This window comes from Xanthomonas sp. F4, assembly GCF_011761895.1.
In genome coordinates, this window is sequence record NZ_JAASQX010000002.1 from 399,370 (window position 1) to 455,429 (window position 56,060).

The 56,060-nt window shown below is 69.6% G+C and carries 51 protein-coding genes (2 of these 51 only partly in view); 20 read left to right on the plus strand and 31 right to left on the minus strand.

The window, feature by feature from the left end; translation table 11 throughout:
• The 3 genes from aroA to serC form a co-directional block, all read right to left on the minus strand.
• A protein-coding gene (gene aroA / locus FHR66_RS09665; protein ID WP_202395005.1) for a 3-phosphoshikimate 1-carboxyvinyltransferase crosses the window boundary here: on the minus strand, positions 1-833 show its 5' portion. Its footprint begins 484 nt before the window's first position; 833 of the gene's 1,317 nt are visible here — the first part of the coding sequence; its start codon is at positions 831-833; its stop codon lies beyond the left edge, outside the window.
• A 592-nt stretch (positions 834-1,425) separates the two neighbouring features.
• Positions 1,426-2,574 (minus strand): prephenate dehydratase, encoded by a 1,149-nt coding sequence (pheA, locus tag FHR66_RS09670; RefSeq protein ID WP_160970989.1) that lies wholly within the window; start codon positions 2,572-2,574, stop codon positions 1,426-1,428.
• 78 nt (positions 2,575-2,652) lie between these two features.
• The gene (gene serC, locus FHR66_RS09675) at positions 2,653-3,738 is read right to left on the minus strand and encodes a 3-phosphoserine/phosphohydroxythreonine transaminase (RefSeq protein ID WP_160970988.1); all 1,086 of its coding nucleotides are present in this window, start codon (positions 3,736-3,738) and stop codon (positions 2,653-2,655) included.
• Positions 3,739-3,892: 154 nt separating this feature from the next.
• On the opposite strand from serC, the gene msrP reads away from it, so the two are divergent.
• A complete protein-coding gene (gene msrP / locus FHR66_RS09680; protein WP_160970987.1) occupies positions 3,893-4,861 on the plus strand; it encodes a protein-methionine-sulfoxide reductase catalytic subunit MsrP in 969 nt (322 codons plus the stop codon).
• 105 nt (positions 4,862-4,966) lie between these two features.
• The gene (gene msrQ / locus FHR66_RS09685; RefSeq protein WP_160970986.1) at positions 4,967-5,596 is read left to right on the plus strand and encodes a protein-methionine-sulfoxide reductase heme-binding subunit MsrQ; all 630 of its coding nucleotides are present in this window, start codon (positions 4,967-4,969) and stop codon (positions 5,594-5,596) included.
• Here the strand turns inward: msrQ and FHR66_RS09690 are convergent.
• Positions 5,565-6,365, minus strand: coding sequence for an FHA domain-containing protein (locus tag FHR66_RS09690; protein ID WP_160970985.1), 801 nt, complete (start codon positions 6,363-6,365; stop codon positions 5,565-5,567). The two genes, msrQ and FHR66_RS09690, sit on opposite strands and share 32 nt — an antisense overlap.
• A 116-nt stretch (positions 6,366-6,481) precedes the next feature.
• Here FHR66_RS09690 and FHR66_RS09695 point away from each other — a divergent pair, with 116 nt between their 5' ends.
• Positions 6,482-6,757, plus strand: a complete 276-nt coding sequence (locus FHR66_RS09695; RefSeq protein ID WP_160970984.1) for a polyhydroxyalkanoic acid system family protein — start codon at positions 6,482-6,484, stop codon at positions 6,755-6,757.
• Positions 6,758-7,240: 483 nt separating this feature from the next.
• Here FHR66_RS09695 and FHR66_RS09700 read toward each other — a convergent pair whose 3' ends face one another.
• Positions 7,241-7,960: an FFLEELY motif protein gene (locus tag FHR66_RS09700; protein ID WP_160970983.1), complete on the minus strand. Its 720-nt coding sequence runs from the start codon at positions 7,958-7,960 to the stop codon at positions 7,241-7,243.
• Between the two features lie 87 nt (positions 7,961-8,047).
• Between FHR66_RS09700 and FHR66_RS09705 the strand changes: the two genes are divergently transcribed.
• The 3 genes from FHR66_RS09705 to FHR66_RS09715 all read left to right on the plus strand — a co-directional run bounded on the left by FHR66_RS09705 (position 8,048) and on the right by FHR66_RS09715 (position 11,293).
• Positions 8,048-9,313, plus strand: a complete 1,266-nt coding sequence (locus FHR66_RS09705; RefSeq protein ID WP_160970982.1) for a patatin-like phospholipase family protein — start codon at positions 8,048-8,050, stop codon at positions 9,311-9,313.
• Between the two features lie 127 nt (positions 9,314-9,440).
• Positions 9,441-10,091 carry a phasin family protein gene (locus tag FHR66_RS09710; RefSeq protein ID WP_160970980.1) on the plus strand — a complete coding sequence of 217 codons (651 nt, stop codon included), beginning with the start codon at positions 9,441-9,443 and terminating at the stop codon, positions 10,089-10,091.
• 200 nt (positions 10,092-10,291) lie between these two features.
• Entirely contained in the window at positions 10,292-11,293 is a 1,002-nt protein-coding gene (locus tag FHR66_RS09715) for a restriction endonuclease (protein WP_202395004.1), read from the plus strand.
• A gap of 293 nt (positions 11,294-11,586) precedes the next feature.
• On the opposite strand, the gene FHR66_RS09720 is transcribed toward FHR66_RS09715, so the two are convergent.
• The 3 genes from FHR66_RS09720 to FHR66_RS09730 form a co-directional block, all read right to left on the minus strand.
• Positions 11,587-13,575, minus strand: a complete 1,989-nt coding sequence (locus FHR66_RS09720) for an SDR family oxidoreductase (RefSeq protein WP_160967826.1) — start codon at positions 13,573-13,575, stop codon at positions 11,587-11,589.
• 176 nt (positions 13,576-13,751) lie between these two features.
• Positions 13,752-14,483 carry a histidine utilization repressor gene (gene hutC, locus FHR66_RS09725; RefSeq protein ID WP_160967828.1) on the minus strand — a complete coding sequence of 244 codons (732 nt, stop codon included), beginning with the start codon at positions 14,481-14,483 and terminating at the stop codon, positions 13,752-13,754.
• Positions 14,484-14,532: 49 nt separating this feature from the next.
• On the minus strand, positions 14,533-15,930 hold the full coding sequence (locus FHR66_RS09730; protein ID WP_160967830.1) for a formimidoylglutamate deiminase: 1,398 nt from the start codon (positions 15,928-15,930) through the stop codon (positions 14,533-14,535).
• A gap of 63 nt (positions 15,931-15,993) precedes the next feature.
• Here FHR66_RS09730 and hutI point away from each other — a divergent pair, with 63 nt between their 5' ends.
• The 8 genes from hutI (at position 15,994) to FHR66_RS09770 (ending at position 24,999) form a co-directional block, all read left to right on the plus strand.
• The gene (gene hutI, locus FHR66_RS09735) at positions 15,994-17,196 is read left to right on the plus strand and encodes an imidazolonepropionase (protein WP_160967953.1); all 1,203 of its coding nucleotides are present in this window, start codon (positions 15,994-15,996) and stop codon (positions 17,194-17,196) included.
• A complete protein-coding gene (gene hutH, locus FHR66_RS09740; RefSeq protein WP_160967832.1) occupies positions 17,193-18,731 on the plus strand; it encodes a histidine ammonia-lyase in 1,539 nt (512 codons plus the stop codon). The genes hutI and hutH overlap by 4 nt, the downstream gene beginning before the upstream one ends.
• 107 nt (positions 18,732-18,838) lie before the next feature.
• Positions 18,839-19,702, plus strand: a complete 864-nt coding sequence (gene hutG / locus FHR66_RS09745; protein WP_167087743.1) for an N-formylglutamate deformylase — start codon at positions 18,839-18,841, stop codon at positions 19,700-19,702.
• 50 nt (positions 19,703-19,752) lie between these two features.
• Positions 19,753-21,420, plus strand: coding sequence for a urocanate hydratase (hutU, locus tag FHR66_RS09750; RefSeq protein WP_160967836.1), 1,668 nt, complete (start codon positions 19,753-19,755; stop codon positions 21,418-21,420).
• Between the two features lie 189 nt (positions 21,421-21,609).
• Positions 21,610-23,046 carry a serine hydrolase domain-containing protein gene (locus FHR66_RS09755; protein ID WP_160967838.1) on the plus strand — a complete coding sequence of 479 codons (1,437 nt, stop codon included), beginning with the start codon at positions 21,610-21,612 and terminating at the stop codon, positions 23,044-23,046.
• 145 nt (positions 23,047-23,191) lie between these two features.
• Positions 23,192-24,010: a hypothetical protein gene (locus FHR66_RS09760; protein WP_160967840.1), complete on the plus strand. Its 819-nt coding sequence runs from the start codon at positions 23,192-23,194 to the stop codon at positions 24,008-24,010.
• Positions 24,011-24,115: 105 nt separating this feature from the next.
• Positions 24,116-24,373, plus strand: coding sequence for an acyl-CoA-binding protein (locus FHR66_RS09765; protein ID WP_010342548.1), 258 nt, complete (start codon positions 24,116-24,118; stop codon positions 24,371-24,373).
• Positions 24,373-24,999 (plus strand): TetR/AcrR family transcriptional regulator, encoded by a 627-nt coding sequence (locus FHR66_RS09770; protein ID WP_160967842.1) that lies wholly within the window; start codon positions 24,373-24,375, stop codon positions 24,997-24,999. The genes FHR66_RS09765 and FHR66_RS09770 overlap by 1 nt, the downstream gene beginning before the upstream one ends.
• A 43-nt stretch (positions 25,000-25,042) precedes the next feature.
• Here the strand turns inward: FHR66_RS09770 and FHR66_RS09775 are convergent, their stop codons facing one another.
• Complete coding sequence (locus FHR66_RS09775; RefSeq protein WP_237475349.1) at positions 25,043-25,522, minus strand: GNAT family N-acetyltransferase; 480 nt, start codon at positions 25,520-25,522, stop codon at positions 25,043-25,045.
• A gap of 82 nt (positions 25,523-25,604) precedes the next feature.
• Positions 25,605-26,006 carry a hypothetical protein gene (locus FHR66_RS09780; protein WP_160967844.1) on the minus strand — a complete coding sequence of 134 codons (402 nt, stop codon included), beginning with the start codon at positions 26,004-26,006 and terminating at the stop codon, positions 25,605-25,607.
• 158 nt (positions 26,007-26,164) lie between these two features.
• Between FHR66_RS09780 and FHR66_RS09785 the strand changes: the two genes are divergently transcribed.
• A complete protein-coding gene (locus FHR66_RS09785) occupies positions 26,165-27,019 on the plus strand; it encodes a tetratricopeptide repeat protein (RefSeq protein WP_160967846.1) in 855 nt (284 codons plus the stop codon).
• Positions 27,020-27,339: 320 nt separating this feature from the next.
• On the opposite strand, the gene FHR66_RS09790 is transcribed toward FHR66_RS09785, so the two are convergent.
• The 7 genes from FHR66_RS09790 to ligA form a co-directional block, all read right to left on the minus strand.
• Positions 27,340-29,769 carry a membrane-bound PQQ-dependent dehydrogenase, glucose/quinate/shikimate family gene (locus FHR66_RS09790; protein WP_167087745.1) on the minus strand — a complete coding sequence of 810 codons (2,430 nt, stop codon included), beginning with the start codon at positions 29,767-29,769 and terminating at the stop codon, positions 27,340-27,342.
• 355 nt (positions 29,770-30,124) lie between these two features.
• Positions 30,125-32,938 carry a DNA gyrase subunit A gene (gyrA, locus tag FHR66_RS09795; RefSeq protein ID WP_160967850.1) on the minus strand — a complete coding sequence of 938 codons (2,814 nt, stop codon included), beginning with the start codon at positions 32,936-32,938 and terminating at the stop codon, positions 30,125-30,127.
• Between the two features lie 212 nt (positions 32,939-33,150).
• Positions 33,151-34,215, minus strand: coding sequence for an S-methyl-5-thioribose-1-phosphate isomerase (gene mtnA, locus FHR66_RS09800; RefSeq protein WP_160967852.1), 1,065 nt, complete (start codon positions 34,213-34,215; stop codon positions 33,151-33,153).
• Positions 34,216-34,281: 66 nt separating this feature from the next.
• Positions 34,282-34,989 (minus strand): DUF3011 domain-containing protein, encoded by a 708-nt coding sequence (locus FHR66_RS09805; RefSeq protein ID WP_167087747.1) that lies wholly within the window; start codon positions 34,987-34,989, stop codon positions 34,282-34,284.
• A gap of 136 nt (positions 34,990-35,125) precedes the next feature.
• A complete protein-coding gene (gene epmA, locus FHR66_RS09810) occupies positions 35,126-36,076 on the minus strand; it encodes an EF-P lysine aminoacylase EpmA (RefSeq protein WP_160967854.1) in 951 nt (316 codons plus the stop codon).
• Positions 36,076-36,561 carry a GNAT family N-acetyltransferase gene (locus FHR66_RS09815; protein WP_160967856.1) on the minus strand — a complete coding sequence of 162 codons (486 nt, stop codon included), beginning with the start codon at positions 36,559-36,561 and terminating at the stop codon, positions 36,076-36,078. Before FHR66_RS09815 ends, epmA begins: the two co-directional genes overlap by 1 nt.
• The gene (ligA, locus tag FHR66_RS09820) at positions 36,558-39,074 is read right to left on the minus strand and encodes an NAD-dependent DNA ligase LigA (protein WP_160967858.1); all 2,517 of its coding nucleotides are present in this window, start codon (positions 39,072-39,074) and stop codon (positions 36,558-36,560) included. The genes FHR66_RS09815 and ligA overlap by 4 nt, the downstream gene beginning before the upstream one ends.
• An 811-nt stretch (positions 39,075-39,885) precedes the next feature.
• Between ligA and FHR66_RS09825 the strand changes: the two genes are divergently transcribed.
• Entirely contained in the window at positions 39,886-41,016 is a 1,131-nt protein-coding gene (locus tag FHR66_RS09825) for a pyridoxal phosphate-dependent aminotransferase (protein ID WP_160967860.1), read from the plus strand.
• Between the two features lie 364 nt (positions 41,017-41,380).
• Here the strand turns inward: FHR66_RS09825 and zipA are convergent, their stop codons facing one another.
• The 7 genes from zipA to FHR66_RS09860 form a co-directional block, all read right to left on the minus strand.
• The gene (gene zipA, locus FHR66_RS09830) at positions 41,381-42,118 is read right to left on the minus strand and encodes a cell division protein ZipA (RefSeq protein WP_160967862.1); all 738 of its coding nucleotides are present in this window, start codon (positions 42,116-42,118) and stop codon (positions 41,381-41,383) included.
• 114 nt (positions 42,119-42,232) lie between these two features.
• Positions 42,233-45,736 carry a chromosome segregation protein SMC gene (smc, locus tag FHR66_RS09835; RefSeq protein ID WP_167087749.1) on the minus strand — a complete coding sequence of 1,168 codons (3,504 nt, stop codon included), beginning with the start codon at positions 45,734-45,736 and terminating at the stop codon, positions 42,233-42,235.
• Between the two features lie 326 nt (positions 45,737-46,062).
• Entirely contained in the window at positions 46,063-46,512 is a 450-nt protein-coding gene (gene rplI / locus FHR66_RS09840; RefSeq protein ID WP_010342531.1) for a 50S ribosomal protein L9, read from the minus strand.
• A gap of 194 nt (positions 46,513-46,706) precedes the next feature.
• Positions 46,707-46,937 carry a 30S ribosomal protein S18 gene (gene rpsR / locus FHR66_RS09845; RefSeq protein ID WP_002804494.1) on the minus strand — a complete coding sequence of 77 codons (231 nt, stop codon included), beginning with the start codon at positions 46,935-46,937 and terminating at the stop codon, positions 46,707-46,709.
• 11 nt (positions 46,938-46,948) lie between these two features.
• Positions 46,949-47,383 (minus strand): 30S ribosomal protein S6, encoded by a 435-nt coding sequence (rpsF, locus tag FHR66_RS09850; protein WP_160960247.1) that lies wholly within the window; start codon positions 47,381-47,383, stop codon positions 46,949-46,951.
• Positions 47,384-47,616: 233 nt separating this feature from the next.
• Positions 47,617-48,237, minus strand: coding sequence for a CbrC family protein (locus tag FHR66_RS09855; RefSeq protein ID WP_160967866.1), 621 nt, complete (start codon positions 48,235-48,237; stop codon positions 47,617-47,619).
• Between the two features lie 65 nt (positions 48,238-48,302).
• Positions 48,303-48,650: a HesB/IscA family protein gene (locus FHR66_RS09860; protein ID WP_160967868.1), complete on the minus strand. Its 348-nt coding sequence runs from the start codon at positions 48,648-48,650 to the stop codon at positions 48,303-48,305.
• 137 nt (positions 48,651-48,787) lie between these two features.
• Here FHR66_RS09860 and asnS point away from each other — a divergent pair, with 137 nt between their 5' ends.
• Genes asnS through FHR66_RS09880 form a run of 4 tightly spaced genes read left to right on the plus strand, consistent with a single transcriptional unit; the run spans position 48,788 to position 51,449 of the window.
• The gene (asnS, locus tag FHR66_RS09865; protein ID WP_160967870.1) at positions 48,788-50,182 is read left to right on the plus strand and encodes an asparagine--tRNA ligase; all 1,395 of its coding nucleotides are present in this window, start codon (positions 48,788-48,790) and stop codon (positions 50,180-50,182) included.
• 22 nt (positions 50,183-50,204) lie between these two features.
• Positions 50,205-50,510 (plus strand): hypothetical protein, encoded by a 306-nt coding sequence (locus FHR66_RS09870; RefSeq protein WP_017907180.1) that lies wholly within the window; start codon positions 50,205-50,207, stop codon positions 50,508-50,510.
• Entirely contained in the window at positions 50,507-50,821 is a 315-nt protein-coding gene (locus FHR66_RS09875) for a hypothetical protein (RefSeq protein ID WP_160967872.1), read from the plus strand. Before FHR66_RS09870 ends, FHR66_RS09875 begins: the two co-directional genes overlap by 4 nt.
• Positions 50,822-50,828: 7 nt before the next feature.
• Entirely contained in the window at positions 50,829-51,449 is a 621-nt protein-coding gene (locus FHR66_RS09880) for an FMN-binding negative transcriptional regulator (RefSeq protein WP_160967874.1), read from the plus strand.
• A 160-nt stretch (positions 51,450-51,609) separates the two neighbouring features.
• On the opposite strand, the gene FHR66_RS09885 is transcribed toward FHR66_RS09880, so the two are convergent.
• The 7 genes from FHR66_RS09885 to FHR66_RS09915 form a co-directional block, all read right to left on the minus strand.
• Positions 51,610-52,320, minus strand: a complete 711-nt coding sequence (locus tag FHR66_RS09885) for a response regulator (protein ID WP_160967876.1) — start codon at positions 52,318-52,320, stop codon at positions 51,610-51,612.
• A gap of 322 nt (positions 52,321-52,642) precedes the next feature.
• Positions 52,643-53,566 (minus strand): hypothetical protein, encoded by a 924-nt coding sequence (locus FHR66_RS09890; protein ID WP_425612951.1) that lies wholly within the window; start codon positions 53,564-53,566, stop codon positions 52,643-52,645.
• A 171-nt stretch (positions 53,567-53,737) separates the two neighbouring features.
• Complete coding sequence (locus tag FHR66_RS09895) at positions 53,738-54,520, minus strand: hypothetical protein (RefSeq protein WP_160967880.1); 783 nt, start codon at positions 54,518-54,520, stop codon at positions 53,738-53,740.
• Positions 54,521-54,562: 42 nt separating this feature from the next.
• Positions 54,563-54,751, minus strand: coding sequence for a hypothetical protein (locus tag FHR66_RS09900; RefSeq protein WP_160967882.1), 189 nt, complete (start codon positions 54,749-54,751; stop codon positions 54,563-54,565).
• Positions 54,744-55,202 carry a hypothetical protein gene (locus FHR66_RS09905; protein ID WP_167087751.1) on the minus strand — a complete coding sequence of 153 codons (459 nt, stop codon included), beginning with the start codon at positions 55,200-55,202 and terminating at the stop codon, positions 54,744-54,746. Before FHR66_RS09905 ends, FHR66_RS09900 begins: the two co-directional genes overlap by 8 nt.
• Positions 55,202-55,462 carry a hypothetical protein gene (locus FHR66_RS09910; RefSeq protein ID WP_048492013.1) on the minus strand — a complete coding sequence of 87 codons (261 nt, stop codon included), beginning with the start codon at positions 55,460-55,462 and terminating at the stop codon, positions 55,202-55,204. Before FHR66_RS09910 ends, FHR66_RS09905 begins: the two co-directional genes overlap by 1 nt.
• Before the next feature lie 46 nt (positions 55,463-55,508).
• Positions 55,509-56,060: the 3' portion of a DUF2589 domain-containing protein gene (locus FHR66_RS09915; protein WP_160967886.1), read on the minus strand. It continues 81 nt past the right edge of the window; only the last 552 of its 633 coding nucleotides appear in the window; the start codon falls outside the window, past its right edge — the gene reads right to left on this strand; its stop codon occupies positions 55,509-55,511.

The window sequence follows — 56,060 nt, forward strand, 5'->3', positions numbered from 1 at the left end:
ATCAGCCGCAGCGCCGCCAGCAGGCCCGTACGGCGCGGGTTGAGTCCGACTGCCTTCAGGGTGATGTCCGAGCCGGGAATGATGCTGGCGGCGACGATGAAGAACGCCGCCGAGGAGAAGTCGGCCGGCACCGCGATATCGGTAGCGCGCAGGCGCTGACCGCCGTGCAGGCGCACTTGGCCCGGCGAGAACGTGATGTCCACGCCGAACGCGGACAGCATGCGCTCGGTGTAGTCGCGGGTGGGATGCGGTTCCTGCACCGAGGTGACGCCCTCGGCGTACAGCCCGGCCAGCAGCACCGCCGACTTGACCTGGGCACTGGCCACCGGCGAGACGAACTCGATGCCGCGCAGCGGCTGGCCGCCATGGATGCGCAGCGGCGGCACGCCGTTGGCCTCGGTGTCGATACGCGCGCCCATCAGCGCCAGCGGCTCGGTGACCCGGCGCATCGGCCGCTTGGACAGCGATGCATCGCCGACCAGCACGCTATCGAACGGCTGCGCCGCGAGCAGCCCGGCGAGCAGGCGCATGCCGGTGCCGGCGTTGCCGCAATCCAGCGCGCCCTGCGGCGCCTGCAGCCCATCCACGCCCACCCCATGCACGACGCGCTGCGACGGCGACGACGTCTCGATCCGCACCCCGAGTTGCGCAAAGATCGCCGCGGTCGAACGCGTGTCCTCGCCCTCGAGGAACCCCTCGATCCGCGACGTGCCATCGGCCAACGCCGCGAACATCACCGCCCGGTGCGACACCGACTTGTCCCCCGGCACCGTCAGCGTGCCCTGCAGCGCAGTGCCGCGCGTTGCGATCCAGCCTTGCTCGTTGCTCATCATCGTTCCTGAAAGTCCAACCACCCGAAGATCCACCACCGCCCGAGGTCACCGCCGCCACTACCGAGCGCTTGCGCTACCACGACGACGCCTACACCCAGTCAACCAGAGCCACCGCTGTCGCTGCTGTTCTTGCTGCTGTTGCCGTTGCTGTTGTTCTTGCTGTTGCCGTTGTTCTTGCTGTCGCTGTTGCTCTCAATCCCCCGTGAGGGCTGGCGGACACGGCGGGTAAAACCCCGTGAGGGGCGACGCGCAGGAAGCGCGTCGTTTTCGGCAGGCACATGGATGTGCCTTCCGATGTCCCGCCGTGGCCGCGGACCCCGCGCGAAGCGCGGGGCAGCCCGTTAGGGGTGTGCTTTCTTTTGGTTACTTTGATCAGCCTCCGGCTGCTGTAAAGCGCTTCTTTGCACAGGCAAAGAAAAGTGACTCGCGCAAAGCGCGAAAGCTGTTGCTGTTGCCTTTGCTGTTGCCTTTGAAGAAGAAATCATCCCGAAGAACGCCTGGTCGCGGCTGAAGCCGCTCCTACACAGGCGCACCTCTTTTCGTCATCAAAGCGCCCTGCCGCGATCAGAGCCGAAGCAACAGCGCAACCACCTCAAGGCACCGCCACCGGATACGACCCCAACACCTTGATCTGCGCCGAATGCGCCTTCAACTCCGCCAACGCCGACTTCATCGCCTCATCCTCCACATGCCCCGCCAGATCGATGAAGAACCCGTACTCCCACTTCGCCTGATGCGACGGCCGCGACTCGATCCGATTCATGCTGATCCCATGCCGCGCGAACGGACTGAGCACATCGAACAGCGCACCCGGCTTGTCGTGGATGAACACCAGCACCGACGTGCGATCGTGACCCGACGGCGGGAAGATCTGCCGCCCGATCACCAGGAAGCGCGTGGTGTTGTCCGCGTCGTCCTCGATCGACTTCATGATCACCTTCTTCAGCGCATACACATGCGCCGCGCTCTCCCCGCCGATCGCCGCCGCATCGTCGGCGTTGCGCGCGCGGCGCGCGCCCTCGGCGTTGCTGGAGACCGGAATCTTCTCCACCTTCGGCAGGTTCGCGCGCAGCCAGCCGGCGGTCTGCGCGAACGACTGCGGATGCGCGTAGATCCGCTCGATCGCGTCCAGCCGCCCGCTGCGCGAGAGCAGGAACTGATGCACGCGCAGCTCGGTCTCGCCGCAGATCTTCAGGTTGGAGGTCAGGAACATGTCCAGGGTGACCTGGATCGTGCCCTGCCCCGAGTTCTCCACCGGCACCACGCCGAAGTCGGCGTTGCCGCTTTCCACTTCCTGGAACACTTCCTCGATGGTGGCCATCGGCAGGCCCACCGCCGAGCGGCCGAAGTGCTTGAGCACCGCCTGCTGGCTGAAGGTGCCTTCCGGCCCCAGGTAGCCGATCTTCAGCGGCTCCTGCTGCGCCAGGCATGCGGACATGATCTCGCGGAACACGTGCACCAGCACTTCGTCGCTGAGCGGGCCCTGGTTGCGGTCCACCACCATGCGCAGCACCTGCGCCTCGCGCTCGGGGCGGTAATAGTCCACCGCCGCGGCGAGCTTGCCCTTGGCCTTGCCGACCTGGTGCGCGAACTGCGCGCGCTCGGCGATCAACGCCTGGATGGTGCGGTCGATCTCGTCGATCTTGGCGCGGACGTCGGCCAGGGCCGGCGTGGCGGCGGGCTTGGCCGACTTGGACGATTTCGGGTCGGCGGCGGGGGATTGCTTCGGCTTTGCGGCCATGGCTCGGGGGTTCCTCGGTGGTCCGGATCGCCGAGCGATCCGGTCGCGGCTGAAGCCGCTCCTACAAAAATCGGCGACTCAGCCGTGGCGCTGCTGGAAGTCGCGCATGAACGTCACCAGCGCCTGCGCGCCGGCCAGAGGCATGGCGTTGTACAGCGACGCACGGATGCCGCCGACCGCCTTGTGCCCCTTCAGCGCCAGCAGGCCGGCCGCCTTGGACTCGGCGACGAAGCGCGCGGTGAGGGTCTCGTCCGGCAGGAAGAACGGGATGTTCATCCGCGAACGCACCGCCGCCGCGACCTCGTTGCGGTAGAAACCGCCGGAGGCGTCGATCGCCGAATACACCAGCGCCGACTTGGCCTGGTTGCGCTCGGCGAACGCCTGCACCCCGCCCTCGGCCAGCATCCACTTGAACACCAGCCCGGCCAGGTACCAGTTCCAGGTCGGCGGCGTGTTGAGCATGGAGTCGCGCGCCACGTGCGAGCGGTAGTCGAAGATGTCCGCGCGCGGCTGGCCGGCGCGTTCGAGCAGGTCGCGGCGGATGATGACCACGGTGACGCCGACCGGGCCGAGATTCTTCTGCGCGCCGGCGTAGATCAGCGCGTACTTGGACACGTCGATCGGCTCGGAGGCGATGCTGGAGCTGAAATCGGCGAACAGCGGCACCGCGCCGACGTCCGGCGTGTCGCGGAACTCCACGCCGTGGATGGTCTCGTTGGCGGTGATGTGCACGTAGGCGGCATCGTCGCGCAACTGCCACGCGGCACGCGGCGGGATGTCGCGGAAGCCGTCGGCCTCGCTGCTGGCGGCCACGTGCACGTCGACGTAGGGCCCGACCTGCTTGATCGCGGTCTTGCCCCAGTGCCCGGTCACCACGTAGTCCACGGTCTGCCCGGGCGCGGCGAAGTTCAGCGCCAGCAGTGCCTGCTGGGTGGTGGCGCCACCGGCCAGGAACAGCACGGCGTAGTCGTCGGGAATGCCGATCAGCCGGCGCAGGTCGGCGTCGGCCTGCGCCGCCACCTCCATGAACTCGGCGCCGCGGTGGCTCAGCTCCACGATCGAGGCACCCACGCCGTTCCACTCCAACATCTCCGCCTGCGCCTGGCGCAGGACCGATTCCGGCAAGGCAGCGGGGCCGGCACTGAAATTGAACGCGCGCGTCATGGGGCACCTATCGGACAGGACCCCTAGTATGCCGCAGCGCAACAGCTTGCGGCCCGGGCAATTTAGGTTGCATTTGCATCCATTCGCCCTGCGCATGCGTAGTCTGTGTTGAAGTCCCCGCCACTGCTCGCCCCCTTCGCTCCAGGAGTCCGCCATGTCGTTGCGCGATGCCCTCACCGTCCCCAGCCGCGAGATCACCGACGAGGCGGTCTACCGCGACCGGCGACGCCTGCTGCAGGCCCTGGCGTTGACCCCGCTGTCCGGCCTGGTCGGCTGCGCCGACGCCGAGCCGCCGGCCCCGCCGAAGACCGTGGTGACCCCGGAGCAGGCGCGCAGCGGGTTCCGCACCAACGAGGAGCTGACCCGCTACGAGGACGTGACCAGCTACAACAACTTCTACGAGTTCGGCACCGACAAGACCGATCCGTCGAAGGCGGCCAAGACCCTGCGCACCTCGCCGTGGTCGGTGAAGGTGTCCGGCGAATGCGAGAAGCCCGGCACGCTGTCCCTGGACGACCTGCTCAAGGGCCACACGCACGAGGAGCGCATCTACCGCCTGCGCTGCGTGGAAGGCTGGTCGATGGTGATCCCGTGGCTGGGCGTGCCGCTGGGCGATGTACTGAAGCGCTTCGCGCCGACCTCCAAGGCCAAGTACGTCGCCTTCACCACCTTGGCCGATCCGCAGCAGATGCCCGGCATCCGCTACAGCTCGATCGACTGGCCGTACAAGGAAGGCCTGCGCATCGACGAGGCCATGCATCCGCTGACCCTGCTCGCCACCGGCCTGTACGGCAAGCCGCTGCCGCAGCAGAACGGCGCGCCGCTGCGGCTGGTGGTGCCGTGGAAGTACGGCTTCAAGAGCATCAAGTCGATCGTGGAGATCCGCTTTGTCGAGCGCATGCCGGAAACCGCCTGGCACGAACTGCAGCCGTCCGAGTACGGCTTCTTCTCCAACGTCAATCCGGCGGTGGACCACCCGCGCTGGAGCCAGAAGACCGAACGCCGTATCGCCGGCAAGGCCAGCAAGCTGTTCGCCGAGCGCATTCCCACCCGCCCGTTCAACGGCTATGCCGACCAGGTGGCGTCGCTGTATGCGGGGATGGATCTGAAGAAATGGTATTGAGCCGGGATTGGGGATTCGGGAGTGGGGATTCGCGGAGCGGTCGCTGCACGCGGCGGGTCTGCGCAACCTCCACGGCATCGTTGGCGCGTGTTGGTTTGAGATTGCATGGCTAAGACATCCGCTTCGTTGATCGCTGCCAAGGCGGTGGTGCATGCGCTGGCGCTGGCGCCGATGGCGTACCTGGGCTGGCAGTTCTGGCAGGTATGGCAGGCCGGCAGCGACGCGCTCGGGGCCGATCCGGTGGCCGAGGTCGAGCACCGCACCGGGCTGTGGGCGCTGCGGTTGGTGCTGCTGACCCTGGCGATCACGCCGCTGCGGCAGTTGACCGGGCAATCGGTGCTGCTGCGCTTCCGGCGCATGCTCGGGCTGTACGCGTTCTTCTACGCGACCGTGCATCTGGCGGCCTACCTGGGGCTGGACCTGCGCGGTTACTGGACGCAGATCTTCGAGGAGATCGTCAAACGCCCATATATCACCGTCGGCTTCCTCGCCTGGTTGCTGCTGGTGCCGCTGGCCATCACCTCCACCCAGGGCTGGATGCGCCGGCTCAAGCGCAACTGGGGCAAGCTGCACAAGGCGATCTATGCGATCGGCGTGCTCGCCGTGCTGCACTTCTGGTGGCTGGTGAAATCGGACATCCGCGAACCGCTGCTGTACGCGGCAATCCTGGCGGTACTGCTGGGCTGGCGCGGCTGGCGGGCGCTCAGCGCGCGCCGAACCACAGCAGGCCGCTGAGTGCGGCGGCCAGCAGCAAGGCGCTGAGCAACAACCACGGCCAGCGCCGCGCGGTGGCCGGGCGCGGCGCCACCGCCGCCGGCGTCAGCGCCAATGCCGCCAATGCCGGGTCGTCGCGCAGCGGCTCGGCGCCGACCACCTGCGGGACTTCCAGCACGAACCGGTGCTGGGCATCGAACACCACCTGATCGCCAGGCTGCAGCCAGCAGCTGCGCACGGTGACGCCATTGACCTGGGTCTGCGCATCGCCGAAGCCGCGCAGCAGCACCCGCTCGCCGTGCCGCTCCAGGCGCGCGTGCTGCTCGGCGCAGGCCGGATCGTCGATGCGGATGTCGCACTCGCGCAGGCGACCGATGCTGCGTACCCGGTCCACGGTGAAACTGCGGCCATGGTGCGGACCGCCGACGCCGCGCAGCACCAGGCGCGGATCGTCGTGCTCGGCTTCGCTGACCTCGGGCAGGCGCTGCAACGGCTCACACTTGCCCTGCACCACCATTTCGACGCCGTCGGCGTAAACCGCGTCGCCGGCACGCAGCAGGGCCATGCGCCGCACCGGGCGACCGTTGACGTGGATGCCGCGGCTGCCGTTGGCGACCTGCAGCCACAGGCCGCGCCGGTCCAGGCAGAACTGCGCCAGGAGCAACGCGCCCTGGGTGTCGTCGACCACGCTGACCTGGCCGGAGGCCAGGCGCACGATGCGATGCACGCCCGCGCGCAGGGGCCGGTCGGGATGTTGGCGGTTGCTGAAATGGACTTGCAGATCGTGCACGGCGGGCAGCCTAGCAGGTTGCCTGCGCGCGCAGAAGCGTGCGTGCTGGACAATGCACCACGCATACGCACAATGCCTGATCGTTCACGCGGGCGCCCGCCCGCACAGGAGCCAGCATGTCCAGCATCGACATCCGCCACGACCACAGCAAGACCCCCGCGCAGGCCCGCAAGGCCATCGAGACCGCCGCCAAGAAACTGGCCGAGCGCTTCGACCTGGAATCGCACTGGGATGGCGATTCCTTGTTGTTCTCGCGCTCGGGCGTGGACGGACGCATCGAACTGCTGCCCAAGCAGGTGCACGTCACCGCCGAACTGGGCTTCCTGCTCTCGGCGATGAAGGGCACGGTGGAAAGCGAGATCCGTCGCGTGCTGTCGGAGAAGCTGGCATAAGTGGATCTAGCCCCTCTCCCACCGGGAGAGGGGTTGGGGTGAGGGTGCGGCGCGAAGCGACTCGCCGAGGTGGGAACACGCGCTGCCCGTACCCTCATCCACCCCTTCGGGGCACCTTCTCCCGGTGGGAGAAGGAACAGCTGAAAGCCCCTCTCCCATCGGGAGAGGGGTTGGGGTGAGGGTCAGGCGCGCGAAGCGCCTGCACCAAGCTGGCTACGCGAGGCTGCGCCCGTACCCTCATCCGCCCCTTCGGGGCACCTTCTCCCGGTGGGAGAAGGAACAGCTGAAAGCCCCTCTCCCACCGGGAGAGGGGTTGGGGTGAGGGTCCGGCGCGCGAAGCGCGTGCACCAAGCTGGCTAAGCGAGGCTGCGCCCGTACCCTCATCCGCCCCTTCGGGGCACCTTCTCCCGGTGGGAGAAGGAACGGCTAAAGCCCCTCTCCCACCGGGAGAGGGGTTGGGGTGAGGGTCCGGCCACCGATCACTCACTCCAACGCAAACGGATCCGGATCGCCCGCGAACAACCGCCGCGATACAGCACGCTCGGTGCTCTCGATATCGCCGATGAACCCCTCGGCGTCGCCCAGGGTGGAAAACGCGTCGAAGCCGCGCTCCAGAAACCCCTGCAGTTCCGACAGCCCCGCCGCCTTGGCCGGGCCGCGGGCGAAGCGCAGCAGCATGCGCACGCCCGGCGTATGCACCGCCTTGGCCAGACCCAGGCCGACGCGGGCGATCAGATCGATCTGGCGCTGGCGCAGCCGCGGCAGTCCGGCCTGCCGATAGGCCTCGGCATACAACGCCTCGTCCAGGCGCTTGCGCCGCGGTGCCAGGGCCTGCAACGCGGCGGCCATGCGCAGATCCAGGGCGTGGGTCAGCGCGCCCAGTTCGATGCCGTCGGCGACCGTGTCCAGCAGCGACGCCGGCATCAGCCGCTGCATCATCGGCAACACCTTGACGATGTCGGCGTCGCGGCGGCTGAAGTCGCGGTCGCCATAGACATCGGTGAGGAAGAACATCGCCGCCGGACGCCGCTGCGGATCCTCCAGGAAATGCTCGAAGCTGCGCTCCAGCCGCTGCGACTGCCAGCGCCGCAGTTCCTGCAGCCAACGCAGCGCGTTGCGCGGTTCGCGCGCGGGATCGTGCAGCGCCTGGTGCCACGCCAGACGGCGGCCGAGTCGTTCCAGGACGGGAGTGCTGCGCGCCATGGGCGCCGATGATGGTCGCAGCCCGGCACGACCGCAAGCGTCACCGCGCTCGGCTACACTCGCGCCACTGCCTCCAGCGGACCGCGCATGCTTTCCCTCCACAGCGCCTCGCCCCGTCCCCACTCCAACGGCCGCATCGGCCTGGCCATCGCCGGCGGCGGCCCGATCGGCGGCATGTACGGCCTCGGCGCGCTGCGCGCCCTGGACGAAGCGCTGGACGGACTGGACCTGACCCGACTGGATTGCTACGTGGGCGTCAGCTCCGGTGCGTTCCTGACCGCCGGTCTGGCCAACCGGATCAGCAGCGCCGAGATCTGCCGGATCTTCGTCACCGGCAACAGCGACGATGCGCGGTTCCGCCCGGAAGATTTCCTGCGGCCCAACGTCTACGAATACCTGCGCCGGGCCGCGACCCTGCCAGGGCTGGCCTACGGCTGGTGGCACGACCTGCTCACCGAGCCGCGCAAGACCCGCTGGTCGGACCTGATCACCCGCTTCGGCGGGCTGGTGCCCAGCGGCCTGTTCGACAATGCCGGGGTCGAGCGCTTCCTGCAGGACGTGTTCAGCCGTCGCGGCCGCAGCAACGATTTCCGCGACCTCGACGCCAACCTGTTCGTGGTCGCGGTGGACCTGGACAGCGGCCGCGCGGTGCGCTTCGGCGAGCCGGGCATGGACCACGTACCGATCTCGCTGGCGATCCAGGCCAGCGCGGCGCTGCCGGGGCTGTACCCGCCGGTGCAGATCGACGGCCGCCATTACGTGGACGGCGCGCTGCGCCGCACCATGCATGCCTCCACCCTGCTGGAGCGCGGCATCGACTTGATGATCGGGATCAACCCGCTGGTGCCCTACGACGCCACCCACGCGCCGCGCCGCAACGGCCACGTCGACCGCGCGCGGCTACTCGCCGGCGGCCTGCCGGCGTTGCTGTCGCAGACCTTCCGCACCCTGCTGCAATCGCGCATGCAGGTCGGGCTGGAGAAGTACGCGCGGCAGTACCCGCAGGTGGACCAGTTGGTGTTCGAGCCCAACGCCGACAACGGCGAACTGTTCTTCACCAATCTCTTCAGCTACGCCGCGCGCCACCGCGTGTGCCAGCTCGCCTACCGCAACACCCTGTCCGACCTGCGCCGCAATGCGCAGACGCTGGAGCCGCTGCTGGCCGCGCACGGCATCGCGCTGCGCCATCCGATCCTCAACGACCGCAAGCGCACCTTCCTCGATGGCGTGGACGTGCAGCCGCGGCGCATGACCGAGACCACCGCGCGGCTGCGCCGGGCGCTGGACGACGTCGACCAGGTCATCGCCAACCGGCGTGCCACGCGCGGTACCCGCCGTTCGCCGGGGGCGTAGCCAACGCCGCGCCTGCCGACGTCGGCATCGCGTTCCGCGCACCCCACGCGCACGCTGGTGTGATTACTCTAGTCAACCTCCCGAGTCTCGACCTCCGCCACTCATTCGCCGAAGGAACCGCACCGTCATGGCCACTCTGAAGAAATCCGCCCGCAAGAAGCGCAGCACCGCCCCTGCCGACGACACCCTGCAGGCGCAGGCGGAGAAGCTGTCCAAGCGCCTGGGCGAATCGGCGCAGCAGGTCTGGCTGGCCGGCGTCGGCGCGTTCGGCCGCGCCCAGGCCGAAGGCGGCAAGCTGTTCGAGACCCTGGTGAAGGAAGGGCTGAACCTGGAGCAGAGCACGCGCAAGCTGGCCGGTGGCGGCGTCGACGCGGTGCGCGATGCGGTGGAGAACCGGGTCGGCCAGGCCCGCGAGCGCGCCGCCGACACCTGGGACCGCCTGGAGAAGGTGTTCGAGGATCGCGTGCAGCGCGCCCTGCGCCGCCTGGAAGTGCCCAGCCGCGAGGACCTGGGCGCGCTGATCGACCGCGTGGATGCGCTCAACGGCGAGCTGCGTCATCTGCGCGGCGGCCGTGCGCCGCAGGCATCGGGCAAGGCGCCGGCAGCGAAGAAGGCCACCAAGAAGACCGCCGCGGCGCAGCCCGGCGCCGCCAAGCGCGCGGCACCGGCACGTCGACGCGCCGGCCCGGTGGTCGCCAAGGTCGCACCCGCCAAGAGCGCCACGGCGCCCAAGCGCGCCAGCCGCAAGCGCAATGTGGCGCCGACCCCGGCCGAGTAACCGGATTGTTGCAAAGCAGCACGTTTTTCCAGACAATCGAAACGGACCCGCCAGTCCATCAGAAGACCGTTTGCTCCCCTCCCCTCTCGGCTTCGGACTGGCGGGTCTTTTCTGTCCGCCTTCCACCGCTGTCGCCTTGCCGGCGCCGTGACACGCTGGCGATACACTGACTTCTTTACGGCGCGTGTGCGGGTGCAAGCATGTTTTCCTGGATAGCGGCAGCGATCTTGGCGGTCGCGGCATGGCTGGCGGCCAGCCTCTACCTGTGGCTGGTGCGGCGCCGCGAAAACGAGACCATGGCCGGGCTGCACGCGCTGGCCGGGCTGCACTGGCGCGATTTCTCCTACATGGTGCGGCGCGCGATGCGCGAGCAGCGCGACCTGCAGGACGCCGCCGTCGACGAGCACGCCAGCCAGGAACCGCAAAGCGACTTCGTGATGACCCGCGGCGACGCGCGCTGGCTGCTGTCGTGCAAGCACGGACGGGCTTACCGGATCGGCTCGGCCGCGGTCAACGAACTGGGTGCGGCAGCGCGGCTGATGGGCGCGCAGGGCGGCATCCTGATCACCGAGGGCAAGGTGCAGCGCGACGGCATCGCCGCGGCCGAGAAACAGGCGGTGGAAATCCTCGACGGCCGGCGCATCTGGCCGATGCTCAAGCCCTACCTGCCCAGCGAACTGGAAGACGGCGTGATCGGCGCCAGCCGCCGCCGCGCGCAGCGCCACATCGCCATCGCCGGCCTGGCCTCGCTCGCGCTGGGCGTGGTGACCGGCGTCGGTGCCCTGGCCCTGCAGCAACCCACGGAGCCGCCAGCTTCCGTGGCCGCACCTGCACCACCGCCGGCGCCCGCCGCACCGGCAGCCCCCACGCAGGCCACCGCCGCGCCAACGAACAGCGCCGTCGCCGCGCCGCAACCAGCACTCGACGACACCGGCAACCTGGCCGAACCCGACCCCGCCACCGAACAGCGCCACCGCCAGGCACTCTCCAAGACCCTGGCCGGCACCCCGGGCGTGATCCGCGGCATCTGGCAGACGCAGATGACCCTGGTGGTCGACCGCAGCGGTGACGACGCCCAGGTGTGGCCCCGCATCTGCCGCGAAGTGGAGCGCTACCCGAGCCTGCGCACCGTCCGCATCCAGCTCAACCCGCGCCCCGGCCACGCCGAGCCGGTGCGCTGGCGGCAATGTAGGACGTTTTGAGCGGGGATTGGGGAATCGGGATTGGGGATTGGTAAAAGCGGGTCACTGCGGCGGATGGGCTGTTGCGAAGTCCTGCATTCCAATCGGGCTCAATCACGCAGACGCCGCGTCGGCGCGGTCATTGCCATTTGCCCTAGGTCGCCTGGTTCTGAGGCAGCGCCCGCTCTGGCCACTGCACGCCCCGCTGCGTCCTAGCGGAACGACAGGAAGACCTTAGCCCACGCGAACACGTATCCGATATCGGGGACCCGCTTTTGCGAATCCCCAATCCCAACTCCCCAATCCCCGCCCCACTACCAATGGACGCCCCGCATCAGCGCAGCAAACGCGATCTGCTCCTGGCTGGGCTTGGCCTCGCGTAGCGCCTTGCGGTCGCCCTTGGCCGCGGCCGAGTCGGGGAACAGTTCGAAGGCGGTGTTCATCACCACCTCGTAGGCCTTCGGCGCCACCGCGTTGACCAGGGCGGCGAAGATGCCCAGGCGCGTGGCCACGCGGCTGGGGCGTTCGATGATCGCCTTGACCATCAGGTCCGCAGCCTCGTCCACGCTCAGGGTCGGCACGCTGTCGTACATCTTGGTCGGGGCGATCATCGGCGTCTTCACCAGCGGCATGTTGACCGTGGTGAAGCTGATGCCCTTGCCCGACAGCTCGCCCTGCGCGCAGCGGCTCCAGGCGTCCAGCGCGGCCTTGGAGGCGACGTAGGCGGAAAAGCGCGGCGAGTTGGCCAGCACGCCGATCGAGCTGACGTTGATGATGTGGCCCTTGCGCCGCGCGGTCATGCCCGGCAGCACGCCCATGATCAGACGCAGGCTGCCGAAGTAGTTCAGTTGCATGGTCCGCTCGAAATCGTGGAAGCGGTCGTAGCTCAGTTCGATCGAGCGGCGGATCGAGCGGCCAGCGTTGTTGATCAGCACGTCGACATGGCCGTGCGCCTCCAGCACGGTCTTGAGCAGGCGGTCGCAGTCGGCCAGGTCGGACAGGTCGGCGGTATAGGCGAAGACCTTGCCGCCCTTGGCGTTCATCGCATCGCGCGCGGCATGCAGTTCCTGCTCGCCGCGGGCCACGATGACGGTGATGGCGCCGGCCTCGGCCACCCGCTGCGCGGTCGCGAGGCCGATGCCCGAGGAGCCGCCGGTGATCAGCACCACCTTGCCGCGGACCTTGCCCTTGAGCGAGCGGTCGACGAACAGATCCGGGTCCAGGTGCCGCTCCCAGTGGTCCCACAGGCGCCAGGCGTAGTCCTCCAGCCGCGGCACGGCGATGCCGCTGCCCTTCAGCGCGCGCTCGGTCTCGCGGCTGTCGAAGCGCGTGGGATAGGTGATGAACTTCAGCACCTCGCGCGGGATGCGGAAGTCGCGCAGCAGCATGCCGGTGAAGCGGCGGATCGGCGGCAGGCTGCCGACCGCGGCGCGGATGCTCGAGGGCACGAACGCGAACATGCGCGCGTCCACCCGCAAGGTCATCTCCGGCGCGTGGCCGGCGCGGCAGAACACGTTGAGCACCTCGCCCACGCGCAGCGGCTCGGGGTCGGTGAGGTGGAAGGTATGGCCGTCGAGCTTGGGCTTGTGCGCGATGTGGTCCATCGCGTCGGCGACGAAGTCCACCGGCACCAGGTTGATCCGCCCGCCCTCGATGCCCAGCATCGGCGCCCACGGCGGCAGCAGTTGGCGCAGCTTCTTGATCAGCGGAAAGAAGTAGTACGGGCCGTCGATCTTGTCGATGGCGCCGGTGCGCGAGTCGCCGACCACCATCGCCGGGCGGTAGATGCGCCACTTGATCCGGGTCTCGGCGCGCACCAGCGCCTCGGCATCGTGCTTGGTGCGCAGGTAGGGATCGTCCAGCCCCTCGGCTTCCTCGAACATGTCCTCGCGGAAGATGCCCGGGTACAGCCCGGCCACCGCGATCGAACTGGTGTGGTGGAAGATGCCGGCGCCAAGTTGCGCGGCCAGTTCCAGCGCGTTGCGGGTGCCCTCGAGGTTGGCGACGCGCTGTTCCTCGGCCTTGGCGGTGAGGTCGTACAGCGCGGCCAGGTGGAAGAAATGCTTGACCTTGCCGTGCAGCGCCTTGCGCTGCGCCGCGTCCAGCCCGCAGCAGTCGGCGCCGACGTCGCCGTGCAGTACCACCAGGCGCTTGGGATCCCACCCCTGCTCGCGGACCAGCGTATCGAACTTGCGCTGCGACTCCTTGCGCAGCAGCACATGCACGGTGCCCTTGCGCCGCATCAGGTTGGCCATCAGATAGCGGCCGATGAAACCGGTGGCGCCTGTCACGAAATACGTCATGCCGAACCATCCCTCGTTCCGCGGCCACGGCCCCTCGCCCAGCCTCGGCGCTAACTTGCCAGAGTGCGGCGGGCAGGACAAACGCACGCTGGAGTATGGTGAGTGCGTGCGCGCCGTGCTGCATCACAGCATCGCAGTGCGCCTATGTGGCGACGCTCGTGTGCAGTGCGCCGGCTTCAGCGCGCGCCGGGCGAAAACCGCGCGATCAGGTCGTAGGTGTCGCCGAGGAACACCTGGCGCACGAAGGTCACCGCCTGCTCGCCGCGCCAGGTGCGGCGGTCGATCAACAGGCAGGCCGTGCCGGCCGGCACCTGCAGGCGTGCCGCCTGCGCGGCACTGGCGCCGACCGCGCTGATGCGGTGTTCGGCGCGCGTCCACGGCACATGCTGCAGCAGCCAGCTGCCGGGCACGGTGACCGCGAAGTCCATCTGCAAGGCCTCGGGCACCGCCACCGGATTGATCACCCGTTCCTCCAGCGCGAACGGACGACCATCGGCGTAGTGCAGGCAGTGCAGCGCCAGCAGGCTGCCCCCGGCGGCGACCTCGGCCTCCTGCGGCAGCCCCGCGCGCGGTGCGCGCTGCTGCCGCTCCAGCAGTTCGAAGCGGTAGGCATGACCACGCGCGGCGACCTCGACCGGGATGTCCGGGATCTCCAGCGCCACCTGCTCCATGTGCGGATGCGGCCGCGCCACGAACGAACCGGCGCGGCGCCGGCGTTCGATCATGCCGGCGTCGGCGAGCAGCGCCAGCACCTTGTTGACGGTCATCCGCGAGCAGCCGTACTGCGCCATCAACTCGTGTTCGAACGGAATGCGATGGCCGGGCGGCCACGCGCCGCTGCGGATATGCGCCTCGATGTCGCGGCGGATGCGCTGATTGAGCGGCAGGATCGGTGCGGCCGGCGTCATCGGCAGTCCGTGCCACGGCAGACAGCACACAGCGCGCGGGTGCCGCGGCTCATGCGTCCAGCAGCCGGGTCAGCGCGCGCGCATAGCGGGCGGCCACGCCCTCGCGCTGCAGGTGGCGGCCTTCGCGTACCAGTTCGCGGCTGTGGCGCCAGACCGAACGCACCGCGCCGCCGCGCGCGGCGAACAGCCAGCTGTCCAGCCAGGCATCGCCATGGCGCGCCTGCAAGGCCGGATGCGCGGCGTCCAGCTCGACCAGATCGGCCGGCGCGCCCTCGCACAGGCCCTGGGCCACGCCGAGCGCCTGCGCCGCGCCCTGCGCCGCGGACTGGAACAACAGGCGGCCACTGGACAGCGCGGTGTCGCCGGTCAGTACGTTGCGCCCGCGCAGGCTCAGGCGCTGACCGTATTCGAGCAGGCGCAGTTCCTCGGCCGCATCGATCAGCACGTTGGAATCGGAGCCGACGCCGAAACGGCCGCCGGCCCGCAGGAACGCCGGCATCGGGAACAGGCCGTCGCCGAGGTTGGCCTCGGTGATCGGGCACAGTCCGACCACGGCGCCGCTGGCGGCGATGCCCTGCACTTCGGCGGCGTCGACGTGGGTGGCGTGGACCAGGCACCAGCGCGCATCCACCGGCGCGTGCGCCAGCAACCACTGCACCGGCCGCTGCCCGCTCCAGGCCAGGCAGGCGTCGACCTCGCGGGTCTGCTCGGCGATATGGATGTGCACCGGGCCATCGCACAGCGGCAGCAGGGTCGCCAGTTCTTCCGGGGTGACCGCGCGCAGGCTGTGCGGGGCCAGGCCCAGCACCGCGTCGTCCAGCCCCTGCAGGGCGCGGCGGCTGCCGTCCAGCAGCGCGGCGAAACCGTCGACGTCGTGCAGCAGGCGCTGCTGCGCCGGGTTCGGCGCGGCGCCGCCGAAGTCGGCATGCGCGTAGAACACCGGCAGCAGGGTCAGGCCGATGCCGCTGGTCTGCGCCGCGGCCGCCAGGCGCTGCGCCATCTCGGCACGGTCGGCATAGGGCCGGCCGTCGGCCGCGTGATGCACGTAGTGGAACTCGCCGACCCGGGTGAAGCCGGCCTCGAGCATCTCCACGTAGGCCTGCTCGGCGATGGCCTGCAGATCGTCGGGGCTCAGCCGCTGCAGGAAGCGGTACATCAGTTCGCGCCAGCTCCAGAAGCTGTCGCCGCTGCGCCCACCGATCTCGGTGAGTCCGGCCATGCCGCGCTGGAAGGCGTGGCTGTGCAGATTGCCCAGCCCGGGCACCACGATGTCCAGGCGCCGATCGCCCGTGGCCGCGGGCACGCCGCGCTCCACCGTGGCGATGCGACCACCGCGCACGCCAATGCGCACGTCGCGCGCCCAGCCTTGCGGCAGCAACGCGTGCGCGCACCAGAATTCGCCCGATCCCGCCTTGCCACTGGCCTGCTGTTGCGCCTGGGTCTGCACTGGACACCCTCCATCGACCGCAATATTGTATATACAAAATAAACGACGAGCCTGCCCGTGACCATGCCCTGCGACACGCTCTGGCACAACGCGCACCTGATGACGCTGGACGCCGAGGACGGCGGATTGGGGCTGGTCCACGACGGCGTGGTGGCCTGCCGCGACGGGCGCATCGTCTACGCCGGCGCCGCCGCGCAATTGCCCGGCCCGCTGTCGGCACAACGCAGCATCGATTGCGGCGGGCGCTGGATCGGCCCCGGCCTGATCGACTGCCACACCCATCTGGTCTATGCCGGCAACCGTGCCGGCGAGTTCGAGCAGCGGTTGCTCGGCGCCAGCTACGCGGACATCGCCCGCGCCGGCGGCGGCATCGTCTCCACGGTGCGTGCCACCCGCGCCGCCGACGAGGACGCCCTGCTCGCCGCCAGCCTGCCGCGGCTGGACGCGCTGCTGGCCGAAGGCGTGACCACGGTGGAGATCAAGTCCGGCTACGGCCTGACCCTGGAGGACGAACTGCGCCTGCTGCGCGTGGTGCGGCGCCTGGGCGAACTGCGCGCGGTGGCGGTGTCGCCCACCTTCCTCGGCGCGCACGCCGTGCCGCCCGAGGCCGAGGCGCAGGCCTACATCGACGAGGTCTGCGAGCGCATGATCCCGGCCGTCGCCGCGCAGGGCCTGGCCGAGGCGGTGGACGTGTTCTGCGAGCATCTGGCGTTCACCCCGGCGCAGACCGAGCAGGTGTTCCAGGCCGCGCAGCGCCACGGCCTGGCGCTGAAGATCCATGCCGAGCAACTGTCCAACCAGGGCGGCGCAGCGCTGGCCGCACGCTACGGCGCGCGCTCGGCCGACCATGTCGAATACCTGGACGACGCCGGTGTCGCCGCGATGGCTGCCGCCGGCACTGTCGCGGTGCTGCTGCCGGGCGCGTTCTATTTCACCCGCGACACCCAGCTGCCGCCGATCGCCGCGCTGCGCGCCGCGGGCGTGCCGCGCGCGCTGGCCACCGACTGCAACCCCGGCACCTCGCCGCTGACCAGTCCGCTGCTGGCGATGAACCTGGCGGCGACGCTGTTCCGGCTGACCGTGGCCGAGTGCATCGCCGGCTTCACCCGCGAGGCGGCGCGTGCGCTCGGGCGCCAGGACCAGGTCGGCCGGCTGCGCGCCGGACTGGTCTGCGACCTGGCGATCTGGGACATCGCCGAACCGGCCGAATTGGTCTATCGCATGGGCTTCAACCCGCTGCATGCGCGTATCTGGAGAGGACAATGAGCGACGACGAGATCCTGCTGCGCCCCGGCGCGGTCAGCCTGGCGCAATGGCGCGCCGTGTACCGCGGCGCCGGCGTGCGCCTGGACCCGGCCTGCGCCGACGCGGTGCTGCGCAGCGCGCACACCGTGGAGGCGATCGTGGCCACCGGCGCGCCGGTGTACGGCATCAACACCGGTTTCGGCAAGCTGGCCAGCGTGCGCATCGAGCGCGAGGACCTGCAGGCCCTGCAGCGCAACATCGTGCTGTCGCACGCGGCCGGGGTCGGCGCGCCGATGCCGGTGCCGGTGGTGCGGCTGATGATGGCGCTGAAGCTGGCCAGCCTGGCCCAGGGCGCCTCCGGCGTGCAGCCGCAGACGCTGGCGCTGCTGGAGGCGCTGCTGCACCACGAGGTGATCCCGGTGGTGCCGTGCCAGGGCTCGGTCGGCGCCTCCGGCGACCTGGCGCCGCTGGCGCACCTGGCCACGGTGATGCTCGGCGTCGGCGAGGCCTTCGTCGGCGACGCGCGCCTGCCGGCGGCGCAGGCGCTGGCCCAGGCCGGGCTACAGCCGCTGACGCTCGGCGCCAAGGAGGGCCTGGCACTGCTCAACGGCACCCAGTTCTCCACCGCCTATGCGTTGGCCGGGCTGTTCGAGATCGAGCGCGTGTTCCATGCCGCGCTGGTCGCCGGCGCGCTGTCCACCGAGGCCGCGAAAGGCTCGGACACCCCGTTCGATCCGCGCATCCATGCGCTGCGCGGCCAGCCCGGGCAGATCGCCACCGCCGCCGCGCTGCGTGAATTGATGCACGACTCGGCGATCCGCGATTCGCACCGCGACAACGACGTGCGCGTGCAGGACCCGTACTGCCTGCGCTGCCAACCGCAGGTGATGGGCGCGGCGCTGGACGTGATGCGCCAGGCCGCCACCACCCTGGCCACCGAGGCCAACGGCGTCTCCGACAACCCGCTGGTGTTCAGCGATACCGGCGAGGCGCTGTCCGGTGGCAACTTCCACGCTGAGCCGGTGGCCTTCGCCGCCGACATGCTGGCGCTGGCGGTCTGCGAGATCGGCTCGATCAGCGAGCGCCGCGTCGCCATGCTGGTGGACCCGGCGCTGTCCGGGCTGCCGGCGTTCCTGACGCCCAAGCCGGGCCTCAACTCCGGCTTCATGATCCCGCAGGTCACCGCCGCGGCGCTGGTCTCGGAGAACAAGCAGCGCGCCTATCCGGCCAGCGTCGACTCGATCCCGACCTCGGCCAACCAGGAAGACCACGTGTCGATGGCCGCGCATGGCGCGCGGCGCCTGCTGGCGATGGCCGAGAACGCGGCCAACGTGGTCGGTATCGAATTGCTGGCGGCCGCGCAGGGCTGCGACTTCCACGCGCCGCTGCGCTCCAGCGCCGCCCTGGAAGCGGCACGCGCGCTGCTGCGCGCCCGCGTGCCGGCGCTGCAGGACGACCGCTATTTCCACCCGGACATGCTGGCCGCCACCGCGCTGGTGCGCGACGGCGCGCTGGCCGCGGCGGTGGGGATGCCGTTGCCCGAGGTCAGTGTCTAATCCGACGACCCCTTGTAGGAGCGGCTTGAGCCGCGACCGGGCTTTCCCGGCAATGCCCTGTCGCGGCTAAAGCCGCTCCTACAGAACAGCACAACCCGCGAGGCCGTATGACATCCCTGCCCGACTGGCTCACCGTGCACCGCGGCGATGCGCCGCTGATCCTCAGCTTCCCGCATACCGGCACCGAGTTGCCGGAGGCGCTGGCCGAGCGCTTCGTCTCGCCGTGGCTGGCGCAGCGCGATGCCGACTGGTGGGTGCACCTGCTGTACGACTTCGCCAAGACACTCGGCGCGACCACCGTGCGCACCGCGATCTCGCGCTCGGTGATCGACGTCAACCGCGACCCGGCCGGGGTGTCGCTGTATCCCGGCCAGAACACCACCGGGCTGTGCCCGCTGACCACCTTCGACGCACAGCCGCTGTACCGGCCCGGCGCCGAGCCGGATGCGGCCGAGATCGACGCGCGCCTCACGCGCTGGTTCGCGCCCTACCACGCCGCGCTGGATGCGGAGATCGCGCGCCTGCGCGCCCGGCACCCGGCGATCGTGGTGTACGACGCGCATTCGATCCGCTCGCGCATTCCGCACCTGTTCGACGGCGAGCTGCCGCAGTTCAACATCGGCAGTGCCGGCGCCTCCGGTGCAGTGGATAGCAGTTGCGCGGCGGCGCTGACCGATGCGGTCGAGCGCGTCTGCGCCGACAGCGGCTTCAGCCATGTGCGCAACGGCCGCTTCAAGGGTGGCTGGAGCACCCGCCACCACGGCGCGCCGGCCGACGGCGTGCACGCGATCCAGATGGAACTGGCCTGCCGCGGCTACATGCACGAGCCGGACACGGTCGACCCCAGCACCTGGCCGTCACCCTGGCAACCCGACCACGCCGCGCCGCTGCACGCGGTGCTGCAGCACGTGCTGCAGGCCTGCCTCGCCTTCGCCCGCAGCCCCGCCGCATCCGGCCGCGTCGCCAACTGACGCGCGCGCACCGCGTTCCGCCTTCCGCGCATCCACCTGAGGATTCCCGCATGACCCGCCTCGACGCCACCCGCCGCATCCACGCCCCCACCGGCAGCACGCTCACCGCCAAGAGCTGGCTGACCGAAGCGCCGCTGCGCATGCTGATGAACAACCTGCACCCGGACGTGGCCGAGCGCCCGCAGGAACTGGTGGTGTACGGCGGCATCGGCCGCGCGGCGCGCGACTGGGAATCCTTCGACGCGATCGTGGAAACGCTCAAGCGCCTGGACGACGACCAGACCCTGCTCGTGCAGTCGGGCAAGCCGGTCGGCGTGTTCCGCACCCATGCCGACGCGCCGCGGGTGCTGATCGCCAACTCCAACCTGGTGCCGCGCTGGGCCAACTGGGACCACTTCAACGAGCTGGATAAAAAGGGCCTGGCCATGTACGGCCAGATGACCGCCGGCAGCTGGATCTACATCGGCGCGCAGGGCATCGTCCAGGGCACCTACGAAACCTTCGTGGAAATGGGCCGGCAGCACTACGGCGGCGACCTGTCCGGGAAGTGGCTGTTCACCGGCGGCCTCGGCGGCATGGGCGGCGCGCAGCCGCTGGCCGCGGTGATGGCCGGCGCCTCATGCCTGGCGGTGGAGTGCCGCAAGAGCAGCATCGAGATGCGCCTGCGCACCGGCTATCTGGACACCTGGACCGATAATCTCGACGAGGCGCTGCGCCTGATCGAAGAATCGTGCACGGCGAAGAAACCGCTGTCGGTCGGCCTGCTCGGCAATGTCGCCGACGTGCTGGATGAACTGCTGGTCCGTGGCGTCAAGCCGGACCTGCTGACGGATCAGACCTCCGCGCACGACCCGGTCAACGGCTACCTGCCGCAGGGCTGGAGCGTCGAGCGGTGGGACGAAAAGCGCGCGAGCGCGCCCAAGGAAGTGGAGGCCGCCGCGCGCGACTCGATGGCCAACCACATCCGCGCCATGCTCGCCTTCCACGCGCTGGGTGTGCCGACCGTGGACTACGGCAACAACCTGCGGCAGATGGCGCTGGAAGAAGGCGTCACCGATGCATTCGATTTCCCCGGCTTCGTGCCGGCCTACATCCGCCCGCTGTTCTGCCGCGGCGTCGGCCCGTTCCGCTGGGCCGCGCTGAGCGGCGACCCGGAGGACATCGCCAGGACCGATGCCAAGGTCAAGGAACTGATCCCGGACAACCCGCACCTGCACCGCTGGCTGGACATGGCCGCCGAGAAGATCAAGTTCCAGGGCCTGCCCGCGCGCATCTGCTGGGTCGGCCTGGGCGACCGCGATCGCCTGGGACTGGCGTTCAACGAAATGGTCGCCAACGGCGAACTGAAGGCGCCAGTGGTGATCGGCCGCGACCATCTGGATTCGGGCAGCGTCGCCTCGCCGAACCGCGAGACCGAGGCCATGGCCGATGGCTCCGACGCGGTCTCCGACTGGCCGCTGCTCAACGCCCTGCTCAACACCGCCAGCGGCGCCACCTGGGTGTCGCTGCACCACGGCGGCGGCGTCGGCATGGGCTTCTCGCAGCACGCCGGCATGGTCATCGTCTGCGACGGCACCGAGGCCGCGGCCAGGCGCATCGCCCGGGTGTTGTGGAACGACCCGGCCACGGGGGTGATGCGGCATGCCGATGCGGGCTACCCGATCGCGATGGACTGCGCGAAGGAGAAGGAACTGGATCTGCCGGGCATTCTGGGCTGATCGGGTGCCGACGAGGGGTGCTGGCCACTGGCCGGCATCCGCCTGCATTCTGTCGCGCCAAGGTGCGCCCGGCCCGATAGGCAAAGGTGCATGCCTGCGATCCGCAGTCGAGCAAGGCGCGCCTCGCGACGCTTGACCCTGTTTTTCAGGGCACCCATGATGCGCCATCGCCACTGATGGATCACCGCGATGGTTCGCGCCCTTGCTGCCACGCTGCTCTGCACCTTGCTCGGCAGCATGCCTGCCTCGGCTCGGGATAGCGCGGACACCCTTGCCGCGCGACTGGACGCGCAACTGCAGGTCAACCGCGAACGCTATGGTATTGCCGGCCAGGCGGTGCTGGTCGCGCACAACGGTCGGGTGCTCTACCAGGGCGCCAGTGGCGAACGCGATCCGGCCAGCCACGCGCCGGCCACCGTCGATTCCATCTTCACCGCGCAGTCGATGGCCAAGCTGTTGACCAGTACGCTGGTGATGCAGTTGGTGGATCAGGGCAAGGTGGATCTGGATGCCCCAGCCAGCCGCTACGTTCCGCAGCTGCCGGCCGCGTGGCAGACGATCCACGTCCGCGATTTCCTCAATCACAGTTCCGGCATCGCCGAGTACTACGACCGCGTGGACAACCGCTGGGTGAGCAAGGGCTACCCCGGCGTGGCACCCGACCTTGCCGCCGCACTGAAGGTGGCCGGCGCGGCACCGATGCAGTTCGCCACCGGCAGCCAGGTGCGGTACACCCAGGCCAACTACCTGGTGCTGACCGCCCTGCTGGAAGCGCACTACCGCAAGCCCTACCCCGCCATCGCGCGCGAACGCATCCTGCGGCCGCTACAGATGCGCAGTACGTCGTGGGGCCGGGCCAGCGTCCCGCCGGATCGCGCGGCCGTGCCGTATCTCGGCAAGGACGGCGCGCTGCAGCCGGCCGATGAAGACCCCTGGCCGAACTACGGCTGGGGCCACGCCGATCTGCAGACCAGCGTCGGCGACATGAACCGCTTCCTGCAGGCCTTGGCCACAGGCAGGCTGGTGCCCACGGCGACGCTGGAACGGCTGTGGCAGCCGCAGACGCTGGCCGGTGGCGGCAGCAACTTCTTCTCCACCGGTTGGGATACCACGCGCAGCGATGGCTACACCCAGGTCGGCCACGATGGCGGCACCCGCGTGCGGGCGCGGCTGGCCTACAAAGGCAACCTGCGCAATGGCTACTGGATCTTCGTGTATTTCACCAACGGCAGCGCCCGCAATGTCTGGTCCAGCACGCTGGTGGACAGCACGATGGCGCAGGCCGCCCCGAAGGAATTCCCGCATGCGCTGCTCTCCGAGCGCTTGATCGCCTATGCGCTGGACGATGGCGCCGGCGCGACGGATGCCATGCGCGCGTGGCTGCACGACGGCAATGGCGTCCCTGCCAGCGAACAGGAGCGCGCGATCAACGCCAGCGGCTACGCCATCCGCGAGAGCCTCGGCGCTGCCAGGGCGCTGAAGGTATTCACCCTCAACACCGTGCTGTTTCCGGACTCGGCCAACGTCTGGGACAGCCTGGCCGAATGTCACGCAGCACTGGGCGATGCGGAGATCGCCAAGGCGCTGTACGCCAAGTCGAAGGCGCTGTCCAAGCCCGCTCCCTAGCGTCGCGACAGCCCACGCGCCACCTGCCCGGGGCATAGGACAGCGGCTGTCACCTCAAACCGGAACTGCGTCACCCCTCGAACGATAGACCCTCAAGTTCGGCGGAAACACGCCGACAAGGGATGCATCGTTTCAAGGAGCCTGCATGGGCATCCTGATCTACCTCACTCCTGCCGTGGCGCTGTGGGCTGCCGTTGCCACAGCGTTCGCGCATGGCTTGTTCCAGCGTCTGGGGCATGCCTATCGACGCGACGCGACTGCGAAGGAGACCATCGCGCGGTATCAGGCGGCGCTGAGCCAGCTGAAGGCGCAGGCCGCCGCCAGCGCGCAGGAACTGGAAACGCTGCGCCAGGACCACGAGCGCCTGCGCGCGACCCTCGAATACGAGGCGGCGCCCGCGGCGGCCGCGTCCTCCACTGCCGCACCTGCCACGGCATCTCCGGCGGCAGCGCCGAAGGCGGCGCCAGCGCCGGTGCCGGCTGCGCCGCCGTCGACCATCGCCCTGGCGCAAATCGACATCGCCGACGAGGTCGGCACCCTGCTTGCCCACGTCGCCCGCGTGGCGCGCAGCATCCGCCGCTACAGCGCCTACAGCCGCGGCCACAACGGGCCGGAGCCGGCCAGCGCGCGCTACGACCTGCACTGGCTGTCCGACTGCCTGCACAACCTCGACCAGGTCGGCCACGCCCTGGCCCGCAACAACATGGAAACCCTGACCGCGGCCTGCACCGAACTGCTGACCATGTACGAGCAGTACCTGCGCGACGGCTCCGGCTACAACAGTCGCGACACCTTCCAGCGGCTCGGCAGCCAGGTGCCGCTGGCCGAAGTGACCGATGCGATCCGCTCGATCGCGGCCAAGGCCTCGCTGGCGCGGCAGGCACAGGCGGCGCACGAACAGGCCGCGCACGCGCACGAACGCATCGCCGACACCCGGCAGCTCGACGCATTGTCGATGCTGTGACCCCAGCGTCCGCGCCGGCCGCCGCAGGCGCGGACGGCCACGGACCGCGTTGACCCGGCCGGTCGCCCGTGCTGTGATGCCTGCCGGTCAGGGCGGAGCGGGATCATGGCGGACAGCAAGGCAGCCTTCGAGAAAGCGGTCCAGGACATCAAGCAACGCGCGGAGCGTCCCGACAACGACACCCTGTTGCGGCTCTACGCGCTGTACAAGCAAGGCTCGGAGGGCGACGTGAGCGGCGCCAAGCCCGGCTTCTTCGACTTCGTCGGCACCGCCAAGTACGAGGCCTGGGCCAAGCTCAAGGGCATGCCGCAGGCCGACGCGCAGAAGAAGTACGTGGACCTGGTGAAGAAGCTGCTGGCCTGATGGCCCGCGACACCCGGCGGCGCATCCTCGAGACCGCCCTTGCGATGTTCAACGCGCAGGGCGAGCCGCACGTCACCACCAACCACATCGCCGACGAGCTGGAGATCAGCCCCGGCAACCTGTACTACCACTTCCGCAACAAGGACGACATCATCGAGCACCTGTTCGCGCGCTATGAGGAGCGCATGGACGCGGCGCTGGCGCTGCCGAGTGCGCGCCTGCCCGGGCTGGAGGACATCTGGCTGCAGTTGCACCTGGTGTTCGAGTGCATCTGGGACTACCGCTTCCTGTACCGCGATCTGGTCGAGATCCTCAGCCGCAGCCGGCGCCTGCGCCTGCGCTTCGCGCGCATCCTGCGCCGCGCCGACGCCAGCGTGCAGGCGGTGTTCCAGGGGTTGGCGCAGACCGGGGCGATGCGCGCCAGCGCCCAGGAACTGGCGGGCGTGGCCACCAACGCGCTGGTGGTGGCCACGTTCTGGCTCAACTACGCGGCCGCACGCGGCGAAAAGGACGAGCAAGTGGCGATCCGCCACGGCATCGTGCAGGTGATGCGGCTGATCGCGCCGTTCCTGCGCGAGGCCGAACGCGCGCACCTGGCCGCGCTGATGGACGCCTATCTGGATTGAGGCACCCCGCCCTGCGCGTCAGCGCGCGGGGGCGCGACGACACTCAGCCGTTAGCGGTGTCGCCGTCGAGCTGGTAGACCTTGCACACCAAATCCGGCGGCGTGCGATAGGTGCGAAAGCCGATGGCCTCGTAGTACGCCTGGCCGAGCGCGTTGTCGGCAGCGATGCTGGCGTCGATGCGGGTCAGCCCGGCGCCACGCGCCGCCGCGCAGGTGGCGCGGAACAGCGCACTGCCGACGCCGCGGCGGGCGCCACGCGGATCGACGTGGGTGCCGATGATGCCCCAGCCCTCGGCGACATCATAGGCATTGCCGGGCCGCGCGATCCGCAGCGACTGGAAGCCGAGGACACGCCCCTCGGCGTCCTCGGCGAGCACGCACTGCAGGCGATCGGGATGCTGCAGATAGGTCGCGCGCACCGTCGCCAGGTCGGTCGGCGCCTTGCGCAGCCCGGCCGCGAAGATCGCGTTCTGCACGGCGACCATCGCCTCGGCATCGTCGAGTGTCGCGGGACGGATCTGCATGCTGTGGGCGTCTCGGATCGGGTCGTGGCCGGCGAGTATGCCCGAGCGTGGCGCGCTGCCGTGCGTGCGGGAGCGCGCCGAGTCAGGCGCCAGCGCGACGCGGGCGGGTGGCGTGCTTGGCGGCGGAGCGCTTGGCCGTCGCCTGCTTGGCGCCGCGCTTGCTCGTGGCGCGCTTGCGCGGCTGCGGACCTGCCTGCAGCCCCAGCTTGACCAGCACCGGCTGCAGGCGCGCCTCGACCTCGGCGCTCAACGGCTGCACCTGGCCGCGCAACGCGGCGGCGCCCTCGCGCACGCTGCTCTCGGCCTCGTCGGCCAGTTGCGTGGCCAGCGCCTTCAGGGTCGCCGCGCCCTGTGCGGCATCGGCCGCGGCGGCCAGCGCGCGCTTGCGGGTCAGCGCGACCACGCCCAGCCCGGCCAGCCACAGGTGCCGCGGGTTCAGCCGGTCCGGCCGCAGCGCGGAAGTGGAACGCTTCTTGGTCGCCATCGCACGATCTCCAACTGGGCCGGCAGTGGCCCCGATGTGCGCCATGCTGGCGCCGGCGGCTTGAGCAAACACACTATCCGCCACCGCCCTTGCCACGCGCCCGCCGCAGCGCCATGCTCGGCGCGGACGCCGTTGCCGGCGCAGACAGGGAGATTCGCATGGCAGCAACATCGGGCGCATGGGCGCCGTTCCCGTACGACGCCAAGGCCTACGCCTACGCCGGCGATGCGTTGAAGAAGGCCTGGCCCAAGCTGCACGCCGGCGACTGCGAACCCTACCCCGACCCGGCGCGCGCGCAGGCGCTGCTGGATGCCGCCGGCAAGGCCGGCAAGGGCCGCGACGCGCAGACGCTGTCGGCGGCGCTGATCGAGGCCTGGCAGGCCTTCCACCACGGGCAGTTCCAGCAGGCCTACGAGGCGGGCAAGGCGTTGGGCGTGTTCGGCGCCTCGGTCGCGGTCAAGGCGATCGGCATCCACGCCGGCTATCTGGTCGACGACGAAAAAGAGCAATTGCAGAGGTTGCAGCAGGCCGCGACACTGGCCGAAGCGGCGATCGCCGCGCTGCCGGACGAAGCCAACAGCCACTACCGCCACGCCTTCGCGCTGGGCCGGTACAGCCAGGGCCTGAGCATCGTCAAGGCGCTCAAGCAGGGCATCGCCAGCAAGGTGCGCGCGTCGCTGGAAGCGGCGCTGGAACTGGAACCCAAGCATGCCGAGGCGCACATGGCGCTGGCCCTGTACCACGCCGAGATCATCGGCAAGGTCGGGGCGATGATCGGCGGCCTGACCTACGGAGCGAAGGCGGCCACCGCGGAACAGCACATCCAGCAGGCGCTGAAGCTGGTGCCGGACGCACCGATCGCCCACGTCGAACACGCCAACGTGCTGCTGTTGCTGTACGGCCACAAGCGCGAGGACGCCGCCGCCGCGGCGTTCGAGAAGGCGGCCAAACTCAAGCCGCGCGATGCGATGGAAGCGCTGGATGCGGCGTTCGCGCGCGACCAGTTGGAGTAAGCACCGCCTCGGCGCGTGGAAGGCGTGACATGGGCGCGGGCAGACGTCTGCTGCCGCGCTGCTTCTACGGTTGCGATGCGCCGCCCGCACAGTCGCGTCCGTAGGAGCGGCTTCAGACGCGACGGGCGCTCCCGGGAACGCCTGTCGCGGCTGAAGCCGCTCCTACCTGCAGGTTGCGAATCGCATATGCCTCGCGCGGACGAATCGCGACGCAACGCTGCTCGCTGCGCGGCATGCTGGGCGTCCGAATACGCCCGCCCCGCGTCCGCCACGTCCCGCCGCTGCGAAGCCGCATCGCGACCTCGCAGCGGTGGCGATCATCACGGCGCTGCCGGCAGCGCATAGGCGATCACGTAGTCGCCACGCTTGGTCTCCATGAAGTGGTGGCCGGCGGCGACGATGACCAGATACTCGCGGCCGTCGACCGCGTACACCATCGGCGTGGCCTGGCCGCCGGCCGGCAGCTTGGCCTGCCACAGGGTCTTGCCGCTGGCCAGGTCGATCGCGCGGATCATGTCGTCGGTGGCCGCGGCGATGAAGATCAGGCCGCTGGCGCTGACCACGGCACCGCCGTTGTTGGGCGTGCCGATCTCGATCGGCAAGCCGGAGTGGATGCCGAACGGGCCGTTGCCCCGCGCACTGCCGAACGGACGGTCCCACAGGGTCTTGCCGCTGGCCAGGTCGATCGCGCGGATGCCACCGTAGGGCGGCTGCTTGCACAGCAGCCCGGTGAACGGCAGGCGCCAGCCGGCGTTGACATTGATCGCGTACGGCGTGCCCGCCTGCGGATCGCCCGCGCCCTCGGCGCCGCCGCTGTCGCCGCGCACCTGGTCGCGCGGCGCCCAGCCCAGCTTGTCGGCCTTGGCCCGCGGTACCAGGCGGTTGTAGTTGGGCATGTCGTTGTAGTTGGCGACGATCACCCCGCGCTGCGGATCCACCGCCACGCTGCCCCAGTCCGAGCCGCCGTTGTAGCCTGGGTACTCGATCGAATGCCGATCGGCTTCCGGCGGCGTGTAGATGCCCTTGTAGCTGGCGCTGCGGAACTGGATGCGGCACACCAGCTGATCGATCGGGGTCATGCCCCACATGTCGCGCTCGGTCAGGTCGCGCTTGCGCAGCGAGTGGTACAGCGAGAACGGCTGGGTCTTGGCGCGGCGCTGCGGCTCTACGCCGCCGCCCGGGACCGGACGTTCCTCGACCCCGACCAGCGGTTTGCCGGTGCGCCGATCGAGCACGTACAGCTCGCCCTGCTTGCTCGGCAGCAGCACCGCCGGCACGGTCGTGCCGTCGTGCGGGAAATCCAGCAGGGTCGGTTGCGAGCCCAGGTCGTAGTCCCACACGTCGATGTGGGTGGTCTGGAAATTCCACACCGGCTTGCCGGTGGTGACGTCCAGCGCGACCAGCGAGGTCGCGTAGCGATCCTCTTGCGGGGTCCGCGAACTGCTCCAGTAGTCGGCCGAGGAGTTGCCCATCGGCAGGTACACGTAGCCGAGCTGTTCGTCGCCAGCGGCGCTGGTCCACATGTTCGGGGTGCCGCGGGTCCAGGTCTGCCCCGGCGGTGGCGCGCCGGTCCAGTCCGGATGGGTCATGTCCCAGGCCCAGCGCAGCGCGCCGGTCACCGCGTCGAAGCCCTGGATCACGCCGGAGGGTTCGTAGCGCTTCTGTCCGTCCAGCACCTGGTGGCCGGTGACGACCACGCCGCGCACGATGGTCGGCGGCGAATTGATCGAGACATAGCCGGGCGGCGTGGAGCCCATGCCGACAGTGATGGCGACCTGGCCATGCTGACCGAAGTCCTCGCACGGCTTGCCGTCGGCGGCATCGACGGCGATCAGGCGCCCGTCCAGGGTGCCTTCGATGATGCGATGGCGGCACGCGGTCGACGTCGAGGCCTCGGCGTCGGGCACCGCGTAGTAGCTGACGCCACGGCAGGCGGCGGTGTACGGGATCGCCTTGTCGGCCACCTTGGGATCGTAGCGCCAGCGTTCGCGGCCGCTGCGCGCATCCAGCGCGATCAGCTGGTTGCGTGCGCTGCACAGGTACAGGCTGTCGCCGATCTTCAGCGGCGTGGTCTCCGCGCCCCAGCGCTTGTCCGGCAGGTCGCCGGTGCGGAAGGTCCAGGCGGTGCGCAACTGCGCCACGTTGCCGGGCGTGATCTGGTGCAGTGGCGTATAGCGGCTACCGGCATTGTCGCGGCCGTAGGCGGCCCAGTCGGCATCGGCGGGCGCATCGGCCGGCTGTACGCCGGCACGCGGGGTCCTGAGCGCCGCGGCCATGCCGGCCGCGTGCGCCAATGCGCCATCGGCCTCGGTCACCCCATACGGCAGGAACGCCAGCGCGAACGCGCCGACGAACACCAGCGCCAGCACCGCGGCGAGCGTGCGCGACAGCGTGCGCGAGAACGGCCGGTCCAACCGCGGCAGCAGCAGTGCCAGCAGCAAGGCCAGGAATACCATCAGGCCCATGCGCGGCACCCAGCGCCAGTAATCGGCGCCCGATTCCCATGCCGCCCACAGCAGCGACAGCAGGAAGGTCGCGGCGAACCACAACGCGCCATTGCGCCGCGCGCGCCACAGCTGCACGCCGGAGATCGCCAGGCCGAGGCCAGCGACCAGGTAGTACCAGGAACCGCCCAGCGCCAGCAGCCAGGCGCCACCGGCCGCCAGCACCACGCCGATCAGCGCGCAGGCGCCGCCGAGCAGGCGCAGCGGCCAGCCGCCGCGACGCTGCGTTTGTTCGAATGCATTCATTGCCACTCCTTGCAGGACACGGCCACGCGGAACATCCGCCGTGGCAGCGGCGCATGTGCGCCGCGCATCCTTATCCCAAGCAGCCAGTGAACGTGATGCGTTTCTCGACGACACACACTGACACGCAACGTTGCGGTCTTCGTGACCCCGCGCCGACCTGGGCGTCACGCAGCATGTGCCGTCGAAGGCGACCACTGCCTGCCGGCATGGGCGCATTCGGTGTCGCAGCGGACGCACAGGCGGCGGTCATGGCGCGCTTGCATGGACTCGCAGCACGTCGCCCGCCTCTTGCTGACCGCCCCACGAAACGACGACGCCGGCACGAGGCCGGCGTCGTCGTTCGCTCAGGCGCGGATCACTCCTGCGGCGGTGCCGCCTCGCCAGCGCCTTCGGCGACGCCGTCCTCGCCCGGCAGCACGTCTTCCTCGACCAGCGAGCCATCCAGGCGTTCGACCGCCTGCAGCTTCTCGCCCTTGGACAGGCGGATCAGGGTCACGCCCTGGGTGTTGCGGCCGACGCGGGAGATTTCCGAGGCGCGGGTCCGCACCAGGGTGCCGCCGTCGGAGATCAACAGCACTTCGTCGCGGGTGCTCAGCAGCACCGCGCCGACCAGCTTGCCGTTGCGCTCGCTGGTCTGGATGCCGATCACGCCCTGGGTGCCACGGCCCTTGCGCGGATACTCGACCAGCGGGGTGCGCTTGCCGTAGCCGTTCTCGGTCGCGGTGAGGATGTAGGCATCGGCCTCGTCGCCATTGCGCGCCTCGGCATCGACCTCGGTGTCCGCCGCGGCGTCGACATCCTCGGCATCCTCGTCCTGGCCCACGGCCGGCTCGGCCACGATCAGGCTGACCACGTACTCGCTCTTGGCCAGGCGGATGCCGCGCACGCCGCGGCTGCTGCGCCCGGTCGGCTTGACCCCGCCGCGGCTCTTGCGCCGCGCGCCACGGGTCTCGTCGCCCTCCTCGCCCGCCGCCTCGTCGTCGGCAGCGGCCTCGTCGGCACCGGCCTCGTCGATGACCACATCATCGGCCTCGTCGTCCTTGGGCCGCTCGGAGAAACGCACGGTCTTGCCGTTGGAGGCGAACAGCAGCACGTCGCGCTCGCCGTCGGTGAGCGCCACGCCGACCAGCGCGTCGCCCTCGTCCAGGTTGATCGCGATCTTGCCGATCTTGCGCTGGAACGCGAACTCGCTCAGCGGGGTCTTCTTGACCATGCCGTTGCGGGTGGCGAAGAACACGTAGCGGCCTTCGGCATACTCGCGCACCGGCAGCACCGCCTGTACGCGCTCGCCGTTCTCCAGCGGAATCCAGTTGACGATCGGACGGCCGCGCGCATTCGGCCCGGCTTCGGGCAACTGGTGCACCGGCAGCCAGAACACCTTGCCGCTGCTGGTGAAGGTCAGCAGCGTGTCATGGGTGTTGACCAGCCACAGCTGGTCGATGAAATCCTCTTCCTTGGTCGCCGCCGCGCTGCGGCCGCGGCCGCCGCGACGCTGCGCGCGGTAGGCGCTGACCGGCTGACGCTTGGCGTAGCCGGCATGCGACAGGGTCACCACCACGTCTTCCGGCGCGATCAGGTCGAGGATGTCCAGATCCTCCTCGCTGTGGCGGATCTCGGTACGGCGCGCATCGCCGTATTCCTCGCGGATGTTGACCAGTTCCTCGCGGATCACCTGCAGCAGCACGTCCGGGTTTTCCAGGATGCGGATCAGCCCCGCGATCGCCTCCAGCAGTTGCTTGTATTCCTCGGTCAGGCGCTCCTGCTCCAGGCCGGTCAGGCGGTGCAGGCGCATTTCCAGGATCTGCGTGGCCTGCACCTCGGTCAACTGGTAGCCGCCGTTGACCAGGCCGACACCGCTGGGCAGGTCTTCCGGACGCGAGGCCTCGGCGCCGGCCGCGCCGAGCAGCGCGCCGACCAGGCCCGGTTGCCAGGTCTTGGCCAGCATGCGCTCGCGCGCTTCGTTCGGGTTCGCCGAGGTCTTGATCAGCTCGATCATCTCGTCGATGTTGGCGAGCGCGACGGTCAGGCCTTCCAGGATGTGCGCGCGGGCGCGCGCCTTGCGCAGTTCGAAGATGGTGCGGCGGGTGACCACTTCGCGGCGGTGGCGGACGAACGCCTCCAGCATCTGCTTGAGGTTCATCAACTGCGGGCGGCCGTCGACCAGCGCCACCATGTTGATGCCGAACACCGACTCCATCTGGGTCTGCTGGTACAGGTTGTTCAGCACCACGTCGGCGGCTTCGCCGCGCTTGACCTCGATGTAGATGCGCATGCCGTCCTTGTCGGACTCGTCGCGCAGCTCGCTGATGCCTTCGAGCTTCTTTTCCTTGACCAGCTCGGCGATCTTCTCGATCAGCCGCGCCTTGTTGACCTGGTACGGGATCTCGGTGACCACGATCGCTTCGCGGCCGTTGTCCTGGATCTCGATCTCGGCCTTGGCACGCATGCGCACGCGGCCGCGGCCGGTGCGGTAGCCGGCGACGATGCCGGTGGTGCCGTTGATGATGCCCGCGGTCGGGAAATCCGGGCCGGGGATGTGCTCCATCAACCCGTCGACGTCGATCTGCGGATTGTCGATCAGTGCCAGGCAGGCGTTGATCGACTCGGTCAGGTTGTGCGGCGGGATGTTGGTGGCCATGCCCACCGCGATGCCGGCCGAGCCGTTGACCAGCAGGCTCGGGAAGCGCGTCGGCATCACCGACGGTTCCTGTTCCTTCTCGTCGTAGTTGGGCTGGAAATCGACGGTTTCCTTGTCGATGTCGGCCATCATCTCGTGCGCGAGCCGCGACATGCGCGCCTCGGTGTAACGCATCGCCGCGGCGGAGTCGCCGTCGACCGAACCGAAGTTACCCTGCCCGTCCACCATCAGGTAGCGCAGCGAGAACGGCTGCGCCATGCGCACCAGGGTGTCGTACACCGACTGGTCGCCGTGCGGGTGGTACTTACCGATGACGTCGCCGACGATACGCGCCGACTTGTAGTAGGGCTTGTTGCTGTGCGCGCCCAGCTCGTTCATCGCGAACAACACGCGGCGATGCACCGGCTTGAGGCCGTCGCGCGCATCCGGGAGGGCACGCCCCACGATCACGCTCATGGCGTAATCGAGGTAGCTCTTGCGCATCTCGTCTTCCAGGTTGACCTGGATGATTTCCTTGGCGGATTCTGCCATTCGGGTTCCGTAAGTCTGGTGGCGGATCGACCACGACGCCGGCCCGCGACAGGCAGGCCCGCCGCGGCCGCACGCCTAGGGCGCACGGCGGTCGATCGAACCGCCGGATTCTAGCATGACGGGCGCCCGATTGCCCGGTTTTTGCCGGCCCGAACAAGCACTTGCGCGCCATCGGCCACGTTTGCCGGGGCGCTGTGGCGCTGCTTCCGACGTCAGCCGCCGAAGGCCGCGCGCATGCGTGCCGGGTCCGGCTGCTCGATCACCCCGCGCTCGGTGACGATGGCATCGATCAGCGCGGCCGGTGTCACGTCGAACACCGGGTTCCACGCGGCGATGCCGTCGGCCACGGTGCGGGTGCCGCCCACGCCGAACAGTTCGCCCGGATCGCGCTGCTCGATCTCGATCTGCGCGCCGTCGGCGGTGTCCATGTCCACGGTGGACGACGGCGCCACCACCATGAACTTGACGCCATGGTGGCGCGCGGCGATCGCCAGCTGGTAGGTGCCGATCTTGTTGGCGGTGTCGCCGTTGGCGCAGATGCGGTCGGCGCCGACGATCACCCACTGCACCGCCCCGGTCTTCATCAGGTGCGAGGCCGCCGAATCGGCGATCAGGGTCGCGTCGATGCCGTCTTGCTGCAGTTCCCACACGGTCAACCGCGCGCCTTGCAGCCAAGGCCGGGTCTCGCCGGCGAACACCTTGGCGATGCGCTGCTGGGCGACGCCGGCGCGGATCACGCCCAGTGCGGTGCCGAAGCCGGCAGTGGCCAGCGAGCCGGTGTTGCAATGAGTCAGCACGCCGCTGCCGGCGGCGATCAGGCCGGCGCCGAGCGCACCCATGTGCCGGTTGGCGGCCAGATCCTCTTCGGCGATCGCCTGCGCCTCGCGCTCCAGCACCGAGCGCCAGTCGCTGCCGGCTGCGCCCAGCACGCTGCGCATGCGCGCCAGCGCCCAGGCCAGGTTGACCGCGGTCGGCCGCGCGGCATTGAGCCGCTGCAGGGCCGGCTCCAGCTTCAGCAGCGCCTCGGCACCGTTCTCGGCCTGCACCTCGCGCGCCGCCAGCACCGTGCCCCAGCCGGCGGCGATGCCGATCGCGGGCGCGCCGCGCACGGCCAGTGCGTGGATCGCCGCGGCGACCTGGTCGCTGTCGCTGCAACGCACGTGTTCCACCGCGAACGGCAGCTTGCGCTGGTCCAGCAGTTCCAGCGCATCGCCGGTCCACAGGATCGGGCGGATATGGTCGTAGCGGGCGTAATCGATATCGAGGGCGGCGTTCATCGCGCCATTGTAAACGCCGGCGATTGCGGATTGAGGACCGAGCGCGGCGCCGCAGCGCCAGGGCGCTCAGTTGACGCTGAACTCGGCGCGGCAGCCCTTGTCGACCCAGATGCCGTCGCGGTCCCAGCCCCAGCTGTCGTCCTGCACGCAGGCGGCGCCGGACAGTTGCCGACGCAGTTCGACACGGTCCTGCACGCTGACCCCGCAGCGGCGCCGCGCCTTGCCCTTGGATTCGCACAGCACCGGCCGCGGACCGGCGGGGAAGCCGGAGCCGTCGGCGGCGCCGATCTCGAACTCGCCGCGGCAGCCGCGCGCGACCCAGATCTCGTTGCGGCGCACGCCCCAGCTGCGCTCCTCACGGCACGGCACCGACGACAGCTGCCGCATCAGGCGCACCGGCGCCCCACGCAGCATCACCGGGCAACTCTCCAGGCGCCCGTCGGACTCGCAACGCAAGACGCGGCGCATGGCGCTGCGCGGCGTCTCCCCCGGATTTGGACGGAATTCGGCGCGGCAACCCAGGGTCACCCACACGCCGGTGGCGTCGGAGCCCCACTCGCTGCCGCGGATGCAGTCGTTGTCGGACAGTTGTCGCACCAGTTGCACGCCCTGCTCGGTGGGCATCGGGCAATGCACCCAGGTCATGTCGCGCGATTCGCAGCGCACCACCGCGGCGTCGTACGCATCGGCGTTCTGCGCCGGCGACGGCATCGGCCACACGCTTGCCGCCAATCCCAGCCAACACCAGCCACCGAGCCCGTACGCCCACTTCATGCTTGGCTCTGCCCCTATGCCTAGAACCTGAACAACGAAGACCTGCTGGCGCGCCGTGAGCGCATGCCGTGCCCGATCAAACCATCATCGATGTGGACAGCGCAACAACGTATCGAAGCCGTTCATGAAGACCGGTTCAGGCATGCGCGAAATCGTAGGCGAGCACGTCGCCGATCTGCGCGGTGCCGTGCATCGCCATCAGCAGCCGGTCCACGCCGACCGCCACGCCGGCGCAATCGGGCAGCGCCGGCAGCGCCTGCAGCAGGCGTTCGTCCAGCGGCGGCAGCACCGCACCACGGGCCTGGCGCAGCGCATGGTCGCGCAGGAAGCGCCGGCGCTGCTCGGCGGCGTCGTTGAGCTCGTGGTAACCGTTGGCCAGCTCGTAGCCGCCCAGGTACAGCTCGAAGCGCTCGGCCACCGGCGGATCGCCGTCGCGGATGCGTGCCAGCGCGCACTGACTGGCCGGCCAGTCGTGAACCACGGTGAGGCGATCGGCCGGGAACGCCGGCTGCAGGCGGTGGGTCATCAGCAGGTCCAGCCAGTCGTCGCGGCCAAGGCCGTCGGCGTCGATGCGGATATCGCGCAATGGCTGCTGCAGCGCCTCCAGGGGCGCAGTGAACGGATCCAGCTCCAGCCCCTGCAGGAACAGGTCGCGATAGCTGAGCACCTGCAGCGTGGCACTGCGCCCGACCAGGGCCAACGCGGTGCGCACCAGTTCCACGGTTTCGTCGATCAGTTGCCGGTGATCCCAGCCGACCCGGTACCACTCGAGCATGGTGAACTCGGGATTGTGGCGGCCGCCGGCCTCGCCGTTGCGGAACACCCGCCCCAGTTCGTAGCAGTCGCCGATGCCGGCGGCGAGCAGCCGCTTCAGCGGGTACTCGGGCGAGGTGCGCAGCCAGCGCAACGACGGACCGGCATCGACGTGGCCGCTGAAGCGGGTCTGGAAGCTGTCGATGTTCGGCTCGGTATTGCCGGCCGCCGACAGCATCGGCGTCTCCACTTCCAGCACGCCGCGCGCGGCGAAGAAGCCGCGGATGGCGGCATTGAGCCGGGCGCGCAACTGCAGCGCGGACAGCAGGTCCATCAGTGCGCCGTGTCGAGCCGGCGGCTCAGTTGGTCGCGCGCGTCGTCGCGGTAGCCCAGGCCCAGGTACAGGCGCTTGGCGGCGGCGTTGTGGTGGTTGACCTCCATCCGCAGCACGTCCGCGCCCAGCGCGCGGGCCCGCGCCTCGACCAGCGCCACCGCGCGCCGACCCCAGCCGCGGCCGCGCGCGTCCGGGCCCAGGTACAACTCGTCGAGCAGCAGATAGCGCCCGCCCAGTTCGACGCTGAAACAAGCGGTGATCAGCGCATAGCCGACCACCGTGCCGTCCGGCGCCAGCCACAGCAGCGCCTCGCCCAGCGCCGGCTGCGTGAGCAGCGCCTGCAGGCCGCGCGTCACCCGCTCTGTATCGAAGGCGATGCCGTCCTCGGCGTAGAACGCCTGCAGCATCGCCAGCAAGGCCGGCTGGTCGGCCACGCCGGCGGTGCGCCAGCGCAGTTCCTCCTGCGCCGTGCCGAGCGCACTCATGCGCCCTGCCCCGGCGATTGCAGGAACGCCAGCAGCTGCGCCTCGTCCCACACCGCCACGCCCAGTTCCTGCGCCTTGTCGAGCTTGGAGCCGGCGGCCTCGCCGGCGACCACGAACGCGGTCTTCTTCGACACGCTGCCGGCGACCTTGGCGCCCAGCGCCTCCAGTTGCGCCTTGGCCTCGTCGCGGGTCAGCGCGGTCAACGTGCCGGTCAGCACCACGGTCTGCCCGTCCAGTGGGCCGGCGCGGCGTTGCGTCTGTGCCGGTGCGGCGTCGAGCAGGCGCTGCATCGCCGCCTCGGCCTCCAGCAAGGCCTGCTTCTGCGCCGGGTCGGCCAGGTACGCGGCCAGGTTGGCGGCGCCGGCCGTGGACAGGCCGGCCCCGGTCCAGCCGCTTTCGTTGGCGCGCAGCAGTGCCTCCAGGTTGCCGTAGGTGGCGGCCAGGCGCTGCGCGCTCTTGCCGCCGAGCTTGTCCACCGGCAGCGTGCCGAGCAGATGCGCCAGGTCCAGGCGCTCGCGCAGTTCCGCCGGCGGCTTGCCCTCGTCGGAGAAGCCGATGCCTGCCGCGATCAAGGCATCGACCACCGCGGCGTTGCCGGGCTGCTCGAAGAACGTCGCGATCGAACGCGCCACCTCGCCGCCGATGTCCGGCAGCGCCTGCAGCAGTACCGCCGGGGTGCTGCGCACGAACGCCAGCGAGCCCAGCCAGTAGGCCAGCGCCTTGGCCGTGGTCTCGCCCAGGTGCGGAATGCCCAGTGCGAACAGGAAGCGCGGTAGCGTCGTGGCGCGGCTGGCGTCGATGCCGGCCACCAGGTTCTCGGCCCATTTCGTCGCCAGCTTGCCGCTCAGATCCACCGCCAGGTGCGTGCGCAGGAAGTCGGCGCGTCGCCACGGTGTGGCCTCGTCCTCCAGCGCCGCGCGGCCGGCCGCGTCCAGCGCCAGTGCGCCCTTGCTGTCCTCCAGCGCCTGCAGCAGATCGGCGGCGGTGGCCGCGTCCAGCGCGGCCTTCATCCGCACCAGGTCCTCCACGCTCAGCGCGTACAGATCGGCCAGCGACTGCACGAAGCCGAACTCGACCAGCGCGTCGGCCTGGCGCTCGCCCAGGCCTTCGATGTCCAGCGCGCGGCGCGAGGCGAAGTGCCGCAAGGCTTCCTTTCGCTGCGCGGCGCAGGCCAGGCCGCCGCTGCAGCGCCAGGCCACCGCGTCCTCTTCCTTGACCAGTTCCGAGCCGCACACCGGGCACGCTGCCGGCATCGTCCACGGCACGGTGCCGGGCGGACGCCGCTCCTCGATCACCCGCACCACTTCCGGGATCACGTCGCCGGCGCGGCGCACGATCACCGTATCGCCCTCGCGCACGTCCAGCCGCGCGATCTGGTCGGCGTTGTGCAAGGTGGCATTGGTGACGGTGACGCCGGCGACCTGCACCGGCTCCAGCCGCGCCACCGGGGTGACCGCGCCGGTGCGGCCGATCTGCACCTCGATCGCGCGCAGCACGGTGGATTGTTCCTGCGCCGGGAACTTGTGCGCCAACGCCCAGCGCGGTGCGCGCGAGACGAAGCCCATCGCCTGTTGCTGGTCGTAGTCGTCGAGCTTGTAGACCACGCCGTCGATGTCGTACGGCAGGCTGTCGCGGGCGGCGCCGATGCGGCGGAAATAGGCGATCAGGCCATCGAAGCCGGTGGCGGTGTCCGCCTCCGGCGCCACCGGGAAGCCGTAGTCGCGCAGCAGTTGCAGCGTCTGCGAATGGGTTTCGGGCAGCTCCAGGCCACGCACCTCGCCCACCGAGTAGGCGAAGAACGCCAGCGGCCGGCGTCGGGTGACCGCCGGATCGAGCTGACGCAGCGACCCCGCCGCGCCATTGCGCGGATTGGCCAACAGCTTCTCGTTGCGCTCCAGCGCCTGCGCATTCCACGCGGCGAACGCGGCGCGCGGCATGTAGATCTCGCCACGCACCTCCAGCACCGCCGGCGGCGGCGTGCCGAGGTCGCGCAACTTCAGCGGTACCGAGCGCACCTGGCGCAGGTTGGCGGTGACGTCCTCGCCGGTGCTGCCGTCGCCGCGGGTGGCACCCTGCACGAACACGCCATCCTCGTAGCGCAGGCTGATCGCCAGGCCGTCGAGCTTCGGCTCGACCGAGAACACCGGCGCGGCCAGTTCCAGTTCGCGCTCGATGCGGCGCTCGAAATCGGCGACTTCGGCGAAGCGCGTGCGGTCGTCGGCGTCCTCGGCCACGCCCGGGGTTTCGAAGGCATTGGCCAGCGACAGCATCGGGATCGCGTGGCGCACCTCCGGGAAGCCACCGTCCGGCCGCGCACCGACCTTGCGTGTCGGCGAGTCCGCGCTGGCCAGCTCAGGGTGCGCGGCTTCCAGCGCTTCCAGCTCGCGCATCAGCGCGTCGTACTCGGCATCGGGGATCGCGGCGTCGTCGAGCACGTAGTAGCGGTGGTTGGCGTCGTCGATGCGCTGGCGCAACTCGGCGGCACGCTGCTGGGGATCGGGAGTTGCGGTCATGCGCAGCGGAAATGCGGGTAACGGAGAGGGGGCGATAGTAGCTTGAAGGCTGGGATTGGGGATTCGCAAAAGCCGACGTAGATGAGCCTCTCTCTCTCCGGAAGGGGTTGGGCTGAGGGTACGGAGCAACGCAGTACCCGCGCCGATCTGGCAACGCGAAGCGTCGCCCGCACCCTCATCCGCCCCTGCGGGGCACCTTCTCCCGACGGGAGAAGGGAGAGGCCAAAGCCCCTCTCCCCCCGGGAGAAGGGTTGGGGTGAGGGTACGGAGCGCGCAGCGCCCGCACCGATCTGGCAACGCGAGGCTTCGCCCGCACCCTCATCCGCCCCTGCGGGGCACCTTCTCCCGAGGGGAGAAGGGAAGAGCCAAAGCCCCTCTCCCCCCGGGAGAGGGGTTGGGGTGAGGGTACGGAGCGCGCAGCACCCGCACCGATCTGGCAACGCGAAGCTTCGCCCGCACCCTCATCCGCCCCTGCGGGGCACCTTCTCCCGACGGGAGAAGGGAGAGGCCAAAGCCCCTCTCCCCCCGGGAGAGGGGTTGGGGTGAGGGTACGGAGCGCGCAGCGCCCGCACCGATCTGGCAACGCGAGGCTTCGCCCGGCCCTCATCCGCCCCTTGGGGCACCTTCTCCCGACGGAAGAAGGAAACGCGCTGCCGATCAGCGTTAGTGCCCCGCTTTTGCCAATCCCCAATTCCCAATCCCTAATCCCGACCTCAAGCCATCCCAAATCCCGACTCCCTACCCCTCTCTCCCTTGCCCCGCCATTAACACTTCGTTAACGTAACCTCCCCCGCCCGCTTTGGAGAGCCACGTGTCGCTACCGGTCTCGCGCCGTTCCTTCCTGTCTCTGGCCACCTCCGGCCTGGCGCTCGGCGCCGTTGGTCTGGCGCCCGTCGCGGAGGCGGCACGGCGCAAGGCAGACGCCGCCGCAGCCGCGACACCTGGTGTGGCACCGGCGGCCGGCACCGTGTACCTGAACTTCAACGAATGCCCGTTGGGCCCTGCGCCCGCGGCACTGGCGGCGGCGCAGGCGATCCTGCCGCGTAGCGGTCGCTACCTGTTCGAGCTGTCGGACGCACTGATCGCCGCCTTCGTCGGCGAGCAACGCCTGCCGGCCGACCACGTGGCCGTCTATCCCGGCTCCAGCGAGCCGCTGGCCCGCGCCGCGCGCGCCTTCACCTCGTCGCGCGCCGGTGTGGTGGTGGCCGATCCAACGTTCGAAGCCGTGGCCGATGTCGCCGCCGCGCATGGCGCACCGGTGCGGCGGGTGCCGCTGCGCGCCGACGGTGCGCACGACGTCAAGGCCATGGCCAGCGCCGACCCGAACGCCGGCCTGATCTACCTGTGCAATCCCAACAACCCGACCGGTTCGATCACCAAGCGCGCCGACATCGAATGGCTGCTGGCCAACAAGCCCGCCTCCAGCGTGCTGCTGGTCGACGAGGCCTACCTGCATTACAGCGACGAGCCGTCGGTGATCGATCTGATCGGCCAGCGCCAGGACCTGCTGGTGCTGCGCACCTTCTCCAAGCTGTACGGCATGGCCGGGCTGCGCCTGGGCCTGGCGGTGGCCGCGCCGGGGCTGCAGACCAAGCTGGCCGCGTTCGGCCAGAATCCGGTGTCGGTGCCCGCCCTCGCCGCCGGTATCGCCAGCCTGCAGGACCTGCAACTGGTGCCGACGCGCCGCGCCGAGAACGCGCGCATCCGCGACGCCACCATCGCCTGGCTGCAGAGCAAGGGCTACAAGTGCCTGCCGTCGCAGGCTAACTGCTTCATGGTCGACGTCAAGCGCGACGGCGCCGCCTTTGCCGCGGCGATGGCCAAGCAAGGCGTGATCGTCGGCCGCAGCTGGCCGATCTGGCCGAAGCTGGTGCGCGTCACCGTGGGCAGCGAAGCGGAGATGCTGCGGTTTCGGGATGCGTTTGTTAAGGCGCGCAAGTAGCGCGCGCCGGCAATCGGGAATGGAGAATCGGGAATCGTAAAAGCGGGTTGCCGTGCGACTGAGACCCGGCTGGTTTTGCCCTGGCATTCCCCTTGCGAATTCGCGATTCGCTAGCCTCGGCGCCAACGCTCGATTGGCGGTGAGTCGGGATTCGGGATTGGCTTAACAGGCGGGATTCGGGAAGGGGATTGGAAATTCGCAAGAGCCAAAGCCAGGGGCTTTGGCATCGGCTGCGGCCGCACCCTCATCCGCCCCCTTCGGGGGCACCTTCTCCCGGTGGGAGAAGGGAAAGCTTGCCAGGTGTCAGCGGCAGGGAATCGCTCTTACGATTCCCCATTCCCGATTCCCCAATCCCGGCCCCACGCTACCAGCGCGGGGCCTTCGTCAACGGCGGTGCCTGGTGCTGGCGGTCGTAGGCGCGCAGGTCGTCGCGGATGTGGGCGATGCGCTGGCGGCCCAGGGCGTTGCGGCTGTCGTCCAGGACCACGCCATCGAGCAACTCGCCCATGCGCTGCACGGTCGGCAGCATCTTCTCCCAGGCGTCGAGGGCGGTCAGCGGCGCCGGCAGGGTCAGGAAGAAGGCGATCGCCGGGGTCTCCATCTCGCGGATGTGCGCCATGTCGAAGCTGCCCGGCTTCATGATGCTGGCCATGCTGAAGATCGGGCCGCGCTCGGGATGCCCTTCCACCAGGCGGTGGAACACGTTCATGTGACCGAAGGTCAGGCCGGTCTTCTCCGCGGCCACCACGATGTCCTCGCCGCGCAACACCTGCCCGGCACGGGCGGCGACGTACAGCGAGACGATCTTGTCGAAATCCTGGCTCGGCCGCTTGCCGAGGTCGGCGCCGGGCGACTCCGCCGCGGGCAGGCCCAGGTCGGGCTGGCGCGCTTCGCCGTCCGCACCATCCGCAGTCAGCGCGTCATCGCCGACAGCCGGGGCGGCGTCGCCCAGCGAGGGTTCGCGGCGCGGCGCGGCCGGATCGGCCGACTCCACGCGCCGGCCCTGGCTCGGTTTCTTCGGGCGGCCGAACAGGAAGATCGCCGCAATCAACAGCAAGCCGGCGGCGAGGATGCCGATGCGTAGCATTGCCATGTCGGACATTCAGGGGTTACTCCGGCAAGGGTACACAGGGGGAAAATAACTGCTTGGTGCGCACGACGTCTGCCAGTACAGGGACAACGCCTCGACGCGCATCACGTCCTTTAGCATGTCACGTCAGGCCGCGCCCGCCAAACGCGCGGCCTCCTCGAGGTCCACGCTGACCAGGCGGCTGACGCCGGGCTCGCGCATGGTGACGCCGCTGAGCTGATGCGCCGCCTCCATCGTCGCCTTGTTGTGGCTGACGAACAGGAACTGCACCTTCTCGCTCATTTCCTTGACCATCGCCGCCAGGCGGCCGACGTTGGCTTCGTCCAGCGGCGCGTCCACCTCGTCGAGCAGACAGAACGGCGCAGGGTTGAGCTGGAAGATCGCGAACACCAGCGCCACCGCGGTCATCGCCTTCTCGCCGCCGGACAGCAGCGAGATGCTGGACACGCGCTTGCCCGGGGGGCGCGCCATGATCGCCACGCCGGTGTCCAGCAGATCCTCGCCGGTCAACTCGAGGTAGGCATGGCCGCCGCCGAACAGGCGCGGATACAGCGCCTGCACGCCGGAATTGACCCGGTCGAAGGTGTCCTTGAAGCGGCCGCGGGTCTCGCGATCGATCTTGCGGATGGCGTCCTCCAGGGTTTCCAGCGCGGTGTTCAGGTCGACGTCCTGCGCTTCCAGGTACTCGGCGCGCTGCGCGGCCTCGCCGTACTCGCTGATCGCCGCCAGGTTGACCGGTTCCAGCCGGCGCATGCGTCCATCGATCTGCTGCACCGCCTGCTCCCACTCGGCCGGGTCGGCCTGCTCGGGCAGGCCATTGATGACGTCCTCCAGCACGAAGCCGGCCTTGACCACCGCCGCCGACAGCTGCTCGGCGCTGAGCACCAGCGCCTGCTGGTCGAGCCGGCGCTGGGCGATGCGCTCGCGCTGCGCCAGCGCCTGTTCGTCGCGCTGCTGGCGGGTCTGCTCCAGCGCGCGCAGTTCGTTGTCGATGCCGTCGAGCAGCGCGCGCGCCTCGCCGAGCGCGCGATCGGTGCGCACGCGCTCGCTCAGCGCGGCCTGGTGCTCGGCCTCCAGGGCCAGCACCGGCGAATCGCCCTCGTTCAACTGCGCGCTGAGTTCGCCCAGACGCGCGTCCAGCTGCCCGCGCTGGTTGCCCATGCGCTCCAGCGCCTGGCTCAGCGAGGCGATCTGGGTGCGCTGCGACTCCAGGGTCAGGGCCAGCGCGTGCGAGGCCTCGCGCACCCGCCGCGCGGCGTCGCGGGCCAGGTCGCGCGCCTCGGTGAGCTGACGGCGCTCGCTTTCCAGCGCATGCCGCACCGACTCCAGGTCGCCCATGCTGGTGACCGCGTCCTCCAGCTTGGAGCGCGCCTCGCGCGCTTGCTCGCGGCTGCTGTCCAGGGTTTCCAGCAGCTGCGCGACCTCCAGCTCGATACGCTCGATGCGGGTGCGCGCGGCGTCGACCTTGCCTTGCTGGCTCTGCAACTGTCCGGCCAGTTCGGAGGCGCTGCGGTGCGCCTGGTACAGCTGGCGCTGCGCGTCCTCGCGCTGCTGCTCGCCGGCCAGCAGTTGCGCGCGCAGTTCGCCCAGGCGGTGTTCGAGGTCGGCCTCGCGCTCCTGCAGCGTCTCGATCTGGCCACGCAGGCTCTGGATCTCGCGCTCGCGCAGCAGCGCGCCCTGCTTGGCCGCGCCGGAGCGCGACACCCGCAGCCAGCCCTGGCCCAGGCGCGCACCGTCGCGGGTGACGATGGAATCGCCCTCGCCCAGCTGCGGCAGCAACGCCCGCGCCGCGCTCAAATCCTCGGCGGCATGCAGCCGCGCCAGCAGCCGGCGGATCGCGATCGGCCCCTGCACCTTGGCCGCGAGCGAGGTCGGCGCGAAGGTCTCGGCCGCATCGGCGCCGCTGACCAGGGCGATGCGGCCTTCGCCGAGTTCGCCCAGGGCGTCGACCAGGGTTTCCGGCGCCTCCACCAGCACGCCTTCGATCAACTGCCCGAGCGCGCCTTCGACCGCATTCTCCCAGCCGCTCTCCACGCTGAGCCGCTCGCCGACGCGCGCCGCCGAATCCAGCCCGCGCGCCTGCAGCCAGACCACCGCCGCGCCCTGCTCCTGGCCGAGCGCGGCCTGCTGCAGGGTTTCCAGCGACGACAGCCGGCCGCGCGCGGACTGCGCCTGCTTGCGCACGTCGGCCAGTTCGGCCTGGGCGCTGCGCTGCTGGTCCTGCAGCGCCGCCACGGCCTGCTTGCGCGCCTCGACCTGCTCGTTCAGGCCATCCAGCGCGGCGCGCTGGGTCTCGTGCTGCAGTTCCAGCTGCGCGAACGCCTCGGCCAGCGCGTCCAGGTCCAGCCCGGCGCGCTCGGCCAGCAGCGCCTCGCGGCGGCGCTCTGCCTCCAGCGACTGCCGGTCCAGGTAATCGACGCGGGTGCGCTCCACCTCGCCGGCGCGCGAGGCCTCGGCGGTGTTGCGCTGATGCGATTCCCAGCGCTGCTGCCAGTCGGCCAGGCGCGCCTCGGCCTCGCGCAGCGCTTCCTGCTTGTATTCGTTGTCTTCCTGCAGTTGCTCCAGCTGCGGGCCGGCCACGTCCACCGATTCGCGCAACAGCGCCAGCTTGGCCTCGTCGGTGCCGATGTGCTGGCCGAGCTCGGCGAGCGCCAGTTGCGCCTCGTCGCGCGCCTTGTGCAGGCGCTGCGACAGGTCGCGCTGGTGCTGTATCTGCTGTTCGATCCTGGCCAGGGTGCTGCCGACCTTGTAGACCTCGGCCTGCGCGGTGCTCAGCGCCTCGGCGGCTTCCTCGCGGCGCACGCGTCCGGTCTCGATGCGCGCCTCTGCATCGCGCTGCTCGGCGATCAGTTGCTGCAGGCGGGTCTCTTCCTGGCCCAGCGCCTCGCGCAGGCCCTGCAGGCGCCCGTCCAGGCCGCGGTATTCCAGCGCCTTCCACTGCGCGTCCTTGATCCGCCGTTCTTCCTGCAGCGCCTGGTACTGCTCGGCCTGGCGCGCCTGGCGCTTGAGGTGCTCGAGCTGCTTGCCGATCTCCTCGCGCAGGTCGCCCAGCCGCTCCAGGTTCTCGCGGGTGTGGCGGATGCGGGTCTCGGTCTCCTTGCGCCGCTCCTTGTACTTGGAGATGCCGGCGGCCTCCTCCAGGTACACGCGCAGGTCCTCCGGGCGCGCCTCGATGATCTGGCTGATCATGCCCTGCTCGATGATCGAGTAGCTGCGCGGGCCCAGGCCCGTGCCCAGGAACAGGTCGGTGATGTCGCGGCGCCGGCACTTGGTGCCGTTGAGGTAGTAGCTGCTGCTGCCGTCGCGGCTGACCTGGCGCTTGACCGAGATCTCGTTGAACGAGGCGTACTCGCCGGAGATGGTGTGGTCGGAGTTGTCGAAGATCAGTTCCACCGTGGCCTGCGACACCGGCTTGCGCGCCGAGGAACCGGAGAAGATCACGTCGGTCAGCGAATCGCCGCGCAGGCGGCTGGCCGAACTTTCGCCCATCACCCAGCGCACCGCGTCGATGATGTTCGACTTGCCGCAGCCGTTCGGACCGACGATGCCGGTCATGTTGGTCGGCAGGTGCAGCGTGGTCGGATCGACGAAGGACTTGAAGCCGGACAGCTTGATGGTCGACAGGCGCATGGTGCGGGCAATCCATGGCAGGCGCCGCCGGCATTCCGAGCTGCGCTGCCGCTAATGAAGATCCAGGTGAGGTCCTGCTTCCAACCCATTGATGCGGCTACACCACCGGGTCGACATCGGACACGAGTCGCTGAGTATAGCGGCCCCTGCGCGGCACTGGGGCGGCCTGCGCCGGGTGGCGCCGATGCGACGGCGATCGCACATGCAGGCGACCGGTCGCCAGCCGTGCAAGCCAGGGCCACACGACCCGCCGACGGCGGCGCAGGTCGGCACAAACGACACGGGCACCTTGCGGTGCCCGTGTCGGTACAGCGATGACGACGCGATCAGGCGTCGGCTTCGACCACGACCTTGACCGTGGTTTCCACGTCGGCGTGCAGGCGCACCAGCACCTCGTACTCGCCGATGTTGCGGAACGCGCCTTCGCCCAGCACCACTTCGCCCTTCTCCAGCGGCATGCCGGCGGCGGTGAAGGCTTCGGCGATGTCGCGCGGGCCGACCGAGCCGTACAGCTTGCCTTCGGTGGACGCGTTGGCCTTGACGGTCACGCTGGCGCCTTCCAGCTTGGCGGCACGGGCTTCGGCGTCGTCGTGGATCGACTTGGCCTTGGCTTCGTACTCGGCGCGCTTGGCTTCGAACTCGGCGATGTTGGCGGCGGTGGCCGGCACGGCCTTGCCCTGCGGCACCAGGTAGTTGCGGCCGTAGCCCGGCTTGACGTCGACCTTGTCGCCGAGGCCGCCCAGGTTGGTCACTTTCTGCAGAAGAATCAGTTGCATGGTCTTGCTCCGTTATTCGTTAGCGTCGGCACGCGGCCGCCGCAACGGGTGCTGTCCGAATAGGAGAAGCCGGGATTGGGGATTCGGGAATCGGGATTTGCACCCGATCGGCACCGCACTCTTCGATCGCCAGACTTCGGTTGAATGCCCGCACCGGGAGGTGCGGGCCGTGTTGCGTTCCGGGAGACCCGGAATCAAACGTCGTGGTTGTCCGTGTACGGGATCAGCGCCAGGAAACGCGCGCGCTTGACCGCCGTGGCCAGCTGACGCTGGTACTTGGACTTGGTGCCGGTCACGCGGCTCGGCACGATCTTGCCGTTCTCGGTGAGGTACTGGCGCAGGGTGTTGAGATCCTTGTAGTCGATCTCTTTGACGCCCTCGGCGGTGAACTTGCAGAACTTGCGACGACGGAAGAACTTGGACATGAGCGTGCTCCTTAGGCGGCTTCGGCGGCGTCGCCGTCGGTTTCGGTGGCGGCGGCGGGCGCATCGCCCTCTTCGTCGTCGCGACGACGGCGCTCACCGCGCTCGGGCTTGTCGGCCTTCTCGTCCTTGCTCTTCATGATCAGCGACTGCTCGGTGTCCGGACCGTCGCGCTTGATCACCAGGTGGCGCAGCACCGCGTCGTTGAAGCGGAAGCTCTCGACCAGCTCGCTCAGCACGGCCTGGTCCACTTCGATGTTCAGCATGACGTAGTGGGCCTTCACCAGGTTCTGGATCGGGTACGCCAGCTGGCGGCGGCCCCAGTCTTCCAGACGGTGGATGGTGCCCTTGCCGTTCTCGACCAGCGACTTGTAGCGCTCGATCATGGCCGGGACCTGCTCGCTCTGATCCGGGTGGACCAGGAACACGATTTCGTAATGACGACTCATGGTGTTTACCTTTCGGATGTGGCCTTGCGGCCGGACAGCCCCCCGCGGTGGTGACGGCGGTGGGGCAAGGACTCCCGCCGGGAAGGCAGGAAGCCGCACATTATGGCGTAGAAGTGCCGCCACGGACAAGCTGTCGAAGCGGAGGCGGAATGAATGTCCTGGCTTAACGAAGCCGGGACCCGGGGCCCGGGTCCCGGAAAGCAAGGCCGCCCGGCCTCTCGTGGCGAGATGTCTCAACCCACCTGCACGAAGAAGGGATCCGGACCGCTCTTCCGGGTCCCCGGTCCCGGGCCCCGGGTCCCGGCTTCCCACCCCATATCGACATGCAGGCGATGCTGGCCGCACTGCAGGCAACGGAACAGGCAGCCGACCAGCGTGCCGTCGCGGGACAGCCGCGCCAGCAGCCAGTCCGCATCGCGCGGGGTGACCTCGACGATGTCGGGCATGACCTCGTCCAGGATCGGCGCGAGGTCATCGCCCCCGGCGTAGCCAAGGAAGGCGCAGGGCTGATCGCAATGGCTCAGCCACACCGGCTGCTGCCAGGCCGAATACCCCGGCGTGCGGGTGCAGATCGCCTGCAGCAGCGCGGCATCGATGGCCGGCGGCGCGTCGTCCGGGTTGGGCGAGACGCCCTCGATCTCCGCCCAGTCGTTGAACTCGCCCTCGAAGCGGGCCGCGGCGCGACCGTCGGCGATGCACCAGGGACACAGGAACTGCGGACTGTCGCCGACACAGTAGAACGGCCCCTGGTAGTGCCAGGCACGGGTTTCGCCGCAGCAATCGCAGACGCCGTCTTCCTGCGCGAAGCACAGCGCATAGGCGTTGGGATGATGGAGGAACTGAGGCAGTTGCATGCGAACCGATACCGCCCTGCCCTACGTCCTCCGCGGAGGAGGCCGCTTGGCCGGCGCGGCGACGCTCAGGGCGCGTCGGCGTGCGCGGCGTCGGTGGTGAAGCTCTCGCCGCAGCCGCATTCGGCGGTGGCATTCGGGTTGCGGAACACGAAGGTCTCGCCAAGGCCCTGCTTGCCGAAGTCGATCTCGGTGCCGTCCACCAGCGGCAGGCTGGTGGCATCGACGTAGATGCGCACGCCATCCTGCTCGAACACCGCGTCGTCCGGACGTGCCTCGCGCGCCAGGTCGGTGACATGGCCCCAGCCGGAACAGCCGGTGCGCTCGACGCCGAAGCGCAATCCCAGCGCGCCAGGCGTCTGCGCGACGAAGCGCTGCACGCGGGCATGGGCGACGGGGGTGAGATGGACGGCCATGGCGACGACTCCGGACAACTGCGAGCGGACATTATAGGGAGGACGGCGGCCGATCGCCGCCACGCCTCGCAAGCGCTGCGCTCCAGCCAGTACACTTGCCCCTTCCATATCGAGTCGCTGCGGCGAGGATTCAAGTCATGACGGTGGTGAGCGTTGCACATGCGCTGGCCGGGAAGATCCCGGAAGGCGGCGAAGTCACGGTGCGGGGATGGGTGCGCACGCTGCGCGGATCTGCCGGACTGGCTTTCATCAATGTGAGCGACGGCTCCTGCTTCGCCCCGATCCAGGTGGTGGGGACCGACGCGCTGCCCAACTTCGACGAGGTCAAGCGGCTCACCGGCAGCTGCTCGCTGATCGCCAAGGGCGTGCTGGTGAAGTCACAGGGCAAGGGCCAGTCGTTCGAGATCCAGGCCAGTTCCGTCGAAGTGGTCGGCTGGGTCGAGGACCCGCTGACCTACCCGATCCAGCCCAAGCCGATGTCGCCGGAATTCCTGCGCGAGGTCGCACACCTGCGCCCGCGCACCAACCTGTTCGGCGCGGTGACGCGCATCCGCAACTGCCTGGCGCAGGCGGTGCACCGCTACTTCCACCTCAACGGCTACAACTGGATCAGCACGCCGATCATCACCACCTCCGACGCCGAAGGCGCCGGCCAGATGTTCCGCGTTTCCACGCTGGACATGGCCAACCTGCCGCGCGACGCGCAGGGCCAGGTCGACTTCGGCCGCGACTTCTTCGGCAAGGAGACCTTCCTGACCGTATCCGGCCAGCTCAACGTCGAGGCCTACTGCCTGGCGCTGAGCAAGGTCTACACCTTCGGCCCCACCTTCCGCGCCGAGAACAGCCACACTACCCGCCACCTGGCCGAGTTCTGGATGATCGAGCCGGAGATCGCCTTCGCCGACCTGGCCGAGGACGCGCGGGTCGCCGAGGACTTCCTGAAGTACCTGTTCCGTGCGGTGCTGGAAGAGCGTGCCGACGACCTGGCGTTCATCGCCGAGCGTGTCGACAAGACCGCGATCAGCAAGCTGGAGACCTTCATCAACTCGCCGTTCGAGCGCATCGAGTACGGCGACGCGATCGGCTTGCTGCAGAAATCCGGGCAGAAGTTCGAGTTCCCGGTGGAATGGGGCCTGGACCTGCAGACCGAGCACGAGCGCTGGCTGACCGAGCAGCACGTCGGCCGCCCGGTGGTGGTGACCAACTACCCCGAGCACATCAAGGCCTTCTACATGCGCCTGAACGACGACGGCAAGACCGTGGCGGCGATGGACGTGCTGGCCCCCGGCATCGGCGAGATCATCGGCGGCAGCCAGCGCGAGGAACGCCTGGACGTGCTCGACGCGCGCATGCAGCAGTTCGGCCTGGATCCGCAGCATTACGGCTGGTACCGCGACTTCCGCCGCTACGGCACGGTGCCGCACGCCGGCTTCGGCCTGGGCTTCGAGCGCCTGGTGGTGTACGTGTGCGGGCTGAGCAACATCCGCGACGCCATCCCCTACCCGCGCGCGCCGGGCAGCGCCGAGTTCTGAGCCGGCCAGGGGAGCGCGCGCCATGATCCTGTTCTTCGCGCTGTGCTTCGTCGGCGTGGCGATCGCCGGGGCCAGCGCGTTCCTGATCTTCTGGCCGCTGACCCTGGTGCACATCCGCGACCGCCATCCGCCGCTGGTGGCGGCGTTCGGGCCGGGCGCCTTCCTCAAGCCGGTCGCGCTCGGCTGGCTGCTGGCGCGGCGCTACCGCCCGCTGGGCGACCGCGGGCTCTCCGGGCTGGCGACGCCGGCCTGGCTGTCGCTGATGACCATCTTCTTCGGCCTGGGCATGGCCGCCCTGCTCTGGCTGCTTTCCCTGGTGATCCCATGACTTCAGATTCCCCCTCCCACGATCAGTGGTACCTGGCCAGTCTCGGCCGCCTGCTGGTGTGGGCGCGCCTGCGCGTGCGCGACGCCGGCACCGCCGAGGTGCTGGACAGCGACGGCAATACGCTCAGCTACGACAGCGAGGACACCGCCCGCGCGGCGCTGTTCGACGCCGAGTTCGTCGCTTTCGATGGTCTCGACGAAGACGATGCGCGGGCGCGCGGCTTCTCGTTGAGCGAGGTGTCGCCGCCGCAGGCCGACGACGACGCCGGCCTGCGCGGACGCATGACCCAGAGCCTGGGCGCGCGCGCCTGACCTGGCGATGCACGTTCCGCCCGCCTTCGCCGAACACGACCTGGGCGCGCTGGACGCGCTGATCGCGCACCACCCGTTCGCCACCCTGGTCACCGTCGCCGACGGCCTGCCCTGCGCCACGCCGTTGCCGGTGCTGTACCGGCGCGACGGCGCGCGCATCCTGGTCGAAGGCCATTGGTCGCGGGCCAACCCGCAGGCCCGGCACGCCGGGCCGGCCTTGCTGATCGTGCACGGCCCGCATGCCTACGTCTCGCCGGGCTGGTATCCGGACAAGGACGCGATGGCGCGGGTGCCGACCTGGAACTACGCCACGGCGCACCTGCACGGTCACCTGCAGCCCAGCGACGACGAGGCCATGCTGGCCGATGTGGTGGCGCGGCTGAGCGAACGCCACGAGCGCGCGTTGGGCAGCGACTGGCGCTACGAGCCGGACAACGACGCGCACCGGCGCCAGTTGCGCGGCATCGTCGGCTTCCACCTGGAGGTCGAGCGGGTCGAACTGAAGTTCAAGCTCAGCCAGAACCATCCGCCGGCGAACCAGGCCGCGGTGCGCGAGGCGTTGCAGGCCCAGGCCGACGCCGGCGCGCAAGGCATTGCGGCACTGATGCGCGCGCGACGCCAGGACTGAACGCGCGGCCGCGATCCAGCGTGGCGAGCACGACCGAACGCAGAGCGGTCAGGCCTGGCCAATGAAGCGCAGCAGCGACCGCAACGCATGCGTGATGCATGAAGATCGCGAGCGCCGGGCGCGCCGCCTGGCGGCTGCACCGCCATGACGCGCGCGCCACTCAGCCGCAACGGCTGGCCGGTCCTTGGCGGTCGCGATCGGCGCGGTGTGCGCTGGCGCGGCCGCCGTCCAGCGGCGACAGGCCTTCGCGGATCGCGTACCGGGTCAACTGCGCGATGCTCTGCATGCCCAGCTTGAGCATGATGTGCTCGCGATGGGTGCCGATGGTCTTGACGCTGATGTGCAGGCGCGCGGCGATCTCCTTGGTCGACAATCCCTCGGACAGCAACTGCACGATCTCGCGTTCGCGCGAGGTCAGCAGCGTATAGGCGGAAACCGCGTCACCGGGCGGGCAGCGGTACTCGCTGACCAGCGACTGCGACAGCTGCGGGCTGATGTACAACTGATCGTTGCCGACCTGCTGGATCGCGCGCAGCAATTCGTGGAAGGTGCTGTTGCGCGCCAGGTAGCCCTTGGCGCCGGCGTCGATGGCCGCGCGTACGTTGACTGCGGCATCGGAGGCGGCAATGCAGATGGCCTTGCTGCGCGGGCTGCGCTGCAGTAGCCGACGGGTGGCCTCGATGCCGTTGAGTCCCGGCAGCATCACATCCATCAGCACGACGTCCGGCTGCTGCCGGGTCACCAGTTGCACGCACTCCAGTCCGTCGACCGCGTGGCCGACCACGTCGATGTCCGGCGTATTGTCCAACAGGGCCACCATGCCCTCCAGCACGATGCTGCGTTCGGCGGCAATCACGATACGTGTGTTCATTCTCTACCTGTGTTGGTAATGGAACTCCCAACGCGCGACCGCGCGGCAACCCGCGTCCGCTGCAGTGCGACGCGCCCCTTTTTTCAACCGATGCGACAGCGCGGAACCTGCGCTTGCGTTACGTCCTCAGCTTGTCACGCTGGGCCATGGCGGCCATCGGCTTCAGGCTGATATGGATGGCGGCGACGGCTGAACTTGTGCGGATTGCCGCATTAGTCTCGGTTTGTAGACAGAATCCCGTGCTAGGGCGCACACGCTGTGACGCAGAACGAAGTCCTGCGCCGACGAACGATGGTGGGACGCCGGCGATACGCCGGCATGCTCATTCCGCAGCAGCGGTTGGCGGCGGTGGTGGTGGCGGTAACCGGGCGGCCTCCACCTGCAGCATGGCGCGGGCGAACTCGGCGAGCCGCTGCTGGATCGCGGCCGGCGGCGTGCCGGCCTCGATCGACTGCTGCAAGGCCATCAACTGCGCGGCCAGCTCGCCCTGCCAGCGCATGCGCTCGGTGTCGTTGCTGGCGCGCTGCACTTCCAGCGACGCCTGCGCCTGCGCGGAGGTGTCGCCGCGCACGAGCGTTTCCATGGCGTCGACCAGGCGCTGCAGCAGGCGATACACCGCGGTGGCGGAAAAGCCGCCGAGCATCGCCAGGGTCGGCTTGCCGAAGCTGCGCATGCCACCGCTTTCGAACAGGTCCGGCGGCAGCACCTCGACCAGGATCAGGCCGGCGATCAGGCCCAGGATCATGCGTGCGCCGTAGGAGGCGTCGTACTTGGGGTCGTAGCTGGCGTCGGCGACGTAGCGGTGCACCTGGAACAGCGAGGAGAACGAGGCGCCCAGGCCGGCGCAGAACAGCAGGAACAGCGCGTTCCACAGCAGCACGCTGCCCGAGGAATCCAGGAACCCCAGGCGCACGTTGTCCGCGCTGACCTTGCTGGACAGCGCCGATGCCACCACCGCGAACAGGAACAACAGCGAGGTGGCGGTCAGCGCGCGCACCAGCGGCAGCGGACCGAGCAAGGTCGCCCAGTGCGGACGGCGCCGCTCGGCGTCGAGCAGGAATACCGCCTGCGGAGTCGCCGGGCGGATCAGTTGCGCCAACCGCCGATGGGTCACCGCCAGTTCGTGCGCGCGCTGCTCGATGTCGCCCGCCTCGCCGTCCGACGAAGCGGCGCATAACAGCATGGACAGCCGCGCAATCAGCTCCGGCGGCACCGCCATGCCATGCTCCAGCGCGTAGCGGGCCATCGCTTCGCACTCCGCACGCAACTGCGGCAGGATGCCCGGCGGCGGCAGGCGCGGCACGGCGTTGCGTGCCGCGCGCAGCCGACGCCACAGGGCGCCGGCCAGCGTCTTGATCCAGACGTTCATCGCAACACTCCTGGACGGAAGCGGTGGCCGGCGCCTGCGTGCGGCGGATTACGGGTTGGCGGGCGCACGCTCCAGCAATGCGTTTTCCCGGCGCGTCCCGGCGCGGTCCACGGTCTGCAGTTCGAGCTTGCCGTCCGGCCTCGCGCGCAGCGTCAGCTGGCCGTCGCCCAGGCGCGCGCAGGTGCCCTGATCGTTCATGTCCAGCGCGTACAGCGCTGCTCCCTCGCGCGTGTCGAGGTAGCGTCCCTGCACCCTGCACTCGCGCGGCGCGCCGTAGCGCAACTGTACCGTGGCGTTGCCCGGCGCCTGCGGCGTCGCGGCGACGCTCAGCTGCACGGTAACTGCCCCATTACCGTAATCGGGACGAATCAACCCGCGCCATGCGCCCTGCAGCGGGCTGGGCTGGCCCGGATCGGTATGCAGCACGACCGGCAGGTCCGTGCCGCCGACATTGAGCCGCAGGTCGTCGCCGCTGCGTTGCACGCGCAGCGGCTTGCCCATCAGCTTGTCGCAGTAGGCGCCGCCATTGATCGACTCCAGCGCGAAGCTGCCGTCCGCTTGCGGCTTGACCAGCAGCGCGCAGTTCAGCGGCGAGCCGAACATCAACCGGGCCTTGCCGTCCCGCTGGACCAGGCGCACCGAGGCCAGGCGCTGCGCGTCCGTCGCCAGGGTGCCGTTCCATTCGCCGGGCGGCAGCGCCTCGGCACTGGCCGCTGCGACCGGCGCGGCAGGCGTAGGCGCCTGCGGCGCGGCAACGGCGGCGGACGGCAGGGCCAGGCACAGCCCCAGCCAGAGCGGGAAACGCGCAACACCACGCGAACGGATACGCATGCGACTCTCCTGTTGGATATGAAGGTAAAACGAAGGGCGCGGTCAGGACAGACCGAACCGGATCAGCGCCAGGACGGCCGCCACGAGAAACAGTACGGCAAGCAGCCACAGCGCCCGGCGTCGACGCCGGCGCAGCCGCTGCGCGCGGGCCAGCGAGCGCAGGTCGATGTGCAGTTCTCGGCACCACAGGTCGGTGTCGTGCCGGGACAGGATGAAGCCGTGTCTACGCATGTGCGCTCTCCTGGGCGGGATCGTGCGGGGCGGGCGCGTCGGACAGGTGCCACAGCTTCAGCCGCTGACCGTCGAACAGCACCTCGCCGATCGGGGTATGGGTACCGCGGAACAGGACCTGCAAGCGGTGGCCGGGCCGGCGCGGCCGGCGCGGCTGCACCTGCAGCAGCAGGCGCGGCGCCTCGTCCGGCACGTCCACCACGTCCAGTTCGACGTCGAAGGCCAGGGCCAACTCGCCGATCTGCGGCAACTGCCAGGCGCGCAGTTCCCACAACGGGATCTGCAGCGACGGCGGCTCGGCCGCGTCCGTTTCCACCTGCAGCGTCTCGCCTGCGCCGAAGCAGGCGCGCAATGCCTGTGCGTGACGCGCGCGGCAGCGCCGCTGCGCATCCAGCAAGGCCGCCGACAGCCCCTGCAGGAACAGGTCGAACTCGCAGCGCAGCCTGGCCATCAGTCGTCCTTCAACCAGCCGGGCTTGCGCGGAAAGCCCACGTGGTAGCACAGCCACTGCATCACCACCTGGTGCTCGCCGATCTGCAGCACGGCGAAATTCTTCTCGGTGCCGATGATCGCGCCCTTCGGCGAATCGCTCAGGCAGCGGTTGAGCAAAGCCCGCGCCGCCTCGATCTGCTCGGGCGACTGCATCTGCGTCGGGTTGTCGCTACCGACCACGACCCGCTTGACGAACTTGACTTCAGTAAGGTCGAACATCGTTGACGAGTCCCCCGACGAGATGGTTCAACGGACCGCTATGGGATTACGGGTTGACCGCGATCGGCTTGCCGATCTTGCGCGGCGCCACCGAGGTCTGCAGGATGTCCAGCACCCGCGCCAGGCCTTCCGGCGGACCCTTGTCGGCGGCATGCACCGAGACGTGGTACTTGGCCGAGTTGTCCGAGCTGCGCGTGTTCTCCTTGCTGGTGGAGACCGAGCCCTGGATGTGCACCTTGGCCTTGAACAGGCCGAAGCCGTATTCCACGTCCGCCGACAGCGACGCCGAGGCATCGGTCTTTTCCTTGGAGGAAAAGGACGACTTCACTTCCATGTCGAAGGTGATGTCCACGGTCTGGATGCTCAGGCTGGGCACGTTGACGATGGCCAGCAGCGGCACTTCCAGTTCGACGTCCTCCTCGGCGATGCCACCGGCCTTGTCCGGGTCGTCGACCGGCCGCTTGAAGCGGAAGCTGGCGGTACGGGTGGCGCCGGTCGCCTGCGGATTCTTCGGGTCGGGGTTGTCCGGCGGCAAGAAGCCGATGACGCGGATGAAATCGGCGGTGGCGCGGGCCAGTTTGACCTGCGCGTCGCAGGC

Excerpts from the sequence above, each read along its gene's own strand:
- FHR66_RS09890 (WP_425612951.1), bottom strand. The coding sequence starts at position 53,566 with ATGGCCCGCTACGCGCTGGAGCATGGCATGGCGGTGCCGCCGGAGCTG.
- FHR66_RS09715 (WP_202395004.1), top strand. The coding sequence starts at position 10,292 with ATGTTTTCCTGGATAGCGGCAGCGATCTTGGCGGTCGCGGCATGGCTG.
- hutH (WP_160967832.1), top strand. The coding sequence starts at position 17,193 with ATGAGCGACGACGAGATCCTGCTGCGCCCCGGCGCGGTCAGCCTGGCG.
- hutI (WP_160967953.1), top strand. The coding sequence starts at position 15,994 with ATGCCCTGCGACACGCTCTGGCACAACGCGCACCTGATGACGCTGGAC.
- pheA (WP_160970989.1), bottom strand. The coding sequence starts at position 2,574 with ATGGCCGCAAAGCCGAAGCAATCCCCCGCCGCCGACCCGAAATCGTCC.
- hutU (WP_160967836.1), top strand. The coding sequence starts at position 19,753 with ATGACCCGCCTCGACGCCACCCGCCGCATCCACGCCCCCACCGGCAGC.
- hutC (WP_160967828.1), bottom strand. The coding sequence starts at position 14,483 with ATGACGCCGGCCGCACCGATCCTGCCGCTCAATCAGCGCATCCGCCGC.
- FHR66_RS09770 (WP_160967842.1), top strand. The coding sequence starts at position 24,373 with ATGGCCCGCGACACCCGGCGGCGCATCCTCGAGACCGCCCTTGCGATG.
- FHR66_RS09805 (WP_167087747.1), bottom strand. The coding sequence starts at position 34,989 with ATGAAGTGGGCGTACGGGCTCGGTGGCTGGTGTTGGCTGGGATTGGCG.
- FHR66_RS09755 (WP_160967838.1), top strand. The coding sequence starts at position 21,610 with ATGGTTCGCGCCCTTGCTGCCACGCTGCTCTGCACCTTGCTCGGCAGC.
- FHR66_RS09880 (WP_160967874.1), top strand. The coding sequence starts at position 50,829 with ATGCACGTTCCGCCCGCCTTCGCCGAACACGACCTGGGCGCGCTGGAC.
- FHR66_RS09855 (WP_160967866.1), bottom strand. The coding sequence starts at position 48,237 with ATGCAACTGCCTCAGTTCCTCCATCATCCCAACGCCTATGCGCTGTGC.
- rpsF (WP_160960247.1), bottom strand. The coding sequence starts at position 47,383 with ATGAGTCGTCATTACGAAATCGTGTTCCTGGTCCACCCGGATCAGAGC.
- hutG (WP_167087743.1), top strand. The coding sequence starts at position 18,839 with ATGACATCCCTGCCCGACTGGCTCACCGTGCACCGCGGCGATGCGCCG.
- mtnA (WP_160967852.1), bottom strand. The coding sequence starts at position 34,215 with ATGAACGCCGCCCTCGATATCGATTACGCCCGCTACGACCATATCCGC.
- FHR66_RS09700 (WP_160970983.1), bottom strand. The coding sequence starts at position 7,960 with ATGGCGCGCAGCACTCCCGTCCTGGAACGACTCGGCCGCCGTCTGGCG.
- epmA (WP_160967854.1), bottom strand. The coding sequence starts at position 36,076 with ATGGACCTGCTGTCCGCGCTGCAGTTGCGCGCCCGGCTCAATGCCGCC.
- FHR66_RS09815 (WP_160967856.1), bottom strand. The coding sequence starts at position 36,561 with ATGAGTGCGCTCGGCACGGCGCAGGAGGAACTGCGCTGGCGCACCGCC.
- msrP (WP_160970987.1), top strand. The coding sequence starts at position 3,893 with ATGTCGTTGCGCGATGCCCTCACCGTCCCCAGCCGCGAGATCACCGAC.
- FHR66_RS09765 (WP_010342548.1), top strand. The coding sequence starts at position 24,116 with ATGGCGGACAGCAAGGCAGCCTTCGAGAAAGCGGTCCAGGACATCAAG.
- FHR66_RS09875 (WP_160967872.1), top strand. The coding sequence starts at position 50,507 with ATGACTTCAGATTCCCCCTCCCACGATCAGTGGTACCTGGCCAGTCTC.
- FHR66_RS09870 (WP_017907180.1), top strand. The coding sequence starts at position 50,205 with ATGATCCTGTTCTTCGCGCTGTGCTTCGTCGGCGTGGCGATCGCCGGG.
- FHR66_RS09720 (WP_160967826.1), bottom strand. The coding sequence starts at position 13,575 with ATGACGTATTTCGTGACAGGCGCCACCGGTTTCATCGGCCGCTATCTG.
- FHR66_RS09705 (WP_160970982.1), top strand. The coding sequence starts at position 8,048 with ATGCTTTCCCTCCACAGCGCCTCGCCCCGTCCCCACTCCAACGGCCGC.
- FHR66_RS09860 (WP_160967868.1), bottom strand. The coding sequence starts at position 48,650 with ATGGCCGTCCATCTCACCCCCGTCGCCCATGCCCGCGTGCAGCGCTTC.
- gyrA (WP_160967850.1), bottom strand. The coding sequence starts at position 32,938 with ATGGCAGAATCCGCCAAGGAAATCATCCAGGTCAACCTGGAAGACGAG.
- rplI (WP_010342531.1), bottom strand. The coding sequence starts at position 46,512 with ATGCAACTGATTCTTCTGCAGAAAGTGACCAACCTGGGCGGCCTCGGC.
- FHR66_RS09775 (WP_237475349.1), bottom strand. The coding sequence starts at position 25,522 with ATGCAGATCCGTCCCGCGACACTCGACGATGCCGAGGCGATGGTCGCC.
- FHR66_RS09695 (WP_160970984.1), top strand. The coding sequence starts at position 6,482 with ATGTCCAGCATCGACATCCGCCACGACCACAGCAAGACCCCCGCGCAG.
- FHR66_RS09710 (WP_160970980.1), top strand. The coding sequence starts at position 9,441 with ATGGCCACTCTGAAGAAATCCGCCCGCAAGAAGCGCAGCACCGCCCCT.
- FHR66_RS09780 (WP_160967844.1), bottom strand. The coding sequence starts at position 26,006 with ATGGCGACCAAGAAGCGTTCCACTTCCGCGCTGCGGCCGGACCGGCTG.
- FHR66_RS09905 (WP_167087751.1), bottom strand. The coding sequence starts at position 55,202 with ATGGCCAGGCTGCGCTGCGAGTTCGACCTGTTCCTGCAGGGGCTGTCG.
- FHR66_RS09900 (WP_160967882.1), bottom strand. The coding sequence starts at position 54,751 with ATGCGTAGACACGGCTTCATCCTGTCCCGGCACGACACCGACCTGTGG.
- FHR66_RS09760 (WP_160967840.1), top strand. The coding sequence starts at position 23,192 with ATGGGCATCCTGATCTACCTCACTCCTGCCGTGGCGCTGTGGGCTGCC.
- serC (WP_160970988.1), bottom strand. The coding sequence starts at position 3,738 with ATGACGCGCGCGTTCAATTTCAGTGCCGGCCCCGCTGCCTTGCCGGAA.
- smc (WP_167087749.1), bottom strand. The coding sequence starts at position 45,736 with ATGCGCCTGTCGACCATCAAGCTGTCCGGCTTCAAGTCCTTCGTCGAT.
- FHR66_RS09785 (WP_160967846.1), top strand. The coding sequence starts at position 26,165 with ATGGCAGCAACATCGGGCGCATGGGCGCCGTTCCCGTACGACGCCAAG.
- FHR66_RS09910 (WP_048492013.1), bottom strand. The coding sequence starts at position 55,462 with ATGTTCGACCTTACTGAAGTCAAGTTCGTCAAGCGGGTCGTGGTCGGT.
- asnS (WP_160967870.1), top strand. The coding sequence starts at position 48,788 with ATGACGGTGGTGAGCGTTGCACATGCGCTGGCCGGGAAGATCCCGGAA.
- FHR66_RS09895 (WP_160967880.1), bottom strand. The coding sequence starts at position 54,520 with ATGCGTATCCGTTCGCGTGGTGTTGCGCGTTTCCCGCTCTGGCTGGGG.
- FHR66_RS09790 (WP_167087745.1), bottom strand. The coding sequence starts at position 29,769 with ATGAATGCATTCGAACAAACGCAGCGTCGCGGCGGCTGGCCGCTGCGC.
- FHR66_RS09885 (WP_160967876.1), bottom strand. The coding sequence starts at position 52,320 with ATGAACACACGTATCGTGATTGCCGCCGAACGCAGCATCGTGCTGGAG.
- msrQ (WP_160970986.1), top strand. The coding sequence starts at position 4,967 with ATGGCTAAGACATCCGCTTCGTTGATCGCTGCCAAGGCGGTGGTGCAT.
- rpsR (WP_002804494.1), bottom strand. The coding sequence starts at position 46,937 with ATGTCCAAGTTCTTCCGTCGTCGCAAGTTCTGCAAGTTCACCGCCGAG.
- ligA (WP_160967858.1), bottom strand. The coding sequence starts at position 39,074 with ATGACCGCAACTCCCGATCCCCAGCAGCGTGCCGCCGAGTTGCGCCAG.
- zipA (WP_160967862.1), bottom strand. The coding sequence starts at position 42,118 with ATGTCCGACATGGCAATGCTACGCATCGGCATCCTCGCCGCCGGCTTG.